The organism is Autumnicola tepida (genome assembly GCF_031846485.1).
Lineage (GTDB): Bacteria > Bacteroidota > Bacteroidia > Flavobacteriales > Flavobacteriaceae > Autumnicola > Autumnicola tepida.
Genome location: NZ_JAVRHQ010000029.1, coordinates 1 through 56,881 on the forward strand (window position 1 = coordinate 1; position 56,881 = coordinate 56,881).

Consider the following 56,881-nt stretch of genomic DNA (forward strand, 5'->3'; position numbering starts at 1 on the left):
CTGGCTCTGGCTCTGGTTCGGGATCGGGATCAGGATCTGTAACTTCTCCTCCAAAATCCTGGTTTGCATTAATGGCCCCAAAAGTATTCTCCAGGGCTTCCTGCCAGGTAAAAGCCGTGTACTCCTGCCCTTCTCCACCTAATTGCAGCGAAAAGCCAACCTGGGTAGAGCTGTTTTCCTGCACTCCAATATCTTCGCTTTCCAGGCCGGAAGCCGGCCCATCCAGCGCGGTAATTGTGCCTTCATAGCTTAAAAATTGGATCACATTGCCATCATTATCTACTAAAGCAAGCCCATCGGGAGATCCGTTTTGGATGCTTCCATCAGAAAATTCTAATGTTCCATAGCCGCCCTGCAAATCGGGAATCGTACCTCCTAAAGCTATCTCCCCATAGGTTTCTGAATCGCTCCCGTTGTAAAGAACGATGCTCCACCCGGTGAGATCTGTCCCGGCGGGACCGGCTACTTCTACCGCTTCCCCGGTATCACCCCCATCATTATCATAATGAATTTCATTTATAAAAACGGACTGCGCCGCGGCGAAATTCAGAAAAAAACCAAAGCATATAAAGATGCCCCAAAATCGTAATTTTTGCTTCATAGTATAGGATTTTATAATCCGCAAGAAACAACAATATTATATTTTCCTCTTTACCTTTTTATTAACAGCATGTTAACAGAGGGTAACTTATCTCTTTTGCTAAAGAGGTTGTAACTTTTCACCCAAAATCCTGACATACATAAAAAATCAATTTTTAATAATGAGAAAAATTTTCTATGCCGTCGCATTTTCTCTTGCGCTATATGGCTGTAAAACCACACAAAACACAATTACAGAAGAACCGCCAATTGTTACCAACCTGGACCTGGTGCATGTAAATAATGACCGGGTTCTGGTAAGCGTTGATCCTCCCGAAATTTCTACGGAAGAAACCGTTTTTTACATTCCTAAAACAGTACCCGGCACCTATTCCACTTCAAATTATGGGAAATATGCCGAAGATTTTAAAGCCCTGGACAGTAAAGGAAATGAACTGGAGGTGATTAAAATTGATGAAAACAGCTGGAGGATTCCAAATGCAAAAAAGCTGGACAAAGTAACCTATCTTGTTAATGACACTTTTGATATACAGGGAGAAGGAGGAATTTACTCCATGGCCGGGACCAACATCCTGGAAGACAAAAATTTCCTTCTGAATTTGCACGGGTTCGTTGGGTATTTTGAAAAAATGGAAGAAAAAGAATACCGCCTCGAAATTTTAAGGCCTTCAGACCTTATTGCCGGAAGTTCTTTAAATGTAGATGAAACCCTGGACGCTGAAGTTGAAAATGCCAAAACAGATGTCTATAACCTCAACAGGTATTTTGAAGTTACCGATAATCCCATAATGTACGCCGCTCCAGACACTACCAGCTTCATGGCAGGTAATATGAAGGTGTTAATTGATGTATATTCTCCAAACAAGAAACATTCGGCGCAAAGCCTTAAACCCGCAATGGAGAAAATGATTAGGGCTCAGAAAGATTTCCTTGGCGATATTAATAATACCGATAAATATGCCATTATCGTATATCTCTCTGCCACCCCTGGACAAAATGATGCCGGAAATTTTGGAGCGCTGGAACACCACACCTCAACTGTAGTGGTGATGCCTGAAACTATGGAACAGCAGGCACTTAACAAGAGCATGACCGATATAGTTTCGCACGAATTTTTCCACATTATCACCCCGCTTGGCGTGCATTCCAACGAGATCCATTATTTTGATTACAATAATCCAAAAATGTCTGAGCACCTCTGGATGTATGAAGGGGTAACCGAGTATTTCGCTAATCTTTTCCAGGTAAACCAGGGGCTTATAGATAATCAGGATTTCTACGACAGGATGAATGAGAAGATCAATACCGCCAAAAGGTTTGATGATACCATGTCTTTTACCGTGATGAGCGAAAACATCCTGGAAGATCCTTACCAGGACAGTTATTATAACGTGTACCAGAAAGGCGCGTTAATAGGAATGGCTTTGGATATAAGGCTTCGGGAATTAAGCGAAGGCCGTATGGGAGTGCTGGATTTAATGAAAAAACTTACTGAAAGATATGGCAAAAACAAGCCTTTTGAAGACGAGGAATTAATTCCCGTAATTGTAGAGCTTACTTATCCGGAAATCCAGGAGTTTTTCGACACCTATGTTAGCGGGACCACTCCAATCCCTTACGACCAGTTTTTTGAAAAAGTTGGCCTGGAGCTAAGGGAAGATCAGGTGCCGGTAGATTACCTGCTAAAAGATCAATCTACTCCTTACATCACCGTAAATGCTTCCGGAAATATCCTGGTAAGAAATGATATTGAACTGAACACCTTTTTTACCGAATTAGGCCTACAGGGTGGAGACGTAATAAGGGAAATAAACGGAGTGGCTTATACCCGCGAGTATATTTACGATCTTATTATGGCTTCGCAGGAGTGGGCTGAAGGTGAACAAATTCAGGTTAAAGTTACCCGAAATGGGGAAGACGTTGTTCTTGAAGGCCCAATTGCAGCCGCTAAAGCGCCCGGAATGCGACTGACTGAAATTCCTAATGCCAGTAGCGAACAAATTGAATTGCGCCATGCCTGGTTGAAATCTTAGAAATACGGATTAGAATTTTATGAAAAAGCGGTAGTATTCACTATCGCTTTTTTATTTTATTTATCAATGTATTTCTCCTAAATTGAAGATTTTTACTAACCAACTTTAGACCTTACACTGCCTGATGGAAATTCCTATTTTACAGGATATTGTAGTAATTCTGGGATTATCAATCCTTATAATTCTTGCTTTCCAAAAGATAAGAGTTCCCTCTATCCTGGGATTTCTATTAGCGGGAATTATCGCCGGCCCCCACGCATTCAATTTAATTAGTTCCAGCCATGAGGTAGAACTGTTATCAGAAATAGGTATTATTTTCCTGCTTTTTGTAATTGGAATAGAACTTTCGTTAAAAGGTCTCGCTTCCATTAAAAGAACCGTGATCTTAGGAGGTGGTTTACAGGTGGCAGGAACCATTTTGTTTACCACCCTGGTGGCGATGTTTTTTGGCCTTCCTTTAAATTCTTCCATCTTCCTGGGATTCCTGTTCTCTCTAAGTAGCACCGCCATTGTGCTGAAATTACTGCAGGAAAAAGGGGAAATTACCGCGCCGCATGGGCGAATTGCTGTGGCCATCCTGATTTTCCAGGATATTGTAGTGGTTCCCATGATGCTTTTTACCCCGCTCCTGGCCGGTAAGTCAAAGAATATTTTAGAAACGGTAGGCATCCTTACAGGCAAAGTAATTTTAGTGGGAATTGTAATTTTCCTACTGGCAAAATACGTAGTGCCAAGGGTTTTTAAATGGGTGGTAAAAACCAAAAATCAGGAGTTGTTTATTCTTACCGTGGTGGTTTTTTGTTTTGCCATTGCCTGGCTCACTTTTTCGGTGGGCCTATCGCTGGCCCTGGGAGCCTTTTTCGCGGGGCTTATCATTTCTGAAAGCGATTACAGCCACCAGGCTACGGCCAATGTATTGCCCTTCAGGGAAATCTTTATCAGCTTTTTCTTTATTTCCGTCGGAACACTTTTAAATCTGAATTTCTTTTTTCAGAACATTTTATACATTTTGTTGCTCGTGCTGGGCGTGGTTTTGCTGAAGATGATCGTAGTGGGAATTACCACCTTTATTTTGAAATATAAGCCACGAACTATCTTTATGACCGTCTTCAGCCTGTTCCAGGTGGGGGAATTTTCACTGCTACTTTCGGGAGTGGGACGGGACAACGGAATAATTCCGCAGAGCATCTACCAGTATTTCCTTGCAATTTCCATAATAAGCATGGGGCTAACCCCCTTCCTAATTTCATATTCTACAAAACTAACCTACGCTTTATTACAGGCGCCAATCTCTTCCGCAGTAAGGAAAAGACTGAACGCCATGAGAAAAACAGCGGAAAAAGAGGAAGTGCCACAGGAAAACCTTCAGGACCACCTGGTAATCATCGGTTACGGAATAAATGGTGGCAACATTGCCAAAGCGGCAAAAAACGCCAATATTCCTTATGTTATTGTAGACATGGAACCGGAATCTATTGAAAAAGCGAAAGCCAAGGGAGAACCGGTGGTTTTTGGGGATGCCACCAATCCCACTATTTTAAAACATATTCATGTTCAGGAAGCACGGGTGGTGGTAATTGCTATTTCAGATCCCAATGCCACTAAAAAAATTGTAAGCAGTATACGGCTTTTCACACAAACCGCTTTTATTATTGTAAGAACGCGTTACGTAAAAGAAATTGAAGAAAATATTAGATTGGGCGCAGATGAAGTTATTCCGGAAGAGTTTGAAACCTCTATTGAAATCTTTACCAGGGTGCTTAAAAAATATCTTGTTCCTTTTGATGAAATCCAGGAGTTTACAGACAGTATTCGCTCTTCAGATTATGCAATGCTTACAGCCATTAAGGGCAAACCACACAATCCCAATTTGCAGCACCTCAATATTCCCAATAAGGAAATTGCCACTCTAAGCGTAAAGCAAAACAATAAAAATATTGTAGGCAAGAGCATTGAAGAATCCGGTATGGGCAAAAATTACCGGGTAACTGTTCTGGCAATAAAAAGAGAGAATAAGTATTTAACAGAGATTTCGCCATCTACTGTTATTATGCAGGACGATTTACTTTACGTTTTTGGCAATCCGGGAAATATTAACCATATCAATAAAATGCTTTCCTATTAATTTAAACAATTGTTAAAAATTGGGGGCGCCTGGCGTTCTGTAAATGGGCTAATTTGTATATTGTTTTCAAAAAAATTACAGCCCTTAACTGAATTCAATACATGTCTGTTCTACCTAACAATATGCACCGTTACCAGAAATTTATAAGCTTTATGCTGAAGTACTGGCACAGTGACCTCTTCCGCAGTACGGCTTCACAAATGATGGAAGGCAATGAGGAAAACCATGAAGATAATTTTGATCAAAGCCCGGAAGAACTGGTGGAAGATCTTAAAAAAATGGGGCCAACCTACATAAAACTTGGTCAATTACTTTCTACGCGTCCAGATCTTTTACCCGATGCATACCTTCAGGAACTGGCCAGCCTTCAGGACGATGTACCTCCTATCCCTTATGAAGAAGTGCATAAAATTGTAGAAGAAGAGCTGGGAACGCGAATTTCCAAAGCTTTTAATTCTTTTGAAGAAAAACCTCTAGCCAGTGCTTCCATTGGCCAGGTACATTATGCTACCTTAAGATCTGGCCAGCCCGTGGCTGTAAAAGTGCAGCGCCCGGGAATCCGGTTAAAATTCCTGGAAGACCTGGACACCTTAAGGGAACTGGCAGATCTTGCCGTAAAACATACCCAAACCGCCAAAAAATATTCCTTCGACCAGGTGCTGGAAGAACTAAGGCATATTCTGTTGCAGGAACTGGATTATACCAGGGAAGCAAAAAACCTGGAAACCTTGGGAAACAACCTCAGCAAATATAAGCAGCTGGTGGTGCCGCAGCCCATAAACGACTACTGTTCAGGGAAAGTGCTTTCCATGGAATTTATCGAGGGCAAAAAAATCACAAAGCTTTCCCCTCTAAAACAGCTGGAAGTAGATTACAGTCCGCTTGCAGATGAACTGGTACAGGCTTACCTGCAGCAAATCATTAATGATGGTTTTGTACATGCAGATCCGCATCCCGGGAATGTGCAGTTTACCAGCGACGATAAAATTGCGCTTATCGACCTTGGGATGGTTGCCAAATTCACGCCGCAACTGCAGGAATACATCCTGCAGCTACTCATTTCCATAAGTACCACCAATGGTTCTGAAACTGCTAAAATCCTGCTTAGGATGAGCAAATATGATGATTTGGCCAGGATAGATATTTTTCAAAAGACCATCAGCGACTTAATAATGGATAGTGAACACAGCACCGCCAGGGATATGCAGACCGGCAGGTTGCTTATTCAGCTGAACAGGCTTGCGGCCGAATGTGGAATTCATCTTCCCGTGGAAATCAATATCCTGGGAAAAATTTTACTGAATATGGACCAGCTGGTTGCTATTCTTGATCCTGATTTCGATTTAAAAAAGGCCATACAACAGCATGTGCAGAAGATAATGCGTAAAAAAGCCTATGAAGAGCTGAAGCCGGAAAACTTCTTTTCGATGCTTCTGGAATCAAAAAAGCTTACTGAAAACATGCCGGAACGCCTGAACAAGATTTCAGAAAACCTGGCAAATAACGAATTAAAAATACAAATAGACGCTATTGATGAAAAGCGTGTAACCGATGGTTTTCAAAAAGTGGCCAACCGTATTACCCTCGGCCTCATTATTGCCGCCACCATTATTGGCGCTGCCATGCTCATGCAGGTACCTTCAAGTTTTACCATTTTCGGGTATCCGGGCCTTGCCATTCTTCTGTTTTTGCTGGCTGCTGCAGGCGGAATCGTTTTGAGTTATATTATTGTTTTTAAAGATGAAAATTTAAATAACCGCAAATAGCTCAAAAAGCCTCCGCCCTTGTGGTTTTCTTTAATAAGAAGTATTTTTCGATTCAATTTCAAAATTATTTAAATGAAATATATCTCCAGCCTGTTTCTGCTATTTATCATTTTTTCATCTTATGCACAGAAAATCGAGGTGCCTGTAGACACCACTGTAGTTACACAACATTCGGTTAAAATAAAAGGGCAAAACATCAATTATTCGGCCACAACGGGAATGCAACCTGTATGGAATAAAGATGGTGAGCCAATTGCCAGCCTGTATTACACCTACTACAAAAGAAGTGATATTAAGAATCCTGAAAATCGCCCTTTGGCTATTTCCTTTAACGGCGGCCCGGGCTCCGCTTCGGTTTGGATGCATATCGCCTATACCGGCCCGAGAATTTTGAAAATTGATGATGAAGGTTTTCCCGTACAGCCTTACGGAATTAAAGAGAACCCGTATTCAATCTTGGACGTGGCAGACATTGTTTATGTTAATCCCGTCAACACAGGGTATTCCCGGCCAATTCCAGATGCTGAAGGAAAAGTGGACCGCGAAAAGTTCTTTGGGGTAAATGCTGATATTTCTTACCTCGCAGAATGGATTAACACCTTTGTTACCCGGAACAGCCGCTGGCTTTCTCCAAAATATCTTATTGGAGAAAGTTACGGTACCACCAGGGTTTCCGGGCTGGCGCTGGAATTGCAGAGCAGCCAGTGGATGTACCTGAACGGAGTTATACTCGTATCTCCCACAGAACTTGGTATAGAAAGGGATGGACCGGTAGAGATTGCCAACCGCCTCCCCTATTTTACCGCGGCAGCCTGGTATCATAAGGCCTTGCCTGAAGAACTTCAGAATAAAGACCTGGAAGAATTATTGCCTGAAGTGGAAAAATACGCTGTTAATGAAGTTCTGCCGATGCTGGTGAAAGGTGGCTTTGCTGAAGAATCCAGCCGACAGGAAATTGCTGAAAAAATGGCCTATTACTCGGGTATTTCAGAAGAAGTGATCCTTCAGAATAATCTTGAGGTGCCAATAAGATACTTCTGGAAAGAATTGCTGCGCAATTCTTCCGGCTACACGATCGGCAGGCTGGATTCCAGGTATTTAGGCCTGGATGAAAAGGAAGCAGGGGATTCTCCGGATTATAATGCTGAACTTACTTCCTGGCTGCATTCATTCACTCCCGCGATTAACCATTATTTAAGGGAAGAGCTCAACTTTAAAACCGATTTGAAATACTTCATGTTTGGCCCGGTGCATCCCTGGGACAGGAGCGCTAACAACAGCGGCGAAAATTTAAGAGCAGCCATGGCCCAAAACCCAAATCTCGATGTGATGATCCAGTCTGGGTATTTTGATGGCGCCACCACCTATTTCAACGCGAAATACTCCCTGTGGCAACTGGACCCAAGCGGTAAAATGAAAGACAGGCTGCATTTTAAAGGCTACCGCAGCGGTCATATGATGTACCTCCGCAGTGAAGACCTTAAAAATGCCAATGAAGACATTCGTGAATTTATTGAGAAGACGCTTCCGGAGGAAGGAGCACCTGCTAAATATTGATAAACATAACGCAACCTTTTTGGATTCACAGTATCTACTAAGAGAATACTAAAAATAAAATTATGAAAAGATTGCTCAGCCTAATCACCATTCTTGTACTATTGTCCTGCTCTAATGATGATGACACCGGAATGCCCAATAACGAGGAAGTACCTGGAGTTTGGGAAACTTCTTATGAAATAAACAATGAAGATTATCCAGACCTGGAAGATGGAGATTATGAATATGTACTGCAGTTCGAATTTTTTAGTGATGGCACTTTTGAAAGTCACACCTTCTTAAGAGACATCAGCAACAACGCTATTCAAGGTTATAATGTGCAAATGAAAGGAAATTTTACTACTGAAGGTGATCGCATGAATTTAATTTATGATCAATGGAATTCTAACACTGAAGCCTCGCAATTTGTAAGCCTTGATGACCTGAGCTTAATTCAGGAAGATGTAGAATGGAGCTTTGATTTTTCAGTTGAAGACGAAGAATTGCTATTTGATTTTGATCCTTGCGGGCCTTTAGAATATTGTGCGGATGAATTAACCTTGGAGCGTGTTACACAGGCACAATAACAAAAAATGATTTCAAGAACCGCGAAAATGCACCTCTAAAAGGCTTATCATTAGTATTATTACAACCTCACAAATTTTGAAAATCTGTGAGGTTTAAAATCACTTCAGCAAATAACTCTTTAGCTCATCATAATTATTAATTTGATGAGCTTTTTTCTTTTTATCCAAAATACCTTCTATAAGTGCTGGAACCGGAACTTTTTGAGCTATCACCTCTTCTACAGTGTCAAGAAATTTTACAGGATGAGCCGTTTCCAGAAATACCCCATAATATTGCGGATGATTTTTTAAAAATTCCTTTAATCCCAGGTATCCAACCGCACCATGGGGATCCATGGTATAGCCTGTTGTATCGTAAACTTCTTTAATGGCCATTTTAGTGGCCAGATCATCAAAACTATAAGAAGAAAGGTATTTTTTCAGGTTTCCGAATTGGTTTTCAAATAATTCCAGCACCCTTACAAAATTACTGGGGCTGCCCACATCCATTGCGTTGGAAATCGTCTGGACACTACCTCTAGGTTCATATTTACCATTTTCAAGATAACGCGTAACTACATTGTTGGCATTATTAGAGGCCACAAAATGGTCTATGGGCAAGCCCATTTCCCGCGCCAGCATTCCTGCGCAAATATTTCCGAAATTCCCACTTGGCACCGAAAAAACCAGTTTTTGACCTTTATACTTCAGTTGTTTATAAGCCAGAAAATAATAAAACATTTGCGGAAGCCAGCGCGCCACGTTAATGGAATTTGCAGAAGTAAGCTGCCTTTTCTGCTGAATTTCATCATCCAGAAAGGCTTTCTTCACCATATCCTGGCATTGGTCAAAAGCGCCTTCTACTTCTAAAGCCGTAACATTTTCGCCCAGAGTTGTAAGTTGTTTTTCCTGAATTTCGCTAACTTTTCCTTTAGGGTACAGAATCACTACATCAATCCCATCCACTCCAAGAAATCCACTGGCCACAGCACCGCCGGTATCGCCGGAAGTTGCCACAAGAACCGTAAGCTTCTCAATTTTGCCTTTTTCAACAAAATACCCAAGGCTGCCCGCCATAAAGCGCGCTCCTACATCTTTAAAAGCAAGTGTGGGCCCATGGAAAAGTTCCAGGCTACTAACACTGTCTTCTACCGGAACCACAGGAAAATCAAAATCCAGGGTTTCCGCTATGATGTCTTTCAATCTGCTTTCCGGAATTTCTTCTCCAACATAATTTTTGATCGCCTCAAACCCAATTTCTGTTTTATCCAGAGCCTGAATTTCATCAAAAAAACTTTGTGGTAATTTCTCAATTTTCTCCGGAAAATAAAGCCCTTTATCTGGAGCAAGTCCTCTAACGACCGCTTTTTCAAAATTTGACAGGTGCTCCCTGTTATTTAAACTGAAGTAATTCATGATAATATTTTTATTCCCTCCTTGTTAATTCCGGAGAGGTGTAATTCGAAATCTATGGCTTTGGATTTGTAAAACTCCTTTATGGCGGACTTCACTTTTTCAGCATTTTCATCTCCCCTGCACATGGCATAAACTGAAGGCCCGGAACCTGAAATACCAAATCCCAGGGCAGCATTTTCAGCAGCAATCTTCTTCAGCTCATCAAAATAGGGAATAAGAATAGACCGCACCGGTTCTACAATTTCATCCTGAAGGCTTCTGCCAAAAAGATCATAATTACTGGTATAAAGCGCACTTACCAGGGCGCCTAAATTTCCCCACTGAGTGATGGCTTTTTTCAGGCTCACGCTTTGCCTGAGGATAGCCCTGGAATCTTTGGTTTTAATCTCAATTAAAGGATGAAGTACCACCACTCGCAGTTCTTCTGGCGTAGGCAGGCTTAAAACTTCAAGCGGCTCGTAACTTCTCACAAGGCTGAAGCCGCCCAGAAGCGCGGGCGCCACATTATCGGCATGGGCATTGCCGCTCGCCAGCCTTTCACCTTCCATCGCAAAAGGAATAAGCTCAGACACGCTAAGGGGTTCTCCCAACAGTTTATTTATCGCGAAAACCGCCCCGGCAGCACTGGCAGCGCTACTGCCAATCCCGCTCCCGGCCTTTATTTTCTTATCAATTTCGATGTCAAAACCCTGGGAATTCCCCAGGTCAGCAAGAAAGGCTTTGGCAGCCACTCCGGCTACGTTCTTGTCGGTTTCCAAAGGCAGATCCTGGCCGGTAATACTTGTAATCCTTACTTCCTGAAGGCTGTTTTCACTAATGATCATTTCATCCCCAACATTATCAAGGCAGCAACCTAACACGTCAAAACCACAGGACAAATTTGCGACTGTTGCTGGAGAAAATATTTTTATCTGGTTCATAAAAGTTATTTTTTCCCAATTCGTATCACGTCGGCAAAAATACCTGAAGCCGTTACATCTGCGCCGGCACCGGCACCTTTTACTATAAGTGGCTGCTCACTGTAGCGATCGGTAAAAAACAATACGATATTATCACTCCCGCTAAGGTTGTAAAACGGGTGATCTGCCCCTACTTCCTGCAAGCCAACTTTAGCCTTTCCACCCTCCAGTTGGGCCACGTACTTGAGCTGAGCATTATTTTCTTCAGCACTGTTGTATATTTCCTGGAATTTAGGCTCATCCTGCTTCAGCAATTCAAAAAACTCCTCGTTAGTTTCAGAATTCAGGCTTTCTTCAGAAAGGAAATCTTCTCGTTCTATATCTTCAAGTTCCATTTTGAGTCCGCTTTCCCTGGCCAGGATGAGGATTTTTCTGGCCACATCTACCCCGCTAAGGTCTATTTTGGGATCTGGTTCGGTATAGCCTTCTTTCATGGCCATTTCAACAGTTTTATAAAAAGGATCTTTTGCTTTATAGGTGTTGAACACAAAATTAAGACTACCTGATAACACTGCCTGTATTTTCTGAATACGGTCTCCCGATGCCACCAGGTTCTTTAAAGTGTCTATAATTGGCAGGCCTGCGCCCACATTGGTTTCATATAAAAAAGATGCGCCGTATTCCCTGGCCAGGTTTTGAAGTTGCTGATAATTGACAAAATCATCTGCACAGGCAATTTTATTGCAGGTAACCACCGAGATGGAATTTGCCAAATATTCTTTATACCAACCGGCAATCTCGGCACTGGCAGTATTGTCTACAAAAATACTGTTGCGCAAATTCAGGTTGTTCACCTTATCAAAAAATTGCTGTTTATTGGCTTGTTCTCCATTTTCCAACAATTCCTGCCAATTTTCCAGGTCTATGCCTTCTTCATCAAAATACATTTTCCTGGAATTGGAAAGGCCGAGCACGCGTACCTTCAGCCTAAGTTTTTCCAGCAGATACTTTTCCTGCTTTTTAAGCTGGGCGAGTAATTTACTTCCAACATTCCCCACGCCGGTAATAAAAAGGTTCAGCTCTTTGGAAGGCACCTCAAAGAATTGCTCGTGCAAGGTATTGAGCGCTTTTTTGACATCCTTTTTAGCAATAACGGCAGAAATATTCCTTTCTGAAGACCCCTGGGCGATAGCCCGAATATTGATATTGTTGTTCCCCAAGGCACTGAACATTTTGCCGCTAAGCCCGTGGTGGCTCTTCATACTATCTCCTACAAGGGCGATAATGGCCACATTCTCTTCAATTTGAACAGGTTTTATTTTTTTATGCTCAATTTCAGCTTCAAAAGCTTCATCAAGAGCTTCTTTGGCAGCTTCGGCCTCGTCATCTTTAACAGCGATACAGATACTATGCTCTGAAGATGCCTGGGTTATTAGCACCACATTGATGTTTTCCTGGAACAGGACCTCAAAGAAACGCTTGGAAAAACCGGGAATTCCAACCATTCCAGATCCTTCGATATTCAGTAATTTTATGGAATCTATATGAGTGATCCCGGTAACCCAGCGGAAATTTTCTTTGCTGGACCTGGAGATTACTGTCCCTTCTTCCCCCGGTTTAAAAGTATTCTTTATATGGATTCTAATCTGTTTATCCAATAGTGGCTGCAAAGTAGGCGGATATAAAACCTTGGCGCCAAAATGCGAAAGCTCCATCGCTTCTTCGTAAGAAATGTTCTTTAGCGGATATGCCTGCGGAACCAGGCTTGGGTTGGCGGTGTACATTCCGTTCACATCGGTATAAATTAAAACCTCTTCCGCCTCCAAAGCACCGGCAAATATTGCCGCAGTAAAATCTGAACCTCCACGCCCAAGGGTACTTGGAACTCCCTGACTGGTTTTAGCTACAAAGCCGGGGACTACATAAAGATCATTCTGAGCATTTTGAAAGTAATTTTTAATATTGGCGTAGGTTTCCTCATAGTTTACCTGGACTTTTTCATTCATATTCCGGCATACTACAATTTCCCTGGAATCTGCAAATCCAACATTAATCTCCAGGCTTCTAAAATATTCTGCAATAATGAGAGAAGAAAGTATTTCGCCAAAGCCTGAAACTACATGGCGGGTTTTATTGGAAAGTTCGTTCAAAAGATAAACACCTTCATATAATGTTTCCAGACGATTAAACTCCGTTTTTATTCTACTGAGAATGGCACTTTGGGATTGTACGGGAATTAATTCCTTAACGGCTTCCAGATGCCTTTTTTCATTTTTTGAGAGTATTTCTTTATAGGAATCATCTTCAGCAGAAGCCAGTTCGGCCATAAGTAAAAGATCGTTGGTAACGCCACCAAAAGCAGAGAAAACGGCAATTGTTGAATCGTTTTTTAAATGTTCCTGAACAGTTTCAGCTACTAATTTAATACGGTCGGGAGATGCTAAAGAAGAACCTCCAAATTTTAGGATATTCATGTTTGAATATTGATTTATTGTGGAATAATTGAATTTAAAATTACCAGGTACAGGTACGGACGGAAGTTTGTATACAAATTACCCCAAAGGGGTAATGCCAGTAATAATCATAGTAATAATACCGTGTGCAGAAATTGCGGTGAAAATTGACAAATTACTATGTGCTTTTAATGTTCGCATTATTTTGGCTAAACTGCTGATAAAATTATATAATTTTAAATGTAAAAAAAAACAAAAGCGAACATTTCTATTCGTAATTATGAATTTCTCATTTCTTTTAAAATAAAATACCTGATCTGCAATGAGATCAGGTATTTATTAATTTATTCGGAATAAATAATTATAGACCACTAATATAGCTTCCGTAGAGATCTTTAAACTGCACGCCCTGAGAAAAACGGTGTTTGCTCAGCTTTTTGTATTCCACCAGTCCCCACAACAAAAACTCTTTATAGAAGTAGCTCTCTTCTTTACCTAGTTCAGGCTGATATTTTTTTATAAGATCGTTTAGCGGTTTTATGGAATCAAGTTTTTCTTTGTATTCCTTATCAGAAAGGTCATCGGGCAATTCAAATCCGCTTTGCTCAAAAAACCATTCCACCAGATCATCATACGGACTTTTATCTTCTGCTTTCTGAAGTTTTTCAATCTTCGGAAAATATTCAGGAAACAGGGTTTTCACCGCATCTCCAATAAGCTCCATAGCCACGGTCGCGGCGCCTTCCTGCTCTCCTTCATAAACCAGTTCTACTTTACCGGTAATCGCTGGAATCACTCCAAGGAAATCACCAAACCTCAGCAGCGTTTCCTTATCTCCGGCTTTCAGGCTACGCCTTTCTGCCGCGCTCAGTAAATTTTCATAAGCGGTAATACTCATACGGGCACTAATTCCACTTTTTTCATCTATAAATTCACTTTCACGAGCCTCAAAACTAATTTGCTCCAACAGGTCTTTTGCCAGTTCCGGCACATAAACAAGCTCTGCCTGCCTGCTATCCAGTTTTGCTTCCTGCTGGGTAATAGTCTTGGCGATTTCGATAGTTTCAGGATAATGCGTTAGAATTTGAGAGCCAATCCTGTCTTTAAGCGGGGTAACGATACTTCCCCGGTTGGTATAATCCTCAGGGTTCGCGGTAAATACAAACTGAAGGTCTAACGGAAGCCTAAGCTTAAAACCTCTAATTTGAATATCTCCCTCCTGCAGGATATTGAATAAAGCCACCTGGATTCGCGCCTGTAGATCGGGCAGTTCATTTATCACAAAAATACTGCGGTTAGCGCGGGGAATCATCCCGAAATGGATTACCCGGTCATCAGCATAACTCAGTTTTAAATTTGCGGCTTTAATAGGGTCTACATCTCCAATAAGGTCGGCAACTGTAACATCTGGCGTGGCCAGTTTCTCATAAAACCTTTCTTCTCTATGTATCCAGCTAACCGGAGTTTCCCCACCTTTTTCTTTAATTAGTTCTTTGGCGTAACGGGAAACAGGATTTAATGGATCATCATTAATTTCTGAACCCTCTACCACAGGAATATACTCATCCAGCAGGTTTACCATTAACCTGGCAAGGCGTGTTTTTGCCTGTCCACGGAGACCCAAAAGATTTATATTATGTTTGGAAAGGATTGCTCGTTCCAATTCCGGAATTACAGTGTTGGAATAACCGTGAATTCCTTCAAACGCCGATTCGTCATTTTTTATTTTCGCTATAAGATTTTGCCGAAGCTCTTCCTTTATGCTTTTACTTTTATACCCGGCATTTTTTAAAGCACCGAGTGTTTTAATATTTTCAATTTTCATGCTAGTTTTTTTGAGTTTAACCTCTTATTCTTTTTTTGCGATTGGCTTCGTAATCTTCAAAGATCATTTCCCCAAGACCTTTTAATCCGGTGTAAAACGCCTTACCCTGATTAGCATTTGTGAATTCACGCACAAACTGTGTGAGATAAGGATCCTGCGCGATCATAAATGTGGTGATTGGTACATGCAGTTTTCTTGCCTGGCGGGCAGCATTATAACATTTGTCTACAATATAAGGATCCAGCCCCATGCTGTTCTTGTAATAAGAACCGTCTCTTTCCCTGATACAGCTGGGTTTACCATCTGTAATCATAAAAATCTGCTTATTGGTATTCCTCTTTCTTCGCAGGAGATCCATGGCCAACTGTAAACCCGCCACGGTATTAGTGTGGTAAGGGCCAACTTTTAAATACGGTAAATCTGCAATGGATATTGGCCATGCGTCATTCCCGAAAACAAGGATATCCAGGGTATCTTTGGGATACCTGGTGGTAATAAGTTCAGCTAAAGCCATAGCTACTTTTTTAGCAGGAGTAATCCTGTCTTCTCCATAAAGGATCATACTGTGGCTGATATCGATCATGAGAACTGTGCTCATCTGGGATTTGTAGTGCGTTTCCTCCACCACAAGGTCATCCTGCGTCATGTTAAAATCTCCCGGGCCATTGTTGATCTGGGCATTGCGCAAGCTTTCGGTCATAGAAATACTGTCCAGGGAATCCCCAAACTGATAGGCCCTGAAATCTCCTGTATGTTCATCTCCCCTGCCTATCTGATTGGTGCGATGGTTTCCTGATGTTCCTTTTTTCAGTTTCCCAAATATCTGGTCCAGGGCCTGCTGCCTAATAGCCCGTTCGGTTTTTGCAGTAATTACCATACCGCCGCCTTCCTCAGGGTCTATTTCTTCCCTTATATAGCCTTTTTTCTTCAGGTCTTCTATAAAGTCATCAAGAGTGTAGTCATCATCGGTAAGATCATATTCTTTGTCCAGCTGTTCCAGCCAGTCTAAGGCTTCATCTAAATCTCCCGAAGTGTGGGTGATCAATTCTTTGAAAATCTCAAAAAGCTTTTCAAAAGGGGTCTTAGACGGTTCTTCATATTTTTTGAAAACGAACCCCCTTCTTTCCAATTCATTTTTCTTCTTCATATCCTAAAAGTAATGCATTTTGTACAGAAGATGAAAAACAATTATCCAGAGATATTCTAATATTTTGTTAATACCATTTTTGTCTCTAAGAACTTTTCAAACAAGAAACGGAAAACCTGACGGAATTGTATCCGGCTCTTCTGAATATAATTGATAGGAAGGCTGAATAAAAATTAAAAAAGCAATTTCAGTTGAACTCAGCAACGTTATTCTTTTCTTAAAAGCTTTAAAAAATTGAGGATTAGAAGGAACTTTGAAAAACAAATGAGATTTAAAATCATAATGGATCTTTACTCGCTGACCAACTATTGTGAGTTAGTGGCAATGATTATTAAAGATAGGCAGGAAAAAGCATATTATTAAAGATTCCGGGCTGATGGAGGAAAATTGTATAATTTTAGATTTCTCAAGCATTCTTAAGATGTCAAAGCTCAATAGATGTTTTAGGCAAAGTTTTACAGAGAAATTTGAGCCTGTTTTTTCTTATTAATATATATTTGAACGGTGCAGCAGCTATTTTTACTATTATTTAGCCTCGATGAAAAATATTGATAATCTTCTTTTTGATGAAGGCAGGCATTCCATGGAATTATATAAATCTAATTGAAAATTAAAATTTTTTAGTATCTCAAATAAATTAACTATTAGGTTAAATCCCATTATAGATGGGTTTATGCCGGCTCAAAATAAAAATTCCCCATGAGAATAACAGAAATTGTCCTTTTATTCTTCTCTTTTTTAATGATCATCCCAACGTTAGCATCACTCACAAGATTTGATCAGTGGTGGATTAGGGGATTTGATTTTCCCCGGGTGCAATTCAGCTTCCTAATGTTTGTAGTTATTATTTTCTCGCTTTTTTACTACTCATTTGAAGAAACCTGGCATTATATAGCTGTTTCTATATTATGTCTGAGCCTGTTTTACCAGCTGAAAAAGATTTTTCCTTTTACACCAATGGCAAAAAAAGATGTCCTGGAGTTTGCGGGAGATGATCCCGATGCCACACTGTCTATACTGGTGAGCAATGTACTTACTCCAAATAAGAAGTATGAGGAACTTTTAAAATTGGTTAGAGAACGGGATCCTGATATCCTGCTCACGCTGGAATCTGATAAAAAGTGGGAAAAGGAGCTGAGTATTTTGGAAGAAGATTACCCATACACTGTAAAAGTTCCGCAGGATAACCTCTACGGAATGCACTTGTACTCTAAACTGAAGCTGGAAGAAGAAAGGGTAAGGTTTATTGTTCAGGATGATATTCCTTCTATTGATGGTTATTTAAGGCTCAGGAATAAGCGTAGAATACGTTTTCACTGCCTGCACCCAATGCCACCCAGCCCAACAGAAGCTGATACTTCCACAAACCGCGATGCTGAGCTGCTTATGCTTGGGAGGGACATTAGGGTAGACAAGGAACCTGTTGTTGTATTTGGAGATTTAAATGATGTAGCCTGGTCCAGAACCACCAGGTTGTTTAAAAAAATGAGCGGATTACTCGACCCAAGGGTAGGGAGAGGTTTTTTCAATACTTTTCATGCAGATTACAAGCTTTTACGCTGGCCCCTGGACCATGTATTCCATAGTACTGATTTTACTTTAATAGATATCGCCAGTGAAAGGAATATAGGCTCTGACCATTTTCCCATGTACATTAAACTGAACTATGAGCCGCGGGCCGAGATTATTCAGGAAGAACCAAAGGCAGAAGAAGAGGAAAAGGAATGGGCTGAAGAAAAAATTGAAGATGCCAATCCCCGGGAAAAAGCCGTTTAATATAACTTTTTGGAAAGCTTTACGCCTGCTCCAAGATTAGTAGGAGCGTCCGAAATAAAATCGGCTCCCAGTTGGATGTCAATAATAAAATTATCAGAGTTATAAACTTCAGCATCGAGGAAAGTGGAGAGAATAGTGTTATCTAAAACATCATTCCCTTTATAACCATAATTGGATCGGTAGCTAGCCATAAATTTATAGAGATATTCATTAAAAGCCACCCCTGTGAAAGCAAGATGATGAGCAATGAGGGTATTATTATATACTCTTGTTCTTTCTTCATTCATTGTAATAAAAGGCACACCTATAACTTTATTCTCATAAGTCCATCCTGATTTATAAAGATTATGAACAAAGTAATTATCTTCTCCATCAGTGGTTCCACTCCCTTCACTCTGGTCCATGGTGTAATAAAGCTCGTACATTATTGCTTTGATCCAGGAATTTTCAGATAACATATACATATCTTCAACATAAATTCCGTACCTGCCATCGGGAGTGTTATAAAGCATTCTCCCTGAGCCATCTTCAAAAAGATGATTATAGATCAGTTCAATTTTATAATCATTAATTTCTGTGTTTAATTTTACTTCATAAACACCAATTTGGTTTCCAGCAGCATTTTCTTCCCTGCCATCCACATCGTCTTTCAAACCCAAAAAGACGTTTAAGTAATCTTTAAAACTAGAATTGAGTTTCCCATATTCAGGAGAAGTACCTGCCCATTGTGCATACTGCTGTAATCCCGCCGAAAGCTGAAAATTACCTGATGATTTATAAACCAGATTAAAACTTTTATGGTGCACTCTCGTATCTTTTACATATCGGTCATCATCCATAATGTATTCAGCAAAAGAAGCTGTAAAGCCAAGGCCATGGTCATTTACAAAAAAAATTGGCTCTGCAGTTTCTATTCTCACACCAAGTAAAGGCCTTGAATTTAAGGACCATGCAATATTTGCATTTGAGGCACTAAGACCTCTGTAAAGTTCCTTTTCCTGCTTCCTCCCTGCCGTGGCTATTAGCCATGAATTTTGAAACCGGATATAAGATTCATCAAATCGTAGCCTATCTATGTATCCATCCTGGAACAGTAATCCCATTCCCACTTCCATAAAGCTATCATTATTAAAATATGTCCTGGCGCTACCATTGGCCCAGGTAGAAAAATTTGCGGTTTCATCTATTCGTCCTCTTTTATTGGAGTGCAACCAGAATGGAGATTCTTCAGTTGTGTAAGCATTGCCAAAACCATTAATATCCAAAGTGAATTCCAAATTTTGAGCAGAAGAAAGAAGTACAAAAAAGGAAAAAAGAAGATTTAAGACAATTTGATGAAATTTCATACAGTAATTGAAAATTCCGTTATACGGAATAGGTTGCGGTCAAAATTATGTAATTTTGTGCAGTAATAAAGAACCTATGCTTTCAATTTTCCAAAAAAAAGAATATCTGGCAGATTACCTGGAAGGATTTACAGATTTTCACAATCACCTTCTTCCCGGTATTGATGATGGATCTGCTTCCATAGAAGAAAGCCTGGAACTTATTAAGAAGTTTGGAGAATTTGGAATCAATTCTTTCGTCGCCACTCCTCACGTAATGGGAGAATATTATCCTAACACACCAGAATCCATAAAGGAAGCTTTAGAACAATTAAATGAAAAACTTCCCGAGAATGTGAAGTTAAAGGCGGCGGCTGAATATATGATGGACCAGCACTTTCTGGATATTTTAGAAGCCGATACTGTTCTTTCTATAAGCGGAAAACACATTCTTGTAGAAATGTCCTTTTTTCAACCTCCTATTAATCTGAATGAAATTTTATTTAAAATTCAGAATAAGGGATTAAAACCAATTCTCGCTCATCCAGAGAGGTATCCTTTTTATCATTCAAAAGACCTTCAGCAATATGAAGAAGTTAAATCCAGAGGCTGCAAACTTCAATTAAATATGTTATCCCTTTCCGGCCATTATGGACCCGGCATTAAAAAAATGGCAAATATCTTACTAGATCATGGATTAATAGATTTTATTAGCAGTGACTGCCATAGAATAGAGCATCTTGTAAAGATACAGGGGCTAAAGCTTCCAAAAAAAAGAATGGAACTTATAAAACCTGTTATTGCAAATAGTAAAGTGCTTTTTAATTAATCAGGTTTTTTAGAAAAGGGATTTTTGAAAAATCTTTTTATTTTGCTTTCTTCTTCCTGGCCATAACCATATCCGTAACCATACGCATAGCCATACTTCGCGCCATAAGAAAACTTGGAATAATCCACATCATTCAGTAACACAGCTAGGCCTTTTAATTTCCCCTGCTTTTTTAATTCTTTAGGAAACTCCAGAAGTTTCTTTTCGGTATATTCGGCTCTGGTCACATAGATTGTAGTATCGGCCAGAGGACTAATTAAAAGAGTATCTGTTACAATCATGGTAGGAGCTGTATCTACAATCACATAATCGTAATTGGCTGCAGCATAATCCAGCAACTTCTTCATCCTGTCGTTCATAAACAATTCGGCCGGATTAGGAGGAATAGCTCCCGAAAGGATCACATCTACTTGTAATCCATCTTCCTTTGAGGCAACAATAATATCTTCTTCTGTAATTTCGTAGTCGTACAGATAATCTGACAAACCTTTATCTGAAACCATGCTGGAGGTATACCTATGTAATTTCGGATTCCGGATGTCGGCACCTATTAGTAACACCTTCTTTTTTGTACTGGCAAATGTTCGACCCAAATTGTAGGAAATAAAGGTTTTTCCTTCACCTTTAATGGTGGAGGTCACAAAAATAATTTCCCCTCTATCCTTGTTCTTCCCCTGAATAAGGTATGCCATATTAGTTCTCAAAATCCTGAAAGATTCCGCCAGTGGGGAACGGTCATTAACTTCTATAACGTCGTGATGTCCCATATTTATCCTGGGGACTTCACCAATAAAAGGAACGCTTTGGATTAAACTTTGCAAATCCCCTTTATGATGTACCTTGGTGTCAAGAAAATTCTTTACAAAAATCACAAGGACTGGAATAAGCAGCCCAATTACAAATCCCCCCACTAGTATAAGCCAGGGTTTTGGATCTACAGGATCGGCATAAGTGAAAGCAGGGTCCACCACCCGCGCAACAGCAGAAGTTGAGGCAAAAGATATGGCTGCTTCCTCCCGCCGCTGAAGGAGAAACAAATACAGTTGCTCCTTAATTTGCTGCTGACGCTCAATACTTCTTATTCCTCTCTCAAGGCCGGGAAAACTACTAAATTGTCCCTGGGCAGTACTCTCTCGTTTAATTAATTCATTCCTCTTTAGTTGTAAAGATTCTTTAGTATTTTGGATATTTCCAAGAAGGTTACTGCGGATTGAACTTAACTGTTCATCTATTCGCTGGATCACAGGATTTTCTGGAGTCCCAGTACTTAACAAATCATTTCTCTGAAGGATAAGAGTATTATAATTCCCTATTTGCCCTGAAATTCCAGCTTCTTCTATCCCTATATCTGAAGGAAGCAAGGAATATTCCTCCTGCTGTTGCAGGCGTCCCTGTACTGAATTCACTAATTCCAGCTGCGTTTCCACATTAAAAATCTCCTCCTCTGCTGAAGAATATCTCGCCCGGAATTCCTGTGCTCCACTAGCCACATCCATAACCTGATTTTCGCGCTTAAAATCTGCCATGCCCCCTTCTACAGAATCAAGTTCCTGTGTAATAATCTCCAGTCGCTCCTGTATAAATGCAGTTGTATTTTCAGCCACCTCTCTTTTATCAGCTACACCTTCTTCATTGAAGTTCTCCATCAGGGTATTTAAAAAATCTTCAGATTTTTCCGGAGATTCCTGTGTAACCCCTAAAGCCAAAATATCTTCCGCCTTTCCTTTTTGCCCTATTTCCAGCTCAGCAATGTACCTGCTCACCACCTCATTAAGAGGGATGATTTTAACTATTACTGGATTACTCCAATCCTTATTATCATCTTTTGAAGCTCTTCTTTGAACCGCAAATTCAAGTCCGTCCAGCTTTATATTCTCTCCTATTTGATGTACTTGAGAATACGCTGCTTGTTCATCCTGCAATAAAAATTTATTTTGACCTTGTGGGGTAATTAAAAAAGTTCTTGAGGTATTATTAAGGATGGAGTCGGGAGTTTGAAAATCTAACACTACAGGACTACTTTTATAAGCCTCTACAGTAATCACATTGCCTTCAATAAAATAGGAGATATTTTGGTCTAATTCATCCACAACACTGGCCACCATTTGTTTTGATTTAAGTGTAACAATTTGATTCGCCAATGTTGAATTTTCCAGAGACAAAATAGAACTATTACCTGAAGGTATCGCACTCATTACACTTTTATCCTCGTCTTTCACTATCATCATGGAAGATTCAGAATAATATTGAGGAATGGTATAACGGTTATAAAGATAAGCGATAAGCCCTCCTAAGAGTAATCCAAACAGTAGCCATTTCCAATGGGTTAGATATTTAAACAGCTCTGCCTTTAGATCAAAGGTTGATTCGATCTGACTATTTCCCTGATAATCCTCTAATTCTTCCATCAATCTTAAAGACTATTTATAAGTAAATAAAGACTAATAATTGTAGTCCCTATAGAAATTATTCCCTGATAACTTGTAAAAAACCCGGCAGACTTAACCTGCCTGTATGTTGGTTCAACATACACAATATCATTTTGCCTCAAATAATAATAGGGGCTATTGAACATATCTGAATCTGTCATATCGATGTATCCTACTGATTTCACACCATTCACTTCTCTTATAATTTTTATATTCTCGCGCTTACCTGTGTAAGGGATACCACCAGCCTCAGCCAGCAACTGGGGCATAGAAATACGCCCATCCTGAACCGGCACGCGGGCATTTACCTCGCCTAAAACTGTAACGGTATAATTCATAAAACGTACGTTAACAACCGCATCGGTTACATATTTTCTAATTTTGGCCTGAAGCATTTGCTCCACTTCTCCCCTCTTTTGTTGCGCTACCTGAACTTGCCCTAAAACCGGATATTGGATATAACCATCGGGATCTACAACATACCCGGAAAGAGAGGAATTTTGACCTCCACCACCTTGCTGGTTCCCAGTGTTTCTCTGAAATGGTTCTACCACCTCCTGTATTTGGGAAGAGACCTTAATATATAGCACATCATTAGGCTGAATTATTGGTTCATAATCCAGTAAATTTTCCATTCCTTCCAACTTCTCAGAGTTCTGGAAATAAACAATTTCATCACGTGTAGAACAACTCGCTAATAATGCCGTAATAATTAAAGCGAAAAGAATTTTTTTCATAGTTTAATTTCAGGAAATGCAAATATAAAAGGATATAGATTATTCCCATTCAATAGGAAATAAAATTGTGTTAAGACAACTATTTCGCTCCGGAATTGATTTCAACTTTATCTAACTTTTGAAAGGAGGAATTATTGCTTATAAATTCAGGGATAAGTTCCTTTAATCTTGCAACCACCTTTTCACTTTTTAATTTGTTAGCAGATTTTATTATGTCATCAATTTTGCTGCTGATGAGTTCGAAATCTCTTACCACATCCTGACCAATCATTATTTTTTTATGGTGGGTTGGCAGTGTTTTACACTCATCATTTAATAATTCTTCATAAAGTTTTTCCCCAGGGCGAAGTCCGGTAATACGAATTTTTATATGCTTATCAGGTTCGTACCCGGCCAGTTTAATCATTTTAATTGCCAAATCCATAATCTTCACAGGTTCTCCCATATCGAAAACAAAGATCTCTCCTCCCTTTCCCATGGCACCAGCTTCCAAAACTAACTGGCAGGCCTCGGGAATCGTCATGAAATACCGGATAATCCCGGGATGCGTAATGGTAAGCGGACCACCTTTTTCAATTTGTTTTTTAAAGAGAGGAACAACCGATCCGTTCGATCCCAGAACATTGCCAAACCGGGTAGTGATAAATTTGGTTGTTTCTGTTCCTTCTCTTAACTGACTGTGATAAAGCGACTGTACATACATTTCTGCAGCCCTCTTAGAAGCCCCCATTACGTTACTAGGGTTTACTGCCTTATCTGTAGAAACCATAACAAAATGGCCGGCTTTATATTTCAGTGCCAGATCAGCCAGGTTTTTTGTTCCCGAAATATTTACAAAGACGGCCTCATGGGGATTCTGCTCCATTAAAGGCACATGTTTATAGGCAGCAGCATGATATATTACATCAATTTTATTATTAATAAACATAAGCTCCAAGCGCTTATAATTTCCTACATCACAAATTATACATTTGTAGTCAAGATCAGGAAATTTAGCTTCTATTTCCAGCTGAATGTTGTGTAAGGGAGTTTCGGCCTGGTCCAGAATTATAAGTCGCTTCGGATTATATTCTGCCACCTGCCTTACGATTTCACTTCCTATAGACCCTGCCCCACCGGTCACAAGAATAGTCTTTCCGGTTAGCTGATCTATTTTATTCTGAACATCCAGGTTAATGGGTTCTCTGTCCAGTAAATCTTCAATCTGAAGACTTTGTACTTTCTGGGCGATAGGTTTATCCTCGCCCCAGGTAGAAACCAGCGGGGCGTTATAAACACTAAGTCCGTTTTCCAGGCAATTTTCTACTATTTTAAATTTTTCTTCCGCAGAAAATTTATTCTCGGAAAAAACTACCGCATCGGCCTTGAGGGATTTAGCCTCTTCATGGACATTTTTTCCATACTTTAAAACCGGCTTATCCAAAAGCCGAATACTTTTATTATGTTTTTCGTTTGAAAGAAATCCCACAATTTTAAATCTCCTGGGGTGTTCAATATCAAGTGCCCCTGCAATAGAGATAGCATTCTCATCAGCGCCAAGGATCACGGCATTTATTAATTTTTCGTCTTTCTGAACAAATTTGAAATATTCATAAATCTGCTTCACTGCCAGCCTGAATAAAAAGAGAAGAGAAAAAGATATCCATAGATTAATCAGCAACGCACCAAAAAGAAAGACTTTCTGATTAACAACAAGGGATGTAATCAGGTTAATTAGGAGAAGCGTAAAAAAGGAACTTAGGGTGGCCAGGAGCAATTTTAATGCATCTATATTAGAGGAGTAGCGTATAATCCCTGCATATGTTTTAAAAACATAAAAAAAGAATATATTGATAAGCAGGATAATAACCCCCTTATCTGCCATATCGATTAACCCGTAAACATTGGATGTAAGATCCAGCAGAATAAAAGCGGTGCACAAAGAAGAAATTGCTACTAACCCTATATCTATTAAAAACACCACCCACCTGGGCAGGTATTTTATATTTCTTAAATTAAGTGAATTATCCGGATCGGCAGTAAGGCTCCTTAAAGTTCTATGTAATTTCTTCCCCATTAAGCAGGATATCTATTTAAAATACTGTTGGATTGATTTTAAAATTCGCTCTTTGTCTTCTTCAGACAGATTAGATCCGGAAGGGAGACAAAGGCCGTTTTGAAATAGCCTTTCAGCAGTTGTCCCTCCATAATAAGGAGCATCTGAGAATACAGGCTGCATATGCATTGGCTTCCACAAGGGCCGGCTTTCAATATTTTCCTTTTCCATATGCCTTCTTAAACCCTCTGCTGAATAATTAGCAGAATGATCTTTAAAGCTTACTACGGTAAGCCAATGGTTACAAAAGTAGTCATTATCAGGCTCATTATGAACAGTTGCTACTTCAAAATCGTTGAATATTTTTCTGTAAAAGGTATTCATCTCCCTCCTTGCCTGCACCCGTTGGTCCAGTACTTCCATTTGCCCTCTTCCTATACCCGCACAAATATTGCTCATCCTGTAATTATAACCAATTTGGCTATGCTGATAATGCGGCGCCTCGTCTCGGGCCTGGGTCGCCAGGAATACCGCTTTCTTTTTTAAATTTTCGTCTTTGGTGACTAAAGCACCTCCTCCTGAGGTCGTGATGATCTTATTACCGTTAAAAGATAGAATTGAAATTTCTCCCAAAGTCCCACACTTGATGCCTTTATAAGAGCTTCCTAGAGCTTCCGCACTATCTTCGATAACAGGAATTTCATAATGTGCTGCAATTTCATGGATCTCATCTACTTTATAAGGCATTCCATACAAATGCACCGCAATAATGGCCTTAGGTTTTTTTCCTTTCGATATGCGATCTCTGATTGCATCTTTTAAAAATTTCGGCGACAAATTGAGGGTATCCTCTTCGCTATCAACAAAAACAGGAGTGGCGCCAAGATATGCAATAGGATTTGCAGAAGCAGCAAAGGTCATGCTCTGGCACAACACTTCGTCTCCGCCTTTCACCCCCAATAAGATTAGAGCCAGATGTAGCGCAGTGGTACCGGAACTTAAAGCAGCAACTTCTATATTCTCTTTTCCATCCTGTCTTAAATATTTGGAAATATCCTCTTCCAATCCACTAACATTTGGACCAAGTGGTGCTATCCAGTTTTCCTTAAATGCTTCGTGTATATATTTTTGCTCATTTCCTCCCATATGCGGGGAAGAAAGCCATATTTTAGGTTTCATATTGTTGTAGGTTTATTTCTGTAATAATTTATGCAAATTTGAGGATATTCATCTTGCAGCATTCGGCTGATTACTTTTTCAATGTCATATTCAATAGATTTAAGCTCTACCAGTCCTTTTTCTTCATCTAAAAGCACATACTCTGCCACGTTTAATAATCTGCGATTCTGACCTAAACTTCCGGTATTTACCAAGCGGTGGTCTCTAAAAGATCTGTCAAACTGATAATGGGAATGTCCTATAATATAATTTTTATCCAGGTGAAGATCTTTTAAATCTGAATCAGGAAAAATGTACTTATTCTGTATAGTGTGCCTAATAGTAAAATTTTTTAGTTCTAGCTGATTTTTGTAAGTTGAGATTTCTTTAAATTCTTCAAAAGAAGGATAACAAAAATCAAAAAAAGCTTTAGCCACCTCACTTGTTCCATGGTAACTGCCATTAAGGTAATTCTCCTCATGATTTCCCTTAAGTGTAACTATGGAGGGCAGATCCTTAATAAATGCTACACATTCATTGCTCCAGGGCCCATAATTTACAACATCTCCATGGCAAACCGCTAGATCATAATTTCCTTTTTCTGTTTCAAAAAGCTTTTCTAATGCCGGAAGATTTCCATGCACATCACCAAAAATGAGATATTTCATGAAAGCATTTCTTTTAACCCTTCTTCAAGTGATTCCTGTGGTTCCCAGTTCAATTCGTTTTTAGTCCAGGATGAATCATAATATAAAGAAGAGGCATGTTCTTCCTTGTCTAAAAGATCAATTTCACATCCGGTATTTTTACGAATCAAATCTGCAATTTCCTTATTTGTCACAGAATTGCCGGTAGCTCCTAAAAAAACTGTACTCTTTCTATTCTGCATTGCTTTAATACACAATTTTGCAGCATCATTGACATGTAAATAATCCTGGCTCCGGAGCCCCTGTCCAAATAGCTTAATTGTTCCTCCTTCAGCCTGTTTAATGATATTAGGTAGAAACGAGCTATTATCTAAATTCGGTCCATATAAATAAACAGGCCTAACCACTGCATGGTTTTTAATGCCAGATGCAATAAATTCACCTGAAATATTTGCTAAACCATAAGAATTGGGATTATCATAAGGAGAATTTTCTTTCCTAATTCCTGCGGTTTGACCATAAACATTTGCACTTGAAATGTAAATAAACCTACAATGAGGATATAATTTTGTTATGCTATATAGCACTTTACAATTAAGATGGTTGTTCTGTTCAGACGTAAATTCAAAATTACCAGCAGCAAATATGATATTATCCAGAGTATAATTACCCGAAAGAAAATCAACTACTGAAATTTTAATACAACCGTCCTTTAAATTATCTTGATTATGATTGTAAACAGCTAAAACCTCATAATCTTCTTCAAGTAAATTATTTACTATGTATGAACCTAAAAATCCATTCGCCCCAATGACCGCAGTTCTGTTTTTCATATAAGATTATTAATAAATACTTTTGGAGTCATAAGAATACCAACTTTAAATTTAAAATTCTTCAGACCCATTGGCATTGCCCAATTACTGATTTTAACCCCTCCTCCAAAGGAATAAAATTATTATACTTATCTCCTATCAATCCTTTTAATTTTTCAACACTAATATTAGCAGTTGAGGCCGGCACATTGGTTGAATGATTAATAATTTTTGACTCTGATCCTGTTAATTCCTTCAGCAGAAAGGCTAAATTTAAGATCGATATCTGTTTCCCGCTGGCGAGATTCAAAATTTTAAGTTCAAAATTAGTATCACTTAAAGCATATAGAGACCTACTAACATCTTCAACATGAATAAGGTCTACTGTATTCTTATTTCCATCTGTCAAAATTATGTCCTCATTATTTTCTAGTTTTTGTAATAAATTAAAGATTAGCCCTTCCGGAAGCATTTCTTCACCATATACAGCAGAAATACGTGCATGCAGAAGTTTGGTTTGGCTGTTAACTACGCATTCACTCATAATTTGTTCCTGGCAAAGCTTTGACATACAGTAACCCACATGAGGGCCATCTGGTATACCAAAATAAGTCTCAGATAAAAAATCTGGCCAGGGTTTTTTAACAACTACTAAAGTAGAACAATTAATAATTTTAGAAATTTTATTTCTAACCGCCCAATTAGCTATATTAACTGCTCCCACAACATTTGTCTCGAATAAGTCTCTTAAGAAGAAAGGGTCTTGAGAAGTTCTACCATTAACAGGAATTTGGGATGCACAGTTAATAATTACATCTGGATAAAAATCTAATTTATTAAATTCCTCCTCTTCACGAATATCAAGGGCAATAGATTCATCATTCCCTGATCGGGAAACAGTTTTCACTTCATCACCCTGGGTTACTATATATTCTGCTAATTTTTTTCCTACCAGACCTGTGCCACCAAATATTAAATATTTCATTCTTCATTTTTTTTAAAAGGAAAGTATTTTGAATTATAAGAACTGGTAACGCCTTTTTCCTGAAAATCATCAAGAGTTTCATTGCCTACAAAAATATCTGAAAAGGTACGTAACACAGTTCCATTCTTTAATTTTGGTTGTGTTATGGGTTTCTTTTCCAAATAATACTCAATTAGTGCTTCCACTTCATTAAACCCAAACATTAGTCTTAAGGGAGTAGTTCCACTAAACCTGCAATTCACTTCAAAAACTACTGGTTTACCGTCTTTAATTCTATACTGGAAATTTGCCGGCCCTTCTACCCCCAGCTTTTCTGCTATTTCAGCTATAGTTTCATCATAAGGAGAATTACCATTACGGTAGGCTCGCCAGGTATTGCCATCTCTTAAATCCCTTATTAATGAAACGATAGCCTTACATTTGCCATCCACAACAACGCAACCAGTTGTAAACTCACCTGTTTCCTCACTTAGCATTTCCTGTACTACTAAATTATTTGAGTAACTACAAACTGCCTTCAAATCCTCATCGTTATTTATAAGCTTCAGTCCTTTAGACCTGGCTCCATCTACAGGTTTTGCAATAAAGGGATAGCTTGCCTTTTCTTTTAAATTTGTTATAGATTCTGGATTGGTAGTAAGCGCAGAGAGAGGAAACGGAAAATTGTTCTTTCTTAAAAATTCAGCCGTAAGCCATTTATCGTTTGCTATTTTAATAGCATCAGGATTAGAAACAACAACTATGAGGTTGTATTTTTCTTCCAGGTATATCTTGTTTTCGGCAAATAATGGCAATTCTACATCAGTTCCAATAAAAATAATATCTATATCTTCAATAGAGATGATTTCTTCTATACGTTCTAAGTAGATAGAATTAGTCGCAAAAGGAATACAGTAAGATTTATGTGCTAAAGCATGTCCTGTAGAACGCACATCTGGATCTGCAGAGATGATATTGTAGGATTTAGCTGAAAAATTAAGGCATCTTAAAATTCCCTGGCCCAATAAAGCACCTGCTCCAGTAACTAAAATATTCATTGGTATCTGTATTTACTTATTATTAAATTCATCTGAAAATTTGGGCATTGAAATATGATTTTTTGCAGAGACATCTGCTGAGCTTAATACCTTCTTAACGGTGAGGTAAAAAATTTGAACATCAAGCTTTAGTGAGACATGATCCACATACCAAACATCATATCTGAATTTCTGATCCCAGGTAATGGTATTTCTTCCATTTACCTGCGCCCAGCCGGTTATACCCGGTTTTACTTCATGTCTCCTCTGCTGAAAAGCATTGTAAAGAGGCAAATACTCCGGGAGCAAAGGCCTTGGGCCAATTAAACTCATATTTCCCATCAGGACATTCCAAAGCTGGGGAATTTCATCTATAGAAGTTTTACGAACAATTCTTCCAGTTTTAGTTAAACGCTCAGGATCCGGAAGAAGCTCACCATTCTCATCCCGCTTATTATTCATCGTCCGGAACTTAACTATTTTAAAGATTTCCCCATCTTTACCTGGCCTTTCCTGAAAAAAAAGGGGCTTCCCTTCATTCGCCAAAGCTAATAATATATATACAATAGCTAATAACGGACTTAGAACTAACAATGCCGCTAAAGCAATAAAAAAATCTATTAAAGGCTTAAAAAATTTACTATACATTCCTATTATTGTTAAGGCCGCTTAAAAGGATAATTTAAATCCCTACCTGATAATTTCTTTTTTCTGAATTTGATACTCCTTAAGCAATATCTTCCAAAAATCCTCTCTGCCGTAATTAAGATCAATAATTTTTCGGGCGTTTCCCTTCATTCCTATCACAAGTTTTTTGTTATTGTACAGCTCTTTCATCGCTTCCAAAAGAGCATTTTTATTTTTAACTTCTATAATTAACCCATTTTTATTTTGCTTTATTATTTCATTGCATCCATTAATATTGCTAACTATAGCGGGCAAACCCATAGCACCGGCCTGCATTACAACATTAGGAAAACCTTCCCGGTAACTTGGAAAGGTCAGAATATCTGAAATTGCAAAATATGGCCTTACATCATTTTGAAATCCGGTAGTATAAATTTTGGAATGCTCTTCTATTTGAGCAATTGTTGTTTCTGATAACGGGTCTAATTCCTCCTCGTAATCTCCCACCAATAACAAAGAGACTGCGTCATATTCTTGATTGAGTTCAACAAAAGCTTTTACCAGCTCATTAATCCCTTTTTCTGAAACCAGCCGGCCTACAAAAATACATACCATATCTGCTGCTGGTATACCCAGTTCTGCCCTAAGGTGCCTTTTAAATTTATCTGAATATTTAGCAGGGTTAAAGTAAGCTGTATCAATACCGTTTGAACTACCTCTGCCGAGCACCTTTAGCTTCTCCGGCCTGCAAAATTTCTCTTTTAGAATAATTTCTTTCAAACCGGTAGAATTTGGATAAACCATTGTAGCAAAGGAATAAGTAAGCCTCTCAACCTTATTCAGAATTTTTCTTTTACTGCCCCGGGTTTCTAATAATGGCAAACCAGCAACTGTATGAAACCTTAAGGGAACCCCTGCCACCTTTGCCGCCATCATCCCAATAATCCCTGCTTTTGGGGTATGAGTATGCACTATTAGTGGTTTTTCCTTTTTTAAAAAAAAGTACAATTTAAACAGTGCTTTTAAATCTTTTATGGGTGTAATTTCGCGGGTCATCTCTACGCAATAAGTAGGAATTCCTGTAGCTTTACCGTATTCTTCCAGCTTACCTTTTTCTGCGGAAACAGCTATAACTTCAAAATAATTACTCATAAAATTAAGCTGTCCCTCAAGCAATTTTTCAAGGGAAACAGGAACAGTGGCAATACGTATTAGTTTATCCAACTGGCAAAATGTTTTGTTTTTTAATTATCTGTCCTACAATTCCCCGGCTATAATTTTCCCATGTATAGGTATTTTCTAATAGCGATTTTAGCCTCTCATTTGCTGAAAGCCGATTTCTGAGAGCTCCGTTTGTAACTAAAAGCTTTAACTTTTTGTATAAATCTACTCTTGAAGATTTAACAGTTAAAAGATCTTTTTCCACATCAAAATTCTCTCTTATGGAAGATATATCAGGAGCTATAACTGGTAAACCGGCTGCAAGATATTCATAAATTTTGAGCGGATTCATATATTCACTGGCATAATGGTGTACAGCAATATCAAAACAGTTCAGATGTTCATTTATTTGCTCATGTGCTACCCACCCCTTTAAAATCACGTCCTTTTCTATTCCTAATTCAGCTACTTCTGTGACCAGATCTGATAATGCCGGACCATCTCCAAGTATTACCAATTGCGCTTCCAAATTCTCCTTCAATAAATCAGCAAAAGCTTCTATAAGCAATGGCATCTTTTTGTGGTAATCTATAGTTCCAACATAACCAATAATCATTTTACCTACATCATATCCCAACTTCATTCTTAACCGGTCTTTCTCAAAAATAGGATAAAACTTATCGGTACTGGTTCCATTAGGAATAACTACATCGCGATTGAGGTTTAGATTTTTTCCCATAATACTACTTCTGGACGCATCAGAAATAAAAAAATTTAAATCACTTGGCATGTAGGCCATTCTTTGTTTTCTCTGAAAAAAACTTTTAAAAGCAATATTCCGAAAAGGCTCATCAAACGGTGATCCGTTTATTTGTGTAGCTATTAGAAGCTTTGGAAACTTTTTTTTTATTCTCTTCAGCTGAAGAAAGTTGGAATCTATTTGAAAAAGAACAACATCCGGTTGAAAATTCTTAATTTTTGATTCTAATCCTTTCAGATAAAAATTGTTCCGACGATAAAAAAGAACAATTTGAACAAGAGGTATTCTTTTTAACCATTTTCTTACAAGTTGTCGTCTTGAATTAAAGGAAATGGTAGATTTTGGACTTTCAGGATAAATAGCTTTTTCTTTAATAATATCTATATCATCCAGATGATGATAAAATTCTTTTGCCTGTATACTCCCTCCATGGCTGGCGTAAAAAGAAGTACTGTAGTATAAAAACTTCATATTCTTTCTCCTTCCATAATTTTTTGCAGTCGGCTGTCAAGAATAAGCTTTTTGCACTTCGTCATTTGAAGGTCATGCTTAAAAGATTTCAATTCAAGATCTGGATTATGAATACCCTGACGATTAATATGCTTCTTATTAGCCTGCATTTCTTCCAAATCGGGCCGATAATTTTTTGCATATGGGGTTTTGAAAAAGGTAAATCCTGTTATGAAAATTTCTTTACATTCAGCCTGCAATATCGATCCTAATGCAGCATATCCTACCGTAGGGATAAAATTCTTTAGCTTTTTTTGAAAAAAATTATAATTTTCCCTCTTCAACATATACGTTTTCTCCCCTGAAAGATGTCTTTTATAATAATTTAAGTGTGCAAGCATGCCTGCTCTTGTAGGATTGGGATTTATTACTTTTTGGATCCCCATCCTTCTGAACATTTCCCAGTTTATCTTTCCGCCACCGCTAAATTCATTCTCAAAGAAACTATGGTACAAGATTGTAAACTTGGAACCCAAATACTCATTTTGTTCTTTCTTCCAGGTATGTGGACTTTTATTAATCCTCACCACTACATCATGACTATCAATATAACTTCCATTTTTTTCTTTGAAAACGGAATCTGCAGCACCAACTATGGCCACTCTTTTCCCTTTTAATTCTTCTTCAGGATAAAAGGTTTTTAAAGAGCTCAACATAAGATAAAGCGCATGAAGATTACGCTGCAACTTCATTGGAAAGTATTGATATAGGCGTTTTTCTCCTTTAACTCTTTATTGTTATATCCATAAAAGCTTATATCATTTTGCTCGGCTGCTTCCTTGTCGTTAACCGAATCCCCGATCAGGCAGGCTTTTTCCTTATTATACTTATATTCTTTCAGCAAATTTTTCACCAGTTCAATTTTAGGAGTGGGCGAGCCTTCTACGGAAATAAAATAAGAAGAAATGCCCAACTGTTCACATAAAAACCGCAATTCTTCTTCATCTGAACCAGATACGATATGCATCTTAAAATCGTCCTTATAATTCTTAATAAAATCTATCACTTCAGGTATAAGAATGCTTTTATGTATAAGGCTTGTTCTCATTATGTCAGAAAAAGCAGCTGATAACTCAGCTACCTCTTGCTGAACTGCATGTTCCTTTCGGATTTTTTCAAAAAAATACCTGTACTTCACATACCGCGACAATCCGCCATTTTTTTGATGGTAAGCAATCAACCGGTCTACTTCTTCTTCGGGAAAATCTTTCAAAGTTTCCCGAAAACCTTTTTCCCTTACAGCCATAGAGTCTACAATAACTCCATCAAAATCCCAAAGTATTACTTCTTTACCTATAAATTCTTTCATAAACAGCTTCAGCTATAAGAAAATCCTCTTCATAATCTACATCAATTGATTTTACCTTATCATGTTCCAGCAGGTAAGGGTTCTCCCCTGATCGTTTACCTGATCTGAAATTCTCTACAGAGGTAATAAACACCGCATTATCTACCTCAAACCAATCTGCCAAATCCTGTGTTCGGGGCCACTCCAGCTTCCCGGGGTTATTAACAATTCTTCCTGTTTTCTTATCAATAAGAAAATCCCGGTATTTAGTGCCCGAAATTAAAGAATCATATTCTAGTTTCAGGATTTTGGCGTATTTTTTAACAGCATTTTCATAATTGGCAGCAGTAAAAAGCGGCGAAGTAACATGCGTCCACAAAATATCTTTTGAATTCGACAATTCTCCGGCATGCTTTATAAGATCCTGTAAATTGGTTTCTGCCCTGCCTAAATCCTCTGGCCGCTGCTCCAGCCGAAGGTTGGGAATATGATTTTTAAAACGCTCTCCAATTTTCCAGCAATCTTCATCATTTGTAGATAAAATAATCTCCTCTATTCCTTCTACTTCTTTTAATTGTAAAAGCTTTAACTCCAGGAGCCCGCCTTCAAAAACAGAGAACTTTCTCGTATTTTTATTCTTTACACGTTCGCTTCCTTTGCGTACCGGTAGAAATATTGAAATTGCCATTTATACTAAAGAATAAACTGATTTAGAACTCATCTTGTACATGGTTGGCGTTAGTGAAGAAAGTATTAATCCACCGCTTTTTGCCTCTTCAAAAATTTCCTGGTTTTCTTCAAAAAGCTCAAGCTGCTCTTTAGAAACCTGCCCGGTGTAGCCATCATAGCCTGTTAGCAATATTTGCTGAACGCCCACTAAAGTTGCTATATCCATAGCCATTGCTGTAGTAGATAAATTATATTTTTCCTGATAACACCCCTTTTTTAATGTTTCCAAAGCATTTTTAAACCTGGATGAAAACCTTCCTGGAACTACAACTCCTGCCTCCGGAGAAATGAGAAAATATCGTCTATCCCTGTCAGCAGAAGGAAGTTTTTTCTCAAGCCTTGTAATTTCTTTTCCTGTTAAGCAATGAAACTGGTCATTAGGCAAATTAAGGAATGTTTCTACGTTTTTTGAACTGGAATGGATAACACAAATTTCAGGATATTGCTTAAGATATTCCCTAATTGCACCTGAAAATTTTTTAGGAGTATTTCCACCTCCAACCAGCATTGCCTTTGGATACTTCTTATCCTGCTGGAAAAATGGGATTTCAGTTTCTTCTACAAAATCGCCTGCTTCAGAAAGTTCTCTTACAATAGTATTCAGGGAATAAAATCTTTTTTTAACGCGGCCCATCACCGTATTTTGAGGTAAGGAAAAAGCGCCGGAAAGCATATAAGGCAAATTAGTTCCCCATTTGTAATCATCCTTCAGCTTTGAAAATTTTTCCACAAGATCATTAAGAATATCAAAATCTACAGGAACTTCATACTTTTTGTACAAAAGGCTTAAAAGTAGTTCCATTTTAAGATTTCCGGCACCCCGGCCCATTCCACAAACTGTGGCATCTATAATTTTCGACCCGCACTCTATTGCTGTAAGCGAATTAACAAGCGCCATTTCTATATTATTATGTCCGTGAAATCCTAAGTCTACTGATAGTGCTTCCTTTAGTTTGCTGAAGGTTTTCCTAATTTCAGAAGGAAGCATCCCTCCATAAGAATCTACCACGTAAAAATAATCCAGTATGCCATCCAGGATTTTAAGATCTTCTGAAGAATAAAGCTCCTCATCCCATTTGCTGGCATACATAAGGTTAAGGGATACCATAAATCCCATTTTCTTAACTGCATCAGCAATTTTAACAGCATGACTCAAGCGTTCCGGGGCCACAGCAAGCCTTACCATTTCTATGATCCCCACGCATGGCGCAAGTATTTCTTCTACTTCCTCAGCTAAAAATTCCTTTTCATTTAGAATTACGGCCAATTTCTTTGAACTTAATTTTTGACAATTTTTAAGAACATGTTCCGGCAGGTAATAAAATGCACCCTGATACTTTTGCTTTGGTTTAGACCTGTACCCAATTTCAATATACTTAACAGGAAGCTTATTCATGGTTTCAAAATACTGCTTAACCAGTTTTTCATCAAAGTCCCAATGCGTATAATAGCCTCCATCACGCAAAGTGCAATCGAGAAGCTGAATGCTTTTATGATCCAATTTCAGCATATAAAATAATTTATATAAAGGTAAGTATTTTAACAGAGCTACAGAACGTCTATAGCTCTACCTGTTTCCCGAATTTTCCAGAAAAAAAATGGATTACTGCCGAAAACTGAGCTTTAGCCATAGCTTTGCCGTAATTCCATCCAAACCTGAAACTTAATAATGATTTGCCCAAACATTTTAAAAGAAGGATGGCAAAAGCCGGGAACATTTTATTTTTATAGAAAATATCCAAGAGGTTCCTGCTACTGTAATAATCCCTCTTTATAGCTTCTTTTTTACCAAAACCGGAATCCTTCCACCGGTAGTTTTCTTCAAAATGGCTGTCCCTTCTTCTTATCTTCAGCCAGGTTTGAGAATCAACAAATAAATTAAAACCCGCTTTTTTTACTTTAAGGCAGAAATCCATTTCTTCAAAACCAAAAAACAGTTTCTCATCAGGTAAACAACCTGCAGCAATAACACGGGAATTTACAATCATGGTATGCCCCCCGGGAATAACATCTACTTCAGCAAATTTCTTTTCAAGAAGCTTTTTATTGGACAGGGACCTAAGCCTACCGGTAAGTTTGTTTAAATCACCGCCCTTTCCGCCAAGAATCCCAGGATTCTCCTTTGCAGCTTCAAAGTCCTGTAAAGCTTCAAACATTTCCTGAAAAACATTAAGATCCCGGGGCGGGTTATTATCATCTCCCCAATAAATCCAGTCATAGCCCAAATTTGTCAATTTTTCCAAGCCAATATTAGCTCCCCCGGCGGGGCCACTATTATAACCTACTCTATAATATTCAAAGGAGTCTGAAATATACTCTTGAAGCGCTTTTTCTGTATAATTACTAAGGCTGTTATCTATAATCAGGAGATATGCAGGTGGAAAGGTTTGATTTTTTATGGCTGAAATTGTCTTCAGCAGGATTTCAGTACGCTCATAGGTAATTATAAAAGCAGCAAATCCTGAATTTTTCATTAGAAGGAATATTTTTTACAAATTTTGAAGCTCGACCATTTCTTTAAAAATAGAAGATTTTTCATATAATTCTTCAAATTTTCCAGTAGAAACAATCTGCCCTTCCTGCATAAGAATAATCCTGTCAGCATTTTTTACTGTAGATAACCTGTGAGCAATAATTATAATAGTACACTGCCCGTGAAGTTGTTGAATATTTTGTTGGACCGCGGCTTCAGTTTCCCCATCTAAAGCAGAGGTGGCTTCATCCATAAAAAGAATATCCACTTCTTTAAAGAGTTCCCTGGCAATGGCCAGCCTTTGTTTTTGCCCACCACTAATATTTATTCCATTAGCGCCTAAAACAGCATCTTCTTTAGCAGGTAATCCCATAATAAAGTCTGCAATCGCAGCCTGTTTTACTGCTTTTAAAAATCTGCGGAAATTTTCTTCTGTTTTAGGAGCCCAAAAAGTAACATTATTGTAGATACTGTCATTAAATACAGCAGCATCCTGAACAATATAACCAATCCTCTTTTTAAAACTATTAAGGTCAAGATCTTTAATATTATAATCGTCTATTTTATAGGAACCGTCTCCCGGCTTTATAAGTCCGCACAGAATATTTAATAAAGTAGATTTTCCAGCCCCGCTTTCTCCTACTATGGCTACTGTTTCGTTTTTAGCGATTTTTAAATTGATATTTGTAAAAATAGGGATCTTGACATCAAAACCGAAGGTCATATTATTTAATTCCAATCCTTGTCTTAAACCTGAAAAATGAATGCTACCATTATCTTCCTGTCCTTTTTCCAGCTCAGCTGTAAAAAGGGCCATGTTATCTAAAGATCCTGAAACGGTTAGAAAAGAGTTCCACTGCTCCTGGGTGCCTATAAAAAAAGTGATTGCCCTGTAAAGCAACAATAAGCTAAGCAAAATTGTTCCCAGTGTTTCTTCAAATACATAAATATTGATAAAGATGGCCAGGAAAATAACAAAAATAACGAGAGGCTCCCTCAAACCTGCAATTATGGAGTCTATAACCCCTTGCCGCTTCTGGACAGCTTCTACTTCAATAATATTCTCCTTTAACTTACCGGCATAAGTATCATTTAAACCCGTGGCTTTAAGGTATTGAAACAGATGAACTTTTTGAATAAGTAAATTTTGAAACCGGTGTGCTTTTTGGGTATAACGCCGGGAATAATATTTTGTTCGTTTATAAAAAAACCGAAAGAGAATATTTAAAAAGAAAGATCCAAACAGCACCAGAAAAGTAAATTTCCAATCAGAACTTAGAGCCAGGCTTACATAAACAAATACCAAGGCTCCGGTTTGGATAGATTTTAAATAATGTTTGTAGGCTACATTCACTCTCTGTACCTCTGCGCTGAATGTATTTTGAATACGACCTGTATCTGCTTTCAGGAATTGCTCAAAATTAAACTTGCTAAACAGGTTAATGTTGGAAATCCTGATTTTGCGCATAAAATATTGCTGATAAATTATCCTTACGTAGGTTTCGAAAAACTTGGCAATCCCCTTAAGGCTGAAAAACAGAAAAATCAGGAAAAAGATGTTTAGAAGTGTAGGCTGAATTTGCAGAATATCCAGGAAGAAATTAGTCACTACATCACTTTCCCCAGCAGTATTCCCTAAAGCATCTGCTCCTCCCCCTGTTGAAATTAACTGAAACAATGGAATAAAAAAAGCTATTCCAATACCATCTAATACCCCCACCATTAAGCTTAAAGCAATGGCAATAAAAATCCGATAATTCAGGTACTTATAAAAAAAACTGAAATATTTAAAAAAATAATTAATCAACGGATTATCTTTCATGCTATTCTAAAGGTGTCCTTCTCCAAATGTACTAATATAGTATTAAAAGAAACCTTGTCCTTCGCTGCATCTGGATTTAAGCGCTGGTAAAACTAAATAGTGGAAGTTAACATACTGTGCATTTTATCACTTCTTCAAAATTTAAAGAATAGGAAAGAATATCGAATTTAATTACAAAGCCTTTATCATGCTATATAGCCAGGTAAGTTTCCTTATACCATTTCTGAAAGCAATAAAAAGTCCACACCCTAAAGGTATTATCTTCCTTTCCCGAAAGATGCTTTTCCACAATTTCTCGAATATTATCAGGATTAAAAATATTTTGAGATTTCAGAAAACCTGGTTCTATATAAGATTTTAATTCTAAAGACAGGTGGCCTCTAAGCCAATCCCCAACCGGCACTCCAAATCCCTTCTTTGATTTGTCCAGGAAACCATCAGGGAAATGCTGTTTAAAAGCTTCTTTTAAAAGATACTTCTTATTCCAGCCCTTCATAAGGTAATCTTCCGGTAATTGCGCGGTAAACTCCCATAGTTTTTTATTCAAAAAGGGTGCTCTGCTTTCAAGAGAAGTAAGCATACTGGTACGATCTACCTTCACCAGCATATCCCCTTCCAGGCTCATTATTTTATCAATATTCCGAAAATGTGTAAGACTACGGTTACTATTACCTATCAGGTTTTTATGGTGTCCAAACGTATTTTTATTTCTCCAGGGCTTTTTTAGCAAAGTTTCAACTTCTTCTGCCTGGAATGCAAGGGAAACGATGTTATAATAAAAATCTCCTTCATAATTAATGGCATTCAGGAGCCTTTTAGCTTTAAACCTTCTTCCTCTTTTATCATCTTTGGTGGATAAAAAAGGAAAGGATGTTTTTTTAATAAAACCATGTACCGCTTCTGGTACCATTGAGGTGTACTTCGTATTTAGTTTACCCATGTAATACTTATTGTAACCTCCAAACACTTCATCTCCCCCATCTCCTGTAAGTGCCACTTTTACAAATTGCCTGGTTTTATGCGCAACTAAATAGGTGGGTAAAGAAGAAGAATCTGCAAATGGCTCATCAAAGTTCAGGAGAATATTGCTAATATTATCTTTAAGATCATCTACGGAAATTATAAATTCATGATGGTTACTATTAATAAGATCTGCCACAACCCGGGATTTGTCTGTTTCATCAAAAGATTTTTTTTCAAAACCCACAGAGAAAGTATCGATTTTATTTTCTTTTTGGCTGGCGAGTACCAGCGAGACAATAGAAGAATCTACTCCTCCGGATAGAAAAGTTCCCAGGGGGACATCTGCTACAGACCTGCTCTCAACACTTTCACTCACCAGATGATGAGTTTGCTTTTTTGCATCCTCAAAACTGATGTTAGGATCTATTTTAGTTTCAAGATCATTTTTAATTTCTAAAACCTTTGTAGATGAATTTGAGCAATCCAACTCCAGATAATGATTTGGCGGAAGTTTACTAATACCTTCATAGATGCTAAAGGGTGCAGGAATATAGGTGAGTTGCAAGAATAGATTAAGGCCTTCTTTAGAAATTTCCGGCTTATTATTAGTAACAGCCATAATGGATTTCAATTCTGAAGCCCAGAAAATTTCATTCTCAAAATTTGCGTAATAAAGTGGCTTTTCCCCGAAAAAATCCCTTGTAATAAAAAGTTTGTTTTGATTTTCGTCAAAAATACTGAAGGCGAACATCCCGTCCAGCATCTCAAAAGAAGCAGTGCCGTAAATTTCATAAAGCCGCAATATTACTTCTGTATCTGAAGTAGTGAGGAAACTCACATCCTTTTTTTCCAAGTCGCTCTTTAATTGACGATAATTATATATTTCGCCATTAAAAACAATGGCTATTTTACCATCTTTAGAAAACATAGGCTGTTTTCCCGTGCTAAGATCAATAATAGATAACCTACGCATGGCCATTCCAAGACTAAGCTTGTTGGTTGATTTCACATAAAAGCCATCTTCATCGGGGCCACGATGAAAAATTTTACCATTCATTTTAGAAAGAATGCCGGAGATCTTTTCTTCAGACGCTGATTTCTTGAAAAATACCCCATTAATTCCGCACATAGTAGATAGATTTAAAGCCTGTAAAGATAATCATCTTTTAAGAGGACACTTCTTCCTTAAAAGAAATTTAAGAGTACATAGTACCCAGCTCCTGCATATTTAATGACTGAAAATTATATTTATGCTGCATTTCCTTAAAATAAACAAGGATTTTCCTTAGGTCCTTCAGGCTTTCTTCTGGTTGATCCCCAAAATTATGAGGATGCCACCAGAGGTGATAAATCTCCTTATTCCTGGCCGTCCATTCAATTTCATTCCTTATCCTGTTTATTTTTCTATTACGCAAAACCCCATTTCCTTCTACAGGCCTTAAAAACCGACTTGCCTTCTGCTCTAAAGGCAAATTTTTTTTTGGAGAAAGTTGAGAAGCTGCATAGGATTTTTTTCCAAAATTCAAATAGGCATCACCCGTTCTTGCTATTTTATTTGAAAGGGAATTAGAAGTAGGATCCTTCCAGTACCACGAGATAGGATTGGACCTGATATTTTTTATTCCATGTGCAGCACAAATTTTAAGATAACCTGCGGACAATTGATTCCGGGGAAATACCAGAGATTTTAGATTGATGTTTAATCCCTTGGCTAAATATACCGCCATTGCCAAATCATTATCAAAGTTTTGTGGGGTCTGCCCTTCTTCCAGGCAATAGTAATGAGAGTAAGTATGTGTGGCAAGTTCCTGCCCCTGCGTTTTTGAGATTATTTGAATAAGTTCAGGTGCAAAGCAAAATTCCTCAGTAGATTTTGATTTAATAGACTGCCCGAAATTATATGCGGAAAGTGCTTTATTTTTATATTTCGGGATTGTGTCAGGAATATTTTCTTCCCATTCTTCCCAGTTTTTATTAAAGAGCATCCCTACTGTTGCCCAGGTGGCATGAACCTGATATTCCTCGAATAATTTGAGAATTTCAGGAATAACCGCTCTTGTTTGCTTGAAGTATTTCTTCTTAGAAGTGTAATCTACAACATCAAATATACCCCATAAAAGTTCGAAGTCCAAAGAGATAAGAAGATAACCTGATTTAGAATTATTCATAAAAAGAGTTTTATTTCTGCTTTACAACCACCTTTTGGGTTACCGGATCTATTGTTTTACCCAACTTTTTAGTTACCCCATCCATTGTACCCTTTATAAATAATTTGAATTTAGGTCCTTTATCAGTTTCTTTGATAATTATAGCTCCAAGAAGAAACGTCCAGCTTCTTAAAAGTTTATAATACCTTCTGGCGGTAGGTTTTCTCACGTATAAGCGCATATATAACATGTTTCTAACCTCATAGTAATACCTCCAGGGTTTCCTGTAATTTGTCTCTCTTTTGGTAAAGTGGACTCCTTTTGCTGGTTGAATCCATTTTGCTTTAAATTTATATTTCTCCCGTATCCTGTAGAGCAAGTATTCTGAATCCTCAGACCAAAAAAAGAATTCCTTCATTGGATAGCCTACTGTATCTATAATATGCATAGGAACTAATACGCCCCACCAACCCGGTTGTTTCCTAAAAGCTAAATCTTTTTCTCGTGTATAAGGAAATAATATATGATCCTTATCTGCATTTTCAAGAAGTATTTCCAAACAGGAGTCAAACGGGAAAAAATCATCATCCATCATCCAAACGTAATCAACATCTGTTTTCTCTGCGAAATATTTTACACCTTCATAAAACCCGCCGGCCGGACCTGTATTGTCCGGCAGGTAAATTTTTGTGACACCTTCTAAATTATTAAGATACTCTCTGGTATTATCAGTAGAATTATTATCAATTATTAATATTTCTGAGGGCTTTAAAGATTGGGCTAAAACTTTACATACGGTAATTTTTAAAAGGTCTAATCTATTGTAGGTTAAAATAATTACTCCTGTTTTTTTATTCATTTTTGAAATTTTAGCATAATCTGTTTCATGATAATCTCCTTTTAAAGCCAGGCTTCTATACTTCAGGTTCTTTGGACTTATTTTTTTGCGGGACACTTTACAGTACTTAAGAAACTATTTTTAAAGATTCTTTTTTTATTCCTGCCTTTCTCTTTCTATATTTTATAATTTCTGAGTATTTTTTTTCTGCCAGATAGTAGTAAATAACAAAGAAGATGTAATACATAACCATAGACTTCTGTCTTACGATAATACCCAGATTAGACATCACAAAAGTCATGGCAAATGAGGTCATAAAGAAAATAACAAAGCTCATTTTTACTACTGAGGGTGATTTTCTAATAAATTTTATAAAATCCTTCTTTATTATCTTTATAAAAAGTAACAGGTAAATCAAATTTTCTACAGATATAATTAAGCCGAGTGCACTGGGAGCATCAACAAATAAAGGCCGAAACCAAAATGTAAATAGTTTTAACGGCAAAGGATATGAAGCCATATCTACACCAGAGCCTGCTGTGCTTAAATCTTTAGCATTTTTCTCTGATGCTGCCTGGAAATCCTCTATAAGATTATCAGAATTTTGAAGGCCCATTACTCCTAAAATGGTGTCTTTTAAAATAAAAACAGCCCCAATCATCACGCAGAATACGCCTATCTTTTGCCACAATGGTATTTTTTCTTTTCCACTCATATATCCCAAAGCAGCCCCAATTGCTACAAAAAAGAATACATGCGGACGTATTTGAAAAATTATTATGGAAGAGAGAATAGCAAGAAACAAACGGCTTTTAGGTTTAATTATAGCATAGGTAAACATCATTAAACCAAAAAATATAAGGGATCCTTTTCCTAAAGACGCGGTCCAGAAATGCATATTAGGAAAGAACAGAATCAATGTAAGCAAATCTACAGATTTAAATACAGTAATCTTAATTGGTATTTTCTCTCTTATGAACAGGTAGGCATAAAAAAACCCAAGGTATCCAAACCATGCGAAAGTAACCATAACCATATCGTAATTGAATCCAATTACGTGCAATGGATAAGCAATAAAATCTATAAATAAAGTATCGGTTCCAAAAAGGGCTCCCCAACTACCTGTATGGGTACTTATTTCTCTGTAATACCCTTTGGAATCTGAAGGGTTGTTATATGCATACCATGAATAAACACCATAAAAAATTAGATGGTACAGGTATAACATATTCATCTTTTTTTTAGATAAAAATGCATGCCTGTGGCTATAAGCACCGAAGATTAGCTGGTTTATACCAAAAAATATTAATAGTAATACTAATACACCAATCATATTATTTAAAATAATTCCAGATCACCAAGGCTGCTATTCCAGTTTTCAATTTGAAGCAAATCTTTTTCATAGGTTCTTTTAGAAGCTTCTTTAAAAGTTAGGATAGGGCCAAATTTACCTTTTACACTAAAGCCTAAACCTAAAAGATCTGGAGAAAAACTACAAAATTGCACCCCAAATCTCAAGGACATTTTTTTAATAAGCTTTTTTATTTCTTTTACTTCTGATGCAGAATTCAAATACAGACATTCCGTAATTCTCAATTCCCTTAGTTTGCCCCTTCGCTTTATGTATGCTGCCAGATAAATATCCTCTTCAGCATAAACTTCATAAGACTGCAATTGATTTTTTTCATACCGCCAGTATAAATATTCTCTGCTCTTGGGTGTAAACAATTTTTTTTCCCAGGCTAATTTTTTGTTCCAACCTTCACAGAGATTTTCTATCTTCTCTGAAGAAGTATTTATTATCTGCTTATAAAAAAGATTTGTACCGCCTGTTTTCCAAAAAGAATTAAATGCTGGCCTTAAACCTACCCTCACTTTACCAACCTGCTCCCATCCCATCTTTAGATATCCAGGCCTGCTTTGTTCATTTGGAGTATTAAAAACAAAATTATCTCCATTCTTTTCAGCTTCTTCCAAAGCTTTTAAGGTTAGTTTTTTAAAAATGCCCTTACCTTGAAAACTGGGGTGGGTTGCCGTATCTACTGCTCTTAATGCACTATAGGATGTATCTTGTAATTGCCATTGCCACCTCATAAAAGCTCTTACTCCAACAATTTTATTAGCTTCTTCTGCAACCAATACTATAGAAGGTCCAAAGGGATTAGCAACATGTTTATACCTCCAAACATCTTCAGAAACAGGTAAATCTGTTTCTCCCAAAGAAGCTTTAAGCACTTGGATGATGCCAGAAATGTCTTTTTCTTCTGCCTTTCTAATTTCCATTATAAATTTTAAAATATCTTTGTTCAAGACTTCTAACCATTTCAAGCAAGCTGAAATTTTGCAAAACCCTTTCCCTGGCAAATTCCTGTATTTTAACCCTTTTTTCAGGATGTTGAATAAGGTTTTGGACATTTTCAGCCAGCATTTCCCAATCTCCCGGCTCACATAAAAGCCCCTCTTTATTATGTCTTACAGCTTCCACAACTCCTCCCGCTTTGGTGGAAACTACGGCACATTTCATGCTCATTGCTTCAAGTAAAGCAATAGGCAAGCCTTCAAATGCAGAACTTAGCATAAATATATCCATCGCCGAAAAATATGGTATGGTGTCTTCCTGTAATCCGGGAAAAAAGATCTTTTCAGAAAGTTTTAATTCATCAACAAGATCTTTAATTTCTTTTTCTTTAGGACCTGCTCCAACTAGTATTCCGTATATAGAAGGATAATTTTTATTGATTCTATGAAAAGCTCTAACCCAATCCAGCAAATTTTTCTGTTCTCTGAATACAGCAATATTTCCAATAACATAGCTTTCTTCCGGAATTCCAAGGTGGTGCTTTAAGGATTTACCCTTAGCAGTATCACGTTTAAAATTGGCAGTATTGACCCCGTTTAATAAAGTCTCCACCGGAATCGCCGGGTCTATATTTTCCTTAATAGATTTTGTGACATCATTAGAAACCCCAAGGGCCATACTTTGGAAGTTGAAAGTATATTTATTCACAAATTTTGTGGCCCAGTGATATCGCTCCTGAATGTTATGTTCAGTATATACAACGGGAATTTTTGTTTTTGAAAAGACCCTGCGCCCCAGAAACCCAGACCATGGTAAATGGCAATGTAATATATCGATTTTTTCTTTGTCGCAGTACTCCACTACTTCACCCACCTTTCGTATTAATTCCAGGTTATTGTTTGCAGGAATACAAGTAACTTTACCGCCCTGTTCTTTAATTATATCTACCATTTGATCCTTCCAAGGCAGAAAATAAACATAGTGGAATTCAAATTTATTTTGATCGTGTAGTGCAAGAGTCTCTGGAAGGAGTACCTCTGCCCCGCCCCTGCCCAACGATTTGATAATATGTAAAACTTTTATTCTCATAATTTATAAAACCCGTACTGCATCAGGAAAATTATAGCAGTTTAATGTAGGAGTCCAGAAACCTGTCTACTAATTTTTCATTTAAATAATCTTCAACCACCAACTTGTATGCGTGCTCTAAAATTCTTTTATTTTTAGCATTTTCTTCCAAAGCCTGCAGAATCGCTTCAGCAAAATCATCAATATTACCTTCTTTTACCAAATAACCTGTGTCTTTGGTTATTATTTCACTTACCCCACCCACATTATAAGCCACAGACAAGGTTTGATACAACATTGCCTCCAGCAGTACAGCCGGCAAGCCCTCAATCAGGCTTGGTAGTACTAAAACATCTGCTTTTTTTATATACGGATATGGATAATTTGATTCTCCATGAATTACTACAACACCATCAAGGTCATACTCCTTGATTGATTTAATGATATTTGCCTTTAAAGGGCCATCTCCTATAAGGTGTAAAACTGCATCAGGATTTTTACTATGAACCTTTTTAAATACCATAAGTAATCCGGCATGATTTTTTTCCTGTGTAAAAGAGCCTATATGCAGAATGTTCTTTTTTTGTTTATCAAAAGGAACATTATTTTCTTCTTCAAATGAAATTTCATTGGGTTCAATACCAATAGGAATAACCTTACTTTTTTGCCGGGTAAAAGGATAAAAGCTGTTAATGTCTTTTTTTGAAGCCTGTGAAACTGAAAGTATATAATCTGTTTGTTTTAGGAGAAAAGAATTAAGTTTTTTAGAAAAATTATTTTTTATATAAAAACTGGAAGCACTGGCATTCCTGAAAATCACCGGCACATCCCACCTAAAAACCAGTTTTGAAAATATAGCATATTTAAGAGTGTCTGCTGCATTGGCCTGAATGATATCTGGTTTGAATTGCCTCACAACCTGAGCCAGTTTTTTCCATCCAGCTAAATCATAATATCTGGAGGATTCCGTCCTGTTCAAACTGTAAAGTTGTTCTTTAAATGGTAAGATAGCATCTCCTTCATAGATACTATAAATCTTTACCTTATGCCCCTTATTAAGAAGGTGATTTGACAACTGACTTGCAAAGATCTCCGCTCCCCTGTATTGTTTTTTCTGAATTATCTGCAAAATACGCAAACATGGGCTTTTACCACCTATCAATTCCCGGTAAAGCGCTTCAAATTTGCCCGCATTTTTTACTGGGTTAAAATCTTTGACTACCAACTCATAAGCATTTCTACCTAATCTATGTCTTAGTTCATCATTTTCTGTAAGTTCTATTACTCTGTTCTTAAATTCTCCTTTATTAAAATCTTTGATAATAAAGCCTGTCTCATTATTATTTAAAACTTCTCTTACACCTCCAACATCTGTTGCTATAGAGGGTATATTTTGAGTTGCTGCCTCCAGGATAACACCGGGAACTCCTTCTACCTTGCTTGACAGGACAAAAAGATCTGCCCCTGCAAGAAGTTCAGGAATATCTTTCCGAAATCCCATAAAATAGATAGTATTCTCAAGTTGCCTCTTAACCACCTCTTCTTTAAGTTCTTCCAAGAGAATCCCTGTACCTACACATACAAGTTTAATAGCCGGATATTTCAGCCTCAAGTCTGAAAAAATATCAAAGAGAAAGATGTGATTTTTTTCAATGCTGAAGTTACCAATATGCATTGCAATTTTATCTGATTCCTTAAGGCCCAATTCTCTTCTCAATTGTTCCCGGGCTTTATGCTTCTCAATTTTTTTTATAGGAATACCCCTTCTTATAACTGAGGCTTGACTTGAAGGGTAGTTAAAGGTTTTGACAAAATCTGCCACTGCTTCTTCTCCTACTGAAGAAACATGTGCGACCCTTTTAAATAAATTTTTATATAATATTTTTTTTGGGCCATCAGAAACCCATTCACTAATCATACTGATATTTCGATACAGAACAGGAATATCAGGAACAAATAACGAAGCTGAAACCATATATTTTAAGGTATCTGATCCGTTACATTGAATTATATCTGGTCTTATCTCTTTAACAAGTGAAACTAATTTTTTAACCAATAACAGGGAAAATGTCTTCGTGTTCTCTATTAGATCAACGTTCTGTGCCCTCTCTAAATGAAGAATGTTTCCTTCATTTTTGTACAATCCCACAAAAACAATCTCGTGTCCCAGATTTATTAATTCTTCGCTTAAATTGGCAGCAAAAACCTCTGCTCCCCTATACTGCCTTTTGGTGACCAATTGAAGGATTTTCATTGTCTAATGCTTTAAAAGGCTTTTATACATGTCCAACATTTCCTTATTTATTTTCTCCATTCTAAAGGACTCCTGAAATCTTTGATAAGAATACCTGCCCAATTCTTCCCTAAGCTCCTTATCCTCATACAGTTTCAGAATATTTTCAGCAAGTACCTCGAAATCCCCGGGTGCTGAAAATAAAGCTCTCTTCTCGTCTCCCACAACTTCTTTTAACACCGGTATATTTGAACAGGCGCAAGGTAATCCTGCTGAAAAAGCTTCTATCAAAGCTCCTCCCAGACCTTCATAATAGCTAGGAAAAACAAAAGCATGAGCAGCAGCAAGGCGTTTTTCTACATCGTCAACAAATCCTGGTAAACTCACCTGGTTTTCCAGGTAATTTTTCTTTACAAAATCTTCAAGTATTTCAGTATAATGTCCTGGTCTTCCCAGCAACATAAAGTTAATATCTGAAACTCCCTTATTATCTCTTAAATGTTTCAGCGCTTTTAAAATATCTATCTGGCCTTTTGCAAACTCCTGCCTTCCAGAATTAACAATTAGAAATTCATCAGATTTTTTTACACTTCCCGAATAAGAATTCTCATATCTCCCTCTATGAATGATCTTATAATTATCTTTTATATGAAATAGCGGCTTATAATGCTCCAGTACTTCCTTTGTAATAGAATGGTAAAAAATATTTTTAGAAAACCTGGCAGACCAAACATCCAGCTGTTTTGCCATTTGAAATTTATACCATGGGAGCTTGGCATCTTTCTTCCGCTCCAATGAATACGGTGTATTTACAAGGCTTTGAATTATTTTTATTTTCCTGTTTTTTATCCTGGCACCCCTTGCTATAAGATTTGATTGTGTAAGTACAGAGTGAACAATATCCGGGTTCTCTTTGTCTATAAGTTTGTTAAAAAACTTTATTTTTGAAGTATAGCTATTCTTTCCTGCGTAAAAAGTAACAGGTATACCTATTGAAGCTACTTCTTCTTCCAGGCCAATTTTACGCCTCTCCAGACAAACAAATCTTACAGTTATGCCATCATGCTGAAAAAGAAATTTGGCAAATTCGACCATGGAACGTTCGGCGCCACCAGCTCCAAGAGAATTAATTAGTACAAATACCTTCATGATTACATTCAAAAATTACGAAAATAGTTTTATTTAGAAGAAAAAACCCTAACGGTATCTTAAATTCAAAGACGTCCCTCAAGATCGCCGCTGGAAAATAGGATGTGAGATGCAATTGCTTGTTGATCTTCTTTATAAACTACTACAGATTCCGGACGCTTGAAAGAAATTAACGGGCGAAAACCTAACATCCTATCATTATCTAAATAATGTATGAGACAGGTATTGTTTTTAGCTGCCAACCCTCTTATTACTTCCTGAAGAGATTCCTGCCGGCCTATGTAATCTATTAATAAGAGAATTTTTACTCCTTTTACCTTTTTTATTTTATAAATAATGTAGCCGCTACTTTGCCTATACTTAAAATAGGCTTTTTTATAGACCGCTGCCGCATACCTCCACTTTAAATATTCATCAGTGTAATTCGTGGTCCATTTAGGAGAAGGAGAAAGTACCTTAATATCCAACTCTTCAGTTCTTACATTTTCTAAGGAAAATTTTTTAGAGACTAATAATGGAAAAACAACTGCTAACTTGTAAGAAAGCCTGCCTTTAAATTTTTGCCAGCCCATTTTTAGATAACCTGGAAAACTATTATTATTTGGGGTATTAAAAACTAAATCAAATCTATCACTGCATTTATCCAGGCCATCCAGGGTAAGTTTCTTAAAAATGCCTTTACCTCTGTACTCCGGATGGGTTATGGTATCTACCGGCCGTACAGCTTTAACCACTTCCTTATCCCTTACAAATTCCCAGAACATAAACATACGTACACCAACAATTTTACCCTCATCGCATGCAAGTAACCCGTAGGACTTTCCAAATGGATTTTTTATATGCTTCCAGATAAAATGATCTCTGTTATTAGTATCACTAAGACTTGTAAGCAAAAGATCAACAATTTCCGGAATATCCCTAGCATAGTCTATTTCCCTAAATTCTAACATTAATTATAATTTTGTGGTGGCTATCTTAAAGACATTATTTTTGAATGTAATCCTGAAACTTTTACTTTAAACTCATTAAGCTCGGTATCTGCATCTACACGTATTCGGGAAATCCGTAAAGGATTAATTATTTTCTTATTAACCTTATGATCAAATAGGAAAGCCAATTTTATACCATTTTTTTTTAAGGAACTTTCACTCTCATCATCCCAATTTCCATTAGGGTAAGCAAAAAAAGGATAACCTTCTAAATCCCATTTTTCAAAAAGTTGTTTTGCGCATAATAATTCCTCCTTTACTTCTTTTGCTGTACAATTGTTAATAATAGGATGTGTGTGGGTATGATTTCCTATAAACATTTTCCTGGACTCCATGTAATTCAATTCAGCACTGGTAAGTTGCCGGCCATTTATTTTTTCAAGCGTACTCAGGTATTTTATTCTTTCCTGATTAGGAATGTTTTTTAGATAATTTACTTTTTTTCTTGCTTCCCTGTAGCTCCTACCCTGCTTCTCATAAACTTTTTCTACCCATCTGCACCAAAAATTTTTTGAAGAATCAATAAGATCTGTTATTACAAATGAAACCGAGGCTAGGTTATATTTTTCCAGAACCGGCAATCCTTTTTCTAATACTGAAGGATCTCCATCATCAAAAGTAATTAATAAGGAATGAGATGGTAAAGCTTGCCCGCTATTGAAGTGGCGTTCTAAATCCAAAATACTTATGATAGTGTAATTATTTTTAAGATAGCGTACCTGCTCCTCAAATTGCTCCATACTTGGCACAGTATGATATGCAAGAACTCGTAAATTTTTATTAGCTGAAAAGAAAAAAGATCCTGTTTTATTTAGTAAAAAATACAATAACGATCTTTGTTTCATAAAAAATGGAATTTTAATAAAATTAAACAGCTTGGATTTCGGAAAATCTTCTCTATTTCCAGGAATTTTCAAAAATAGCCATTGAGTGAATGGGAAAGTTATAATATTTGTTAAACTTATCCCTGGCAAAATTAAGAAGCCCATCTATCCTATAAATTTTATCCTACATTTGAAATATCGAAACAAGTAAACAATGTCCAAGATAATTTATGCATATTTTAGAGATAAGGAAAAGGCACAAGCATCTAAAATAAAGATTAAGCAAATTTGTGATAGCATCAATCCAGATAATATTGAGCCTAATCCCTCGTCCACTTATTCAATATCCCATACAACCTATGGTATATCTAATCCAGTCAGTACTATAAGAATAAATGAAAAAAATATTCTGCTTGGTTCGCTTTTAAACAACTATGAAAACTGGGAAAATACAGATGTAGATTATCCTGACGGGAATTACGCCATTTTTAGACAAAATGAAGATGTTTTAGAAATAGTTTCAGACCGTCTTGGGACAAGAAGCGTCTGGTATTATAAAGATGAAGAAAAATTTATAGTCGCAACTTCGCAAAGAGCAATTATAAAATTTCTGGGTAATTTCCAATTTGAAGAAAAAGTAATACCATGGATGATTTCTACGGGAAATCTGAGTTTTTATTCCTGGGATAAAAGAATATCGTTACTGCCTCCTTCTGGTTCCATACTTTTAGATAAAAAAATCTGGAACTATAAAATTAAGGTAAGGAAAAGTATTAAAGAAGAACAGAAGGAATTCCCTGAAATTGAATATAAAAAACTCTTATTTGATAATTTGGATGCTACTTTTTCGCAATACACTCCAGATTTCAGTAAATGGGCTCTATCTTTATCTGGTGGGCATGACTGCCGTGGAATCCTGGCATTTTTAAGTAGAAGCAAAAAATCCATTAGCAATTTACAAACAGTTACCTGGGGAGACAAAAACGCAGAAAACCTCAAGGGAAGTGACGCTAATATTGCCAGAAAGGTGGCAAAATGTTATAAAACAAAACATCATTTTTATAAGCTGGATTTTTCAGATAAAAATGCCCGTACTATTTTAGAAAGGTTCCTCAAAAATGGTGAAGGCAGGATAGACCACATTGGAGGGTATCTGGACGGTTTCAAGATTTGGAAAAACCTTTTTGAAAGTGAAATAGAAGGACTAATACGCGGCAATGTACTCTTTAGTAATATTTCCGCTTCTTCAGAATATCAGGTTCGAAGTTTTATGGGAATTTCTCTTCTTTCTGAAATTCCTAATCTTAGTAAATTCCAGTTTTTAGCTCAACTTGAACAAGAAGTACCGGAGCGCTTTTCTCATCGGAAAAATGAAAAGTTATCGGTTTACAGGGACCGCCTCCTGGCAAAATACCGTATACCAATAGTTCAAGCTGCACTGGCTGACCTAAAACATTCTTATGTAGAAGAATTTAATCCTCTTCTAACAAACCGTCTCATAGATTTTACTCAAATGATGCCAGATCATCTGAGGAATAACAAGGTGGCTTTTAAAGAAATTGTAGCTTCACTTGATCCTTATAGTGAATATGCCTCTAAAGGAAATAATAACACAAAAAGAAATTTTCTAAGAAGTAAACAATTTCTGTTATCAGTAGAAGAAGAGCTAAACAGCACTCATGCCCGGGAAATTTTCCCGCAAAATTTCTTAAATGCTGTTCTTTCAGAACTCCACCATTCAAATCAACAAAACAAACCTCTCTGGATTTCCTTAAAATCCCGTATTGCCAGTTTAATACCTCTAAAACTCAAAAAGAAAATCTCTGGAAAAATCGATACTAGAAAAAAACTTGATATTTTCACCCTGGTTTTTAGATTAACATTAATATCAATGATGACCCGCATATTAAAAAATGAAGCCGGAGACCATATCCTTATACTTCCTATATTGATATCTTCAGTTATATTTGCTTAAGCAAATGAACTTTCTTTAACATACAATAAATGATAATGCTCTTATTGCATCATATAAATCTTTAAGACTTAATGTCTAAAATTCTTTACGTTTGCCATATAAGAGCAATAATAGAGTACTTTTCTTTTAATGAAATATTCCCTGGATAATTTCTACCGGATCTCTGGGACGACCATCCTAAAGTTGGGATACTCGTTGGAAAAAGATGCCACAAATGGTAAATGTACTCTTTACTTAACAGCTGGCAATTAGACATACAAAGTCTTCCTGTTTTTTCAGGGAGAAGAAACTCTCTAAAAAGAGCATACTGAAAGATTATTAATAGCCTTAAAAGAAACTATAGAAAGAATAAGGCTAATTCTAATAAATGGTGTATCACCCGGCGGGTATGATGGTAGAGCGACTCTTCTACTCCTACGCAGGTTTAACAAGAAAAAAATAAAAAAATAAAGAGATCATTTACCGTTAAAAATCATTATCTAAACCATTTACAGATGCATCCACAGTCCAGGAAATTTCTAAAAAATTAGGAACAGATTACCGCTTTTTCATTACAGAACCATCAGATGGTTCCGCAAATGACACCATCTCGAGATTTTTACATACTGGAGAAGGTGAATAGATCACATTGCAGGATAATTGGATAATTTTAACCTGTGGAAGGACCTTTATGAACATGGATTTGAAGGAGTGATAAGAGGGATGAGGTATTTCGATATAATAAACTTTTATCTCCTCTTGCCATACGTTTTTATGAGATTGGTACCCTGTTCAGACTTCTCTAATCTATATCAATATGAATATATAAGAACACTAAAACAGCAATTTCCAAAAGAATTTAATACTACTAAAGGTGAAAGCCTTGCGCGTTGGAAGGATCGGCTATTTCATCAATATAGGATTCCTTGCATACAATCTGCCCTTTCTGATCTTAAATACGGCTATTAGAACAAATAAATTCATTCCTGGGCAGAAAAATAGTAGCATGTATGAGAGAAATGCCGGATAAATTGAGGACTAATAAGAGATTATTTAAGGAGGTCATGCAAAGATTTGACATCAATGTAAGCTTCCCTTAAAACCGAACTGTTTAAAAGTAGAATAATTCTTAAATTTAAACAGTATGAAAAAAAGTAAATTTTCCCCACAGCGGATCGCTAAGATCCTCAAAGAATTTGACAACAGAAAAACAGCCGCTGAGATCAGCCGTGACTATGGCATAAGTACTGCTGCCTTTTATAAATGGCGGGAGCGCTATGGCGGAATGAATGGAAAAGAGTTGAAGTGCCTAAAACAACTTGAAGAGGAGAACAGTAGGCTTAAACAAATGTATGCGAGTCTATCCTTAGACTATGACATGGCCAAAGAGATTATTGAAAAAAGCTCTGAAGCCCTGCCGCAAGCGAGCGATCACAAAAGAACTTGTTCATTACGGTATCAGCAGGGCGTGCCGTGTTTTGGGAATGAGTAAGAGTGCTTACTATTATAACCCCCTACCAAAAAATGATAGGCCAATCGAAGAAGCGCTTCAGGAAAAGGCTGAAAATCATAGCGAGGAAGGTTTCTGGAAGGCTTATAACCGATTGCGTGAGGAAGGAAAGCCATGGAACCATAAACGTGTCCATAGGGTATATGTAGCGCTAGGGCTGCCTCTGAGAAGAAAGGTCAAGAAACGATTGCCCGCCCGGGCACAAGAGCCTTTAGAGGTTCCCGACGAGCCCAACGATACCTGGAGCATAGATTTTGTGACCGATGTCCTTGAGAACAAGAGGCGCTTCAGGTCATTCAACGTTATTGATGATTTTAACAGGGAAGCTCTGCATATTGAAGTAGATTTTTCCCTTCCCAGCAACCGTGTGGTCGGGGTGCTGAACCACCTGATAAACCGTAGGCAGAAGCCCAGAAGGATTAGAATGGACAATGGTCCCGAGTTTATTGCACATCTTACGGTAGAATGGAGCAAAATGCACGAAATAGACTTCAGTACATTCAGTACATGCTACCGGGAAAACCAACACAAAATGCATTTATAGAGCGCTTCAATGGATCGTATAGAAGAGGTGTTCTTAATAAATATCTTTTTGAAGATATTGACCAGGTAAGAGAACAAACACAAATCTGGATGGATGATTATAATCACCACAGACCCCATGATTCATTAGGGAAAATGTCTCCAGTAGCATATGCAAAACTTAATTCTTCTGGGGCTAGCCCCAGAAGAATTAAAAACAATAGCTTTATCGATATTTTAGAAAAATAAACAGTTCAAATCAGGGGAAGCTTACAACACCACCAATGCCGTAGAGGGCTTCCATCGTCAAATTCGGAAAGTTACCAAGACCAAAGGTGCTTTCACTAATGATATGTCACTACTCAAGCTGGTCTACCTGGCTACAAGAAACATTGAGAAGAAATGGACCGCTCCTTTGCATAATTGGAGCCTTACGATTCAGCAATTTTATATTAAATTTGGAGACCGGATACCGCTGGCCATAAGTGCCAATTCCTCTGGGGCTAGCCCCAGAGGAATGGAAACATCAGACAGAGTTTAATTTACAGACCCGGTTTAAAAGTTTTATTCCTTTAAACTTAAAAAAATTTCTTTTAAGAAAGAGAAGGGAATATTTCAAAAACTGTGTGAGTAGAAAATATCGGGGTTTGCAAACCCCTATATTTTTTTAATCTTGCCTGTAATTTCAGGCCTCTAATATTTACACAGTAATGAAAAAAGAAGATTTATTTGACGATGATTTTTTAAAGCAGTTCAAATCAGGTGAAGAACTCAGTAGTTTTCTAAAACAGCTGCAAAAGCGTGGGCTGGAAAAGATGCTGGAAGGTGAACTCGATGGGCACCTGGATTACGGGAAAAACCAGCGTTCCAAAGATACCAATACCCGCAATGGTTATTCCC

General features: G+C 37.6%; 41 protein-coding genes and 4 pseudogenes. 11 read left to right on the plus strand and 34 right to left on the minus strand.

Features of this window, described 5'->3' with window-relative positions:
* Positions 1-601, minus strand: a pseudogene (locus RM553_RS17080) (lamin tail domain-containing protein); the annotation flags it as partial.
* 160 nt (positions 602-761) lie between these two features.
* Here RM553_RS17080 and RM553_RS17085 point away from each other — a divergent pair.
* From RM553_RS17085 to RM553_RS17105, 5 genes are all read left to right on the plus strand, one after another.
* A complete protein-coding gene (locus RM553_RS17085; protein WP_311536175.1) occupies positions 762-2,633 on the plus strand; it encodes a M61 family metallopeptidase in 1,872 nt (623 codons plus the stop codon).
* A gap of 124 nt (positions 2,634-2,757) precedes the next feature.
* Positions 2,758-4,758 (plus strand): monovalent cation:proton antiporter family protein, encoded by a 2,001-nt coding sequence (locus tag RM553_RS17090; RefSeq protein ID WP_311536176.1) that lies wholly within the window; start codon positions 2,758-2,760, stop codon positions 4,756-4,758.
* Positions 4,759-4,859: 101 nt separating this feature from the next.
* Positions 4,860-6,524, plus strand: a complete 1,665-nt coding sequence (locus tag RM553_RS17095) for an ABC1 kinase family protein (RefSeq protein ID WP_311536177.1) — start codon at positions 4,860-4,862, stop codon at positions 6,522-6,524.
* 72 nt (positions 6,525-6,596) lie between these two features.
* On the plus strand, positions 6,597-8,081 hold the full coding sequence (locus tag RM553_RS17100) for a S10 family peptidase (RefSeq protein ID WP_311536178.1): 1,485 nt from the start codon (positions 6,597-6,599) through the stop codon (positions 8,079-8,081).
* A 62-nt stretch (positions 8,082-8,143) separates the two neighbouring features.
* Positions 8,144-8,647 carry a hypothetical protein gene (locus tag RM553_RS17105; protein WP_311536179.1) on the plus strand — a complete coding sequence of 168 codons (504 nt, stop codon included), beginning with the start codon at positions 8,144-8,146 and terminating at the stop codon, positions 8,645-8,647.
* 99 nt (positions 8,648-8,746) lie between these two features.
* Here the strand turns inward: RM553_RS17105 and thrC are convergent, their stop codons facing one another.
* From thrC to RM553_RS17130, 5 genes are all read right to left on the minus strand, one after another.
* Positions 8,747-10,042, minus strand: coding sequence for a threonine synthase (gene thrC / locus RM553_RS17110; RefSeq protein WP_311536180.1), 1,296 nt, complete (start codon positions 10,040-10,042; stop codon positions 8,747-8,749).
* Positions 10,039-10,962 carry a homoserine kinase gene (locus tag RM553_RS17115; RefSeq protein WP_311536181.1) on the minus strand — a complete coding sequence of 308 codons (924 nt, stop codon included), beginning with the start codon at positions 10,960-10,962 and terminating at the stop codon, positions 10,039-10,041. Before RM553_RS17115 ends, thrC begins: the two co-directional genes overlap by 4 nt.
* A 5-nt stretch (positions 10,963-10,967) precedes the next feature.
* Positions 10,968-13,415 carry a bifunctional aspartate kinase/homoserine dehydrogenase I gene (thrA, locus tag RM553_RS17120; protein ID WP_311536182.1) on the minus strand — a complete coding sequence of 816 codons (2,448 nt, stop codon included), beginning with the start codon at positions 13,413-13,415 and terminating at the stop codon, positions 10,968-10,970.
* Between the two features lie 340 nt (positions 13,416-13,755).
* Complete coding sequence (locus RM553_RS17125; RefSeq protein WP_311536183.1) at positions 13,756-15,219, minus strand: magnesium chelatase; 1,464 nt, start codon at positions 15,217-15,219, stop codon at positions 13,756-13,758.
* A 16-nt stretch (positions 15,220-15,235) separates the two neighbouring features.
* Positions 15,236-16,366 (minus strand): vWA domain-containing protein, encoded by a 1,131-nt coding sequence (locus RM553_RS17130; protein WP_311536184.1) that lies wholly within the window; start codon positions 16,364-16,366, stop codon positions 15,236-15,238.
* Positions 16,367-17,065: 699 nt separating this feature from the next.
* On the opposite strand from RM553_RS17130, the gene RM553_RS17135 reads away from it, so the two are divergent.
* Complete coding sequence (locus RM553_RS17135; protein ID WP_311536185.1) at positions 17,066-18,142, plus strand: endonuclease/exonuclease/phosphatase family protein; 1,077 nt, start codon at positions 17,066-17,068, stop codon at positions 18,140-18,142.
* Here the strand turns inward: RM553_RS17135 and RM553_RS17140 are convergent.
* On the minus strand, positions 18,139-19,419 hold the full coding sequence (locus tag RM553_RS17140; RefSeq protein ID WP_311536186.1) for a capsule assembly Wzi family protein: 1,281 nt from the start codon (positions 19,417-19,419) through the stop codon (positions 18,139-18,141). The two genes, RM553_RS17135 and RM553_RS17140, sit on opposite strands and share 4 nt — an antisense overlap.
* Before the next feature lie 145 nt (positions 19,420-19,564).
* Here RM553_RS17140 and RM553_RS17145 point away from each other — a divergent pair, with 145 nt between their 5' ends.
* Positions 19,565-20,296, plus strand: a complete 732-nt coding sequence (locus tag RM553_RS17145) for a tyrosine-protein phosphatase (protein WP_311536187.1) — start codon at positions 19,565-19,567, stop codon at positions 20,294-20,296.
* Here RM553_RS17145 and RM553_RS17150 read toward each other — a convergent pair.
* The 27 genes from RM553_RS17150 to RM553_RS17280 form a co-directional block, all read right to left on the minus strand.
* The gene (locus tag RM553_RS17150; protein ID WP_311536188.1) at positions 20,293-22,704 is read right to left on the minus strand and encodes a GumC family protein; all 2,412 of its coding nucleotides are present in this window, start codon (positions 22,702-22,704) and stop codon (positions 20,293-20,295) included. The genes RM553_RS17145 and RM553_RS17150 overlap by 4 nt on opposite strands.
* 5 nt (positions 22,705-22,709) lie before the next feature.
* Positions 22,710-23,462, minus strand: coding sequence for a polysaccharide biosynthesis/export family protein (locus tag RM553_RS17155; protein ID WP_311536189.1), 753 nt, complete (start codon positions 23,460-23,462; stop codon positions 22,710-22,712).
* A gap of 79 nt (positions 23,463-23,541) precedes the next feature.
* Complete coding sequence (locus RM553_RS17160) at positions 23,542-25,518, minus strand: polysaccharide biosynthesis protein (RefSeq protein WP_311536190.1); 1,977 nt, start codon at positions 25,516-25,518, stop codon at positions 23,542-23,544.
* A gap of 12 nt (positions 25,519-25,530) precedes the next feature.
* Positions 25,531-26,676, minus strand: coding sequence for a DegT/DnrJ/EryC1/StrS family aminotransferase (locus RM553_RS17165; RefSeq protein ID WP_311536191.1), 1,146 nt, complete (start codon positions 26,674-26,676; stop codon positions 25,531-25,533).
* Positions 26,673-27,323, minus strand: coding sequence for a metallophosphoesterase family protein (locus tag RM553_RS17170; RefSeq protein ID WP_311536192.1), 651 nt, complete (start codon positions 27,321-27,323; stop codon positions 26,673-26,675). Before RM553_RS17170 ends, RM553_RS17165 begins: the two co-directional genes overlap by 4 nt.
* Positions 27,320-28,135 (minus strand): NAD-dependent epimerase/dehydratase family protein, encoded by an 816-nt coding sequence (locus RM553_RS17175; protein WP_311536193.1) that lies wholly within the window; start codon positions 28,133-28,135, stop codon positions 27,320-27,322. Before RM553_RS17175 ends, RM553_RS17170 begins: the two co-directional genes overlap by 4 nt.
* Before the next feature lie 61 nt (positions 28,136-28,196).
* Positions 28,197-29,099: an NAD-dependent epimerase/dehydratase family protein gene (locus RM553_RS17180; RefSeq protein WP_311536194.1), complete on the minus strand. Its 903-nt coding sequence runs from the start codon at positions 29,097-29,099 to the stop codon at positions 28,197-28,199.
* Complete coding sequence (locus RM553_RS17185; RefSeq protein WP_311536195.1) at positions 29,096-30,136, minus strand: ATP-grasp domain-containing protein; 1,041 nt, start codon at positions 30,134-30,136, stop codon at positions 29,096-29,098. Before RM553_RS17185 ends, RM553_RS17180 begins: the two co-directional genes overlap by 4 nt.
* A 12-nt stretch (positions 30,137-30,148) precedes the next feature.
* Positions 30,149-30,763, minus strand: coding sequence for a sugar transferase (locus RM553_RS17190; protein WP_311536196.1), 615 nt, complete (start codon positions 30,761-30,763; stop codon positions 30,149-30,151).
* Positions 30,764-30,805: 42 nt separating this feature from the next.
* A complete protein-coding gene (locus RM553_RS17195) occupies positions 30,806-31,966 on the minus strand; it encodes a glycosyltransferase family 4 protein (protein ID WP_311536197.1) in 1,161 nt (386 codons plus the stop codon).
* A complete protein-coding gene (locus tag RM553_RS17200; RefSeq protein WP_311536198.1) occupies positions 31,959-32,693 on the minus strand; it encodes a glycosyltransferase family 4 protein in 735 nt (244 codons plus the stop codon). The genes RM553_RS17195 and RM553_RS17200 overlap by 8 nt, the downstream gene beginning before the upstream one ends.
* A 437-nt stretch (positions 32,694-33,130) precedes the next feature.
* Complete coding sequence (locus RM553_RS17205; protein ID WP_311536199.1) at positions 33,131-33,865, minus strand: glycosyltransferase family 29 protein; 735 nt, start codon at positions 33,863-33,865, stop codon at positions 33,131-33,133.
* Positions 33,862-34,482, minus strand: coding sequence for an HAD family hydrolase (locus RM553_RS17210; RefSeq protein WP_311536200.1), 621 nt, complete (start codon positions 34,480-34,482; stop codon positions 33,862-33,864). The genes RM553_RS17205 and RM553_RS17210 overlap by 4 nt, the downstream gene beginning before the upstream one ends.
* Positions 34,463-35,149 carry an acylneuraminate cytidylyltransferase family protein gene (locus RM553_RS17215; protein WP_311536201.1) on the minus strand — a complete coding sequence of 229 codons (687 nt, stop codon included), beginning with the start codon at positions 35,147-35,149 and terminating at the stop codon, positions 34,463-34,465. Before RM553_RS17215 ends, RM553_RS17210 begins: the two co-directional genes overlap by 20 nt.
* Positions 35,150-36,700, minus strand: a complete 1,551-nt coding sequence (locus RM553_RS17220; RefSeq protein WP_311536202.1) for a beta/alpha barrel domain-containing protein — start codon at positions 36,698-36,700, stop codon at positions 35,150-35,152.
* Positions 36,701-36,749: 49 nt separating this feature from the next.
* Positions 36,750-37,664: a glycosyltransferase gene (locus tag RM553_RS17225; protein ID WP_311536203.1), complete on the minus strand. Its 915-nt coding sequence runs from the start codon at positions 37,662-37,664 to the stop codon at positions 36,750-36,752.
* 15 nt (positions 37,665-37,679) lie between these two features.
* Entirely contained in the window at positions 37,680-39,470 is a 1,791-nt protein-coding gene (locus tag RM553_RS17230; protein ID WP_311536204.1) for an ABC transporter ATP-binding protein, read from the minus strand.
* Positions 39,471-39,675: 205 nt separating this feature from the next.
* Positions 39,676-41,577, minus strand: a complete 1,902-nt coding sequence (gene asnB, locus RM553_RS17235) for an asparagine synthase (glutamine-hydrolyzing) (protein ID WP_311536205.1) — start codon at positions 41,575-41,577, stop codon at positions 39,676-39,678.
* Between the two features lie 67 nt (positions 41,578-41,644).
* The gene (locus RM553_RS17240) at positions 41,645-42,616 is read right to left on the minus strand and encodes a polysaccharide deacetylase family protein (RefSeq protein WP_311536206.1); all 972 of its coding nucleotides are present in this window, start codon (positions 42,614-42,616) and stop codon (positions 41,645-41,647) included.
* A gap of 10 nt (positions 42,617-42,626) precedes the next feature.
* The gene (locus tag RM553_RS17245) at positions 42,627-43,454 is read right to left on the minus strand and encodes a glycosyltransferase family 2 protein (RefSeq protein ID WP_311536207.1); all 828 of its coding nucleotides are present in this window, start codon (positions 43,452-43,454) and stop codon (positions 42,627-42,629) included.
* Positions 43,455-43,560: 106 nt separating this feature from the next.
* A complete protein-coding gene (locus RM553_RS17250; protein ID WP_311536208.1) occupies positions 43,561-44,277 on the minus strand; it encodes a hypothetical protein in 717 nt (238 codons plus the stop codon).
* A 494-nt stretch (positions 44,278-44,771) separates the two neighbouring features.
* Positions 44,772-45,716 (minus strand): GNAT family N-acetyltransferase, encoded by a 945-nt coding sequence (locus RM553_RS17255; RefSeq protein WP_311536209.1) that lies wholly within the window; start codon positions 45,714-45,716, stop codon positions 44,772-44,774.
* Positions 45,706-46,821: a glycosyltransferase gene (locus RM553_RS17260; protein ID WP_311536210.1), complete on the minus strand. Its 1,116-nt coding sequence runs from the start codon at positions 46,819-46,821 to the stop codon at positions 45,706-45,708. Before RM553_RS17260 ends, RM553_RS17255 begins: the two co-directional genes overlap by 11 nt.
* Positions 46,822-46,852: 31 nt before the next feature.
* A complete protein-coding gene (locus tag RM553_RS17265) occupies positions 46,853-49,054 on the minus strand; it encodes a glycosyltransferase (protein ID WP_311536211.1) in 2,202 nt (733 codons plus the stop codon).
* A 3-nt stretch (positions 49,055-49,057) separates the two neighbouring features.
* Positions 49,058-50,182, minus strand: a complete 1,125-nt coding sequence (locus RM553_RS17270) for a glycosyltransferase family 4 protein (protein WP_311536212.1) — start codon at positions 50,180-50,182, stop codon at positions 49,058-49,060.
* A gap of 65 nt (positions 50,183-50,247) precedes the next feature.
* Entirely contained in the window at positions 50,248-51,132 is an 885-nt protein-coding gene (locus RM553_RS17275) for a GNAT family N-acetyltransferase (RefSeq protein WP_311536213.1), read from the minus strand.
* 20 nt (positions 51,133-51,152) lie between these two features.
* Positions 51,153-51,911: a polysaccharide deacetylase family protein gene (locus tag RM553_RS17280; protein ID WP_311536214.1), complete on the minus strand. Its 759-nt coding sequence runs from the start codon at positions 51,909-51,911 to the stop codon at positions 51,153-51,155.
* A 298-nt stretch (positions 51,912-52,209) separates the two neighbouring features.
* Between RM553_RS17280 and RM553_RS17285 the strand changes: the two genes are divergently transcribed.
* The 4 genes and pseudogenes from RM553_RS17285 to RM553_RS17300 all read left to right on the plus strand — a co-directional run.
* Positions 52,210-53,970, plus strand: coding sequence for a hypothetical protein (locus tag RM553_RS17285; protein ID WP_311536215.1), 1,761 nt, complete (start codon positions 52,210-52,212; stop codon positions 53,968-53,970).
* A 1,123-nt stretch (positions 53,971-55,093) separates the two neighbouring features.
* Positions 55,094-56,230: pseudogene (locus RM553_RS17290) on the plus strand (IS3 family transposase).
* 28 nt (positions 56,231-56,258) lie between these two features.
* Positions 56,259-56,522: pseudogene (locus RM553_RS17295) on the plus strand (transposase); the annotation flags it as partial.
* A 169-nt stretch (positions 56,523-56,691) separates the two neighbouring features.
* A pseudogene (locus RM553_RS17300) lies at positions 56,692-56,881 on the plus strand (IS256 family transposase); the annotation flags it as partial.

What these genes read in the sequence shown, in the direction of transcription:
- RM553_RS17085 (WP_311536175.1), top strand. Translation starts at nt 762, where the DNA reads ATGAGAAAAATTTTCTATGCCGTCGCATTTTCTCTTGCGCTATATGGC.
- RM553_RS17090 (WP_311536176.1), top strand. Translation starts at nt 2,758, where the DNA reads ATGGAAATTCCTATTTTACAGGATATTGTAGTAATTCTGGGATTATCA.
- RM553_RS17095 (WP_311536177.1), top strand. Translation starts at nt 4,860, where the DNA reads ATGTCTGTTCTACCTAACAATATGCACCGTTACCAGAAATTTATAAGC.
- RM553_RS17100 (WP_311536178.1), top strand. Translation starts at nt 6,597, where the DNA reads ATGAAATATATCTCCAGCCTGTTTCTGCTATTTATCATTTTTTCATCT.
- RM553_RS17105 (WP_311536179.1), top strand. Translation starts at nt 8,144, where the DNA reads ATGAAAAGATTGCTCAGCCTAATCACCATTCTTGTACTATTGTCCTGC.
- thrC (WP_311536180.1), bottom strand. Translation starts at nt 10,042, where the DNA reads ATGAATTACTTCAGTTTAAATAACAGGGAGCACCTGTCAAATTTTGAA.
- RM553_RS17115 (WP_311536181.1), bottom strand. Translation starts at nt 10,962, where the DNA reads ATGAACCAGATAAAAATATTTTCTCCAGCAACAGTCGCAAATTTGTCC.
- thrA (WP_311536182.1), bottom strand. Translation starts at nt 13,415, where the DNA reads ATGAATATCCTAAAATTTGGAGGTTCTTCTTTAGCATCTCCCGACCGT.
- RM553_RS17125 (WP_311536183.1), bottom strand. Translation starts at nt 15,219, where the DNA reads ATGAAAATTGAAAATATTAAAACACTCGGTGCTTTAAAAAATGCCGGG.
- RM553_RS17130 (WP_311536184.1), bottom strand. Translation starts at nt 16,366, where the DNA reads ATGAAGAAGAAAAATGAATTGGAAAGAAGGGGGTTCGTTTTCAAAAAA.
- RM553_RS17135 (WP_311536185.1), top strand. Translation starts at nt 17,066, where the DNA reads ATGAGAATAACAGAAATTGTCCTTTTATTCTTCTCTTTTTTAATGATC.
- RM553_RS17145 (WP_311536187.1), top strand. Translation starts at nt 19,565, where the DNA reads ATGCTTTCAATTTTCCAAAAAAAAGAATATCTGGCAGATTACCTGGAA.
- RM553_RS17150 (WP_311536188.1), bottom strand. Translation starts at nt 22,704, where the DNA reads ATGGAAGAATTAGAGGATTATCAGGGAAATAGTCAGATCGAATCAACC.
- RM553_RS17155 (WP_311536189.1), bottom strand. Translation starts at nt 23,462, where the DNA reads ATGAAAAAAATTCTTTTCGCTTTAATTATTACGGCATTATTAGCGAGT.
- RM553_RS17160 (WP_311536190.1), bottom strand. Translation starts at nt 25,518, where the DNA reads ATGGGGAAGAAATTACATAGAACTTTAAGGAGCCTTACTGCCGATCCG.
- RM553_RS17165 (WP_311536191.1), bottom strand. Translation starts at nt 26,676, where the DNA reads ATGAAACCTAAAATATGGCTTTCTTCCCCGCATATGGGAGGAAATGAG.
- RM553_RS17170 (WP_311536192.1), bottom strand. Translation starts at nt 27,323, where the DNA reads ATGAAATATCTCATTTTTGGTGATGTGCATGGAAATCTTCCGGCATTA.
- RM553_RS17175 (WP_311536193.1), bottom strand. Translation starts at nt 28,135, where the DNA reads ATGAAAAACAGAACTGCGGTCATTGGGGCGAATGGATTTTTAGGTTCA.
- RM553_RS17180 (WP_311536194.1), bottom strand. Translation starts at nt 29,099, where the DNA reads ATGAAATATTTAATATTTGGTGGCACAGGTCTGGTAGGAAAAAAATTA.
- RM553_RS17185 (WP_311536195.1), bottom strand. Translation starts at nt 30,136, where the DNA reads ATGAATATTTTAGTTACTGGAGCAGGTGCTTTATTGGGCCAGGGAATT.
- RM553_RS17190 (WP_311536196.1), bottom strand. Translation starts at nt 30,763, where the DNA reads ATGTATAGTAAATTTTTTAAGCCTTTAATAGATTTTTTTATTGCTTTA.
- RM553_RS17200 (WP_311536198.1), bottom strand. Translation starts at nt 32,693, where the DNA reads ATGCCAAGTGATTTAAATTTTTTTATTTCTGATGCGTCCAGAAGTAGT.
- RM553_RS17205 (WP_311536199.1), bottom strand. Translation starts at nt 33,865, where the DNA reads ATGAAGTTGCAGCGTAATCTTCATGCGCTTTATCTTATGTTGAGCTCT.
- RM553_RS17210 (WP_311536200.1), bottom strand. Translation starts at nt 34,482, where the DNA reads ATGAAAGAATTTATAGGTAAAGAAGTAATACTTTGGGATTTTGATGGA.
- RM553_RS17215 (WP_311536201.1), bottom strand. Translation starts at nt 35,149, where the DNA reads ATGGCAATTTCAATATTTCTACCGGTACGCAAAGGAAGCGAACGTGTA.
- RM553_RS17220 (WP_311536202.1), bottom strand. Translation starts at nt 36,700, where the DNA reads ATGCTGAAATTGGATCATAAAAGCATTCAGCTTCTCGATTGCACTTTG.
- RM553_RS17225 (WP_311536203.1), bottom strand. Translation starts at nt 37,664, where the DNA reads ATGAAAAATTCAGGATTTGCTGCTTTTATAATTACCTATGAGCGTACT.
- asnB (WP_311536205.1), bottom strand. Translation starts at nt 41,577, where the DNA reads ATGTGCGGAATTAATGGGGTATTTTTCAAGAAATCAGCGTCTGAAGAA.
- RM553_RS17240 (WP_311536206.1), bottom strand. Translation starts at nt 42,616, where the DNA reads ATGAATAATTCTAAATCAGGTTATCTTCTTATCTCTTTGGACTTCGAA.
- RM553_RS17245 (WP_311536207.1), bottom strand. Translation starts at nt 43,454, where the DNA reads ATGAATAAAAAAACAGGAGTAATTATTTTAACCTACAATAGATTAGAC.
- RM553_RS17250 (WP_311536208.1), bottom strand. Translation starts at nt 44,277, where the DNA reads ATGATGTTTACCTATGCTATAATTAAACCTAAAAGCCGTTTGTTTCTT.
- RM553_RS17255 (WP_311536209.1), bottom strand. Translation starts at nt 45,716, where the DNA reads ATGGAAATTAGAAAGGCAGAAGAAAAAGACATTTCTGGCATCATCCAA.
- RM553_RS17260 (WP_311536210.1), bottom strand. Translation starts at nt 46,821, where the DNA reads ATGAGAATAAAAGTTTTACATATTATCAAATCGTTGGGCAGGGGCGGG.
- RM553_RS17265 (WP_311536211.1), bottom strand. Translation starts at nt 49,054, where the DNA reads ATGAAAATCCTTCAATTGGTCACCAAAAGGCAGTATAGGGGAGCAGAG.
- RM553_RS17270 (WP_311536212.1), bottom strand. Translation starts at nt 50,182, where the DNA reads ATGAAGGTATTTGTACTAATTAATTCTCTTGGAGCTGGTGGCGCCGAA.
- RM553_RS17275 (WP_311536213.1), bottom strand. Translation starts at nt 51,132, where the DNA reads ATGTTAGAATTTAGGGAAATAGACTATGCTAGGGATATTCCGGAAATT.
- RM553_RS17280 (WP_311536214.1), bottom strand. Translation starts at nt 51,911, where the DNA reads ATGGAGCAATTTGAGGAGCAGGTACGCTATCTTAAAAATAATTACACT.
- RM553_RS17285 (WP_311536215.1), top strand. Translation starts at nt 52,210, where the DNA reads ATGTCCAAGATAATTTATGCATATTTTAGAGATAAGGAAAAGGCACAA.